We start from the raw sequence: 57,671 nt of genomic DNA, 5'->3' as shown, positions 1-57,671 counted from the left end.
CGGGTTCGATGCCGCCGTCAATGAGCGGGCCAACCACTGGCGTTGGCCGCGCGGCAAGATCCGCTACCAGCTCGCCATGCTTCGCGAACTGGCCTCGTTCCGGGCCATCAATTACACGGTGACGGCCGACGGCGTGCGGTGGCAGCAGGACGCCATGCTGATTTCCGTCGCCAACGGCCAGTCGATCGGCGGCGGGATGAGGATCGTCCCGGAGGCCGTCCTTGATGACGGCCGCCTGGACCTGTTCATTGTCAGCCGGTTGTCCCGGACCGGGTTGCTGGCCGTGTTCCCGAAAGTGTTCGCCGGCAAGCACGTGGGCCACCCCGCCGTGCAGCTTCGCCGGGTCCGCACCGTGGAACTGGCGGCCAGCAACATCGTGGCCTACGCCGACGGCGAGCGGATCGGGGCGCTCCCGATGACCATCGAGGTCGTTCCGCGGGCCGTCTGTGTTCTCGCGTAGTGGCCCGGCGTAGCGGCTTGGCCTAGGCGCTAGGCGCTAGGCGTCGTGGCCGGCGCGGCCTTGCGCGGCCTTGCGCGGGGACAGCCTGTTCAGTGCCAGGGCGCCCACGAGTAGTCCGAAATCACGCAGTGCGACGTCATAGAAGCCGCCGAGGACGATCAGGTTGATGATGATGCCCAGCAGCCAGGCGGCCACGAGTGCCGATCCGAAGCGCGGGCGCAGCGCCACCATTACGCCGGCGATGATTTCCACCACGCCAACGATGTACATGATGGTCTGGGCCGGCAGCGGGACTACCGAGGTTACCACGGGGGCCAGGTACATGGTCCAGTCGGTCAGCAGATTCGTGAACTTGTCCAGACCGAACAGGATGGGCGCAACCGTAAAGACGGTCCGCAACAAGAGAAATGCCTGGCGGTGCGGGTCCGCCGCGAGCTGCTGTGCGTCAGTGGCGAGGGCTGGGGAAACTTTCATGGCATGCTCCTTCTAAAAATGGATAATTCGATTTTAGAACGCTGCAGGAGGATTAAGCAATGATTCTTGTTTTTAGAGATATTCTTGTTCCATGACCAAACTTCCGTGGAACCGCAGGCTTGCGGCGGTCGCGTCCCTGGGCGACGAGAGCCGCAGGATGCTGTTTGACTACGTCGCCTCAGCGGCAGACGCCGTCGGCCGGGACGACGCCGCCAAGGCGGTGGGCCTGGCACGGAGCACAGCCTCGTTCCATCTGGACCGGCTGGTGAAAGACGGGCTGCTGGCCGTGGAGTTCCGCAAGCTCGGAGGGCGGGAAGGCCCCGGTTCGGGCCGGCCCGCCAAGCTGTACCGGGCCGCCGTGGATGAGGTGGAGGCCTCCGTCCCCGACCGCCACTATGATCTCGCCGGCGAGTTGCTGGTTTCCGCGATCGAAGCTGCAACCAGCGACGGCGGATCGCCGCAGGATGCCCTGCTCCGGGCCGCACGCGCTAAGGGGCAGTCAGCGGCTGAGTCGGCAGCCCGTGCACCCGGGCGCGAGCCGGCAGGGGCCATCGTGGCGGGGGATGCGGAAACCGCCGGCGGGCCCGAAGGTGCCGGCCCGTTCGCTGACTTCCTGACGGGGCAGGGCTACTGCCCGGCGGACGACGGCGGCGGGGGACTGGTGCTGATGAATTGCCCGTTCCATCGCCTCGCCGCCGGGCATGCAGATGTGGTCTGTGCCATGAACGGGGCCTACCTGGGCGGGGCATCCGCGGCCCTGGGGATCGACCCGGGGCGGATCGAGGCGCTCGCCATCGAAGATCTCAGGGAGCAGGGGAGCGCGCAGCCCGGGCAGTGCTGTGCCCGCATCCTGCCTGCATGACAGGGCTGCCTGGCGTGGCCGTACTGCCGGCATGGCCGGACCGCCTGTGGGACCCGGACCGCCCGGCATCGCGGCTACCGGCCCCGCGCCCCCGCCGTTGAGGCGGCCGGCGCTCCGAGCCTGGGCCGGCCCTTGATCCCGGTCAGCAGGACGCCTCCGATCACCGTTAGGCCGCCGACGATCTGCACAGGAGTGAGCGGCGTCCCCAGCAGCACGGTGATGATCGCCGTGAAGACAACCATCAGGTTGAGGTAGTTGCCCGCGGTCCCCGGCGGCGTGGTCCTCAGCGCCAGGTTCCAGAGGAGGTAGGAACCAAGGGAGGGGAACAGGGCGATGTACGCCAGTGACCAGCCTTCGCCCGCGGTGTCGGGGAACTGGACGTTCATGGCCAGGGCAAACGGCGCCAGCGTCACGGTCGCAATCGCCACCTGTACGGCCGTGGCGGAGATGGCCGGCACCTTCAGCCGGCGGGCAATGATTGTGTAGAAGCCCCAGACGATGATCGCACCGGTCATCAGGAGTTCGCCGGTATTGATGGAGAGGCTGAACACGCGTGCCAGCTCACCCTGGGTCAGGACGAGCAGCACACCCAGCAGGCCAAGACAGATGCCGAGCCAGCCCAATCGGGTGGTCCTCTCGCCGAGCAGGACGATCGCCATGACCACAATCAGGGCCGGGTTGGCCGCCGTAATGAGGGAGGCGTTCATCGCGGACGTGTATCCGAGCGCGCTGTAGAGCAGCAGCGTGTAGCCGCTCATGCCCAGGACGCTCAGCGCCAGGAGCACGGGCCAGCGGCGCAGCACCGCGCGCCAGTCCGGTTTCTCAACGAAGTGGGCCAGGAGCAGCAGCGGCACGGCGGCCAGGCTCCAGCGCCAGAAGGTCAGCTCCAGCGGCGTCATGGAGGCGACGGCGGCCTGTCCGACGACGTAATTGCCGGACCAGAACAAGGTGGCCAGCACAAGGTAGAGGGGCGATTTCACCGCTTGAATGTACACCAGCCCCGCGCCCTTCCCCGGCGTCTTCGCCCAGCGCCGCCGAGGGGGGCGCAGGCGCCACCGCAGGTAGAATTGGGCTGTGCCTGTATACCTCGACCACGCCGCCACCACCACCCTCGCCCCGGAGGCGCTGGCTGCACTGACGCGCGAACTGGCCCGGACCGGCAACCCTTCCTCGCTGCACGGATCGGGCCGCCGTGCCCGGCGCTCCGTAGAGGACGCGAGGGAAGTGCTGGCGGCGGCCGCCGGTGCCCATCCCTCGGAAGTCATCTTTACCTCCGGCGGGACCGAGGCGGACAACCTTGCAGTCAAGGGCCTGTACTGGGCGCGGCGCGCCGAGGACCCTGCGCGTACCCGCATCCTGTGTTCCGCCGTCGAACATCACGCGGTGCTGGACACCGTCGAATGGCTCGAACGGCATGAAGGTGCCGAGGTCTGTTGGCTCCCGGTGGACGCCGAGGGCCTCGTGGACCTGGCGGTGCTCGAGGCCGAGCTGTCCCGGGATCCGGCGTCGATCGCCCTGGTGACCGTCATGTGGGCCAACAACGAGGTCGGCACCATCCAGCCCGTCGCCCGCGTTGTGGAACTGGCCCACGCTGCCGGCGTGCCCGTCCACTCCGACGCTGTCCAGGCTTTCGGCTCCATACCCGTTGACTTCCGCGGGACGGGCCTGGACGCGATGTCCGTCTCCGGGCACAAGATCGGGGGACCGGTTGGCGTCGGCGCACTCATCCTGGGCCGGGCGGTGAAGCTGACACCGGTCCAGCATGGCGGCGGCCAGGAACGCGACGTCCGCTCAGGGACCCTGGACACTGCGTCGATCGCCGCCTTTGCCGCGGCCGCCGAGGCAGCCGCCGCGAAACTCCCCGAGGAGGCCGCCAGGATCGCGGCCCTTCGGGACCGGCTGATCGACGGCGTCCATGAGGCCGTCCCCGAAGCCGTGCTCCGGGGCGCCCCGGGCCCCGGGAGGTTGCCAGGCAACGCGCATTTCACGTTCCCCGGCTGCGAGGGAGACTCGCTGCTGTTCCTGCTGGACCTCGCCGGCGTCGAATCCTCCACGGGCTCCGCCTGCACTGCAGGTGTTCCGAGGCCCTCACATGTGCTGCTGGCCATGGGCCTGGATGAGGACACGGCGAGGGGTGCGCAGCGTTTCACGCTGGGGCATTCCTCGACCGACGCCGACGTCGATGCCCTGCTCGCCGCACTGCCGGGCGCCTACGCGCGGGCCCGCCAGGCCGGCATGGCCGGGCATGAGTCCAGCATCCAGACCGCGGGAACGGTGGCCCGTGAATCTGCCCGTCAGGCTTCCGCGGGGAGCTAATTCAGGAGTTGATCCAGCGGTGCCGAGGAATCGGCTAGCAGGTCCGGGCTCACGGGGGTGCGTGCGCTGATCAGCGCCTTGATCGCTTTCTGCGGCTTGGCGGAGCGGGGCCAGTTGACGTTCATTCCGGCCACCACCTCGCCGCCCCGCTGCCAGAAGGCAATGAACTCCTTGTCCGCAAGCGAGCCGCGGATGACCGGTGGCCCGCCTACCAGCGTGGGGAAGCCCGAGTACTCCATGCTGACGTCGTACTGGTCCGTGTAGAAGTACGGGATGGTGTCCAGTGCGGCGTCGAGGCCGAGCATCGCCTTGGCAGCCACCTTGCCGCCACCCAGGGCATTGGACCAGTGCTCGCTGCGGTGGTGCTCTCCGGTGAACGGGTGCAGGGCATTGGCGACGTCGCCGGCGGCGAAGATCCCGGGCATCGAGGTCCGCAGCGACGCGTCGGTGAGTATGCCGTTGCGGATCCCGATGCCGGCCGCCTCGGCCAGGCTGAGCTCCGGCACCACGCCCACGGCGATGACCACGACGTCGGCGGGCAGGACCTCGCCTGCGTCGGTGACCACCCCGGTGACCCGTCCTGACCGCCCCTGAATCTCGGCAGCGGCCGCCGGAAGTCGGAACCGCACGCCGTGGGCCTCGTGCAGCTCGCGGAAGAAGCCACCCAGGTCCGGGCCGATCGCCGCCCCGAGCGGCACCTCCTCCAGCCCCAGCAGGGTGACGGAATTTCCGTAGGTGCTGGCGGCGGCGGCCAGTTCCATCCCGATCCAGCCGGACCCGATCATGACCACGTTCAGGCCGCCGTCGGCGAGGCGGGCGTGGAGGCGCCGGCTGTCCTCCACCGTCCGGAACGTGCTGACGCCGTCGAGCCCGATGCCTTGCAGGGGGATGCTTCTGGGCCGCGCTCCCGTGGCGAGCAGCAGGGAGGCGTACTCCAGCTGCCCGCCGCCGTCCAGAACCACGGCCCGGGCAGCCGGGTCCAGAGCCGTGACCTGGACGCCGAGCCGGAGGTCGACGTCGTTCGCGTCGTACCAGTCTTCGGGCACCACCGGCAGGGCGTCGTCGCCGGCCTTGCCCAGCAGGTACTCCTTGGACAGCGGCGGGCGTAGGTACGGCTGGTGGGACTCGGCGGCCACCAGCACCACCGGGCCGCTGAATCCCTCCCCCCGCAATGTCTTGGCTGCGGTGGCACCGGCCAGTCCGCCGCCCACGATCACGATGTTTTCAACAGCCATGTCCGCTCGATTCCCGCGTCTGCGCGCTTCCGATTCTAAAACCGCTAGTCCTGACGCTAGAAGCGGGAAGCGGCCCCGTCAAGGCTTTTTGGGGAGGATTCGGCGTGGCGATAGAATGGCGTCGCAGGCATTGTGCTATTTCCCCGGACTTTCAGCGAGCCACAGCCCGGTGCCTGCGACACCCTGAACCCTATAGAAAGCCAGTATGCGAGTTCTTGCAGCAATGAGCGGCGGCGTTGATTCCGCCGTTGCCGCCGCCCGCGCCGTCGAGGCGGGGCACGACGTCGTCGGCGTCCACCTCGCGCTGTCCCGGATGCCGGGCACCCTGCGAACCGGCAGCCGCGGCTGCTGCACGATCGAGGACTCCCGTGACGCCTGGCGTGCCTGCGATATCCTCGGGATCCCCTACTACGTCTGGGACTTTTCCGAGCGGTTCAAGGAAGATGTGGTCCAGGATTTCATCGATGAATACGCCGCCGGCCGCACTCCCAATCCGTGCATGCGCTGCAACGAGCGCATCAAGTTCGCCGCCCTGCTGGAGAAGGCCATCGCCCTGGGCTTCGATGCCGTCTGCACCGGCCACTACGCCAAGGTCATCACCGACGCCGACGGCAACCCCGAGCTGCACCGTGCTGCGGACTGGGCCAAGGACCAGAGCTATGTGCTGGGCGTGCTGACCCACGAACAGCTCAAGCACTCGATGTTCCCGCTCGCGGAGACGCCGTCCAAAGCCGAGGTGCGCGCGGAGGCGGAGCGCCGCGGCCTCTCGGTGGCGAACAAGCCCGACAGCCACGACATCTGTTTCATCCCCGACGGCGACACCGCCGGCTGGCTCGCCGAGAAGATCGAAATGACCACGGGCGACATCGTGGACGAGTCCGGGGCGAAGGTCGGCGAGCACCCGGGCGCCAACGCGTTCACCGTGGGCCAGCGCCGGGGCCTGAAGCTGGGCACCCCGGCCGCGGACGGCAAGCCACGGTTCGTGCTGGAGATCCGGCCCAAGGAAAACAAGGTGGTCGTGGGCCCGGAGGCGCTGCTCGCCATCGACGAAATCCGCGGCATCAAGGTCTCCTGGGCGGGGCTGCCCATCGCCGAAGTGGCCACTGGCGAGGAGTTCGACTGCTACGCCCAGGTCCGTGCCCACGGCGACCCCGTCCCGGCCCGCGCCCACATGGCGGGGGACGAGCTTGTGGTCACCCTCACCGAGCCGCTGCGCGGCGTGGCTCCCGGCCAGACCGTGGTGCTCTACCAGGGCAGCCGCGTGCTGGGCCAGGCCACAATCGATGCCGCGCGCTCGCTGCAGCGGGCAGCGCTTTAGGCGCCCGCCACACCGAATCCAGCGAAGGGCCCCGCCACGTGGCGGGGCCCTTTGTCGTGTGGCCTCGGCCGTCCAGGCGTCCGGATGCGCAGGACCCTGCCGAAGATCCGGGCGGAATCCTGAAGAAAATGAGAGAAACCTTCGAATCGTGTAAATTTTGTGTCTCAACTCACAAAATGCAACGTTTCACCGAATGATTGTCTGGTTGAATCTAGGGATCAGCAAAGCGTGCCGCCCGACGAGTCACTCGTTTCACTTCGGGCTGCGCTAGAACGCATCGAACAGAAAGTTCACAGATGGCAATGAACAAAAAGGCCTGGCAGAGCGTCATCGCGCTGGCCGGGGTTTCCGCCTTTGCACTGACGGCCTGCACCGGGCCGACCGGCGGCGCTGGCGGGTCATCAGCCGCAGCTAGCGGTCCGATCGCCTACGGCACCACGGACAAGGTCACTGCCTTGGATCCGGCGGGCGCGTATGACAACGGTTCGTTCATGGTGATGAACCAGATCTACTCCTTCCTCCTCAACTCGAAGCCCGGCAGCGCAGATCCCGTGCCGGACCTGGCCGAGTCCGCGTCCTTCACCTCGCCGACCGAGTACACGGTCAAGCTCAAGCCGGGCCTCAAGTGGGCCAACGGCCACACGCTCGACTCCAAGGACGTCAAGTTCTCCTTCGACCGGCAGACCAAGATCAACGATCCTGCCGGTCCCGCAAGCCTGCTGACCAACATCGAAAGCATCACCGCCCCCGATGCCAACACCGTGGTCTTCAAGCTGAAGCAGGCGAACGACCAGACCTTCGCTCAGATCCTCAGCAGCCCCGCCGCGCCGATCGTAGACGATGAAGTCTTCCCGGCCGACAAACTGCTTGACGACGACTCGATCGTCAAGGCCAAGGCGTTCTACGGCCAGTACGTGATCGACACGTACAAGAAGAACGAGCTGGTCAGCTTTAAGGCATTCCCTGACTACCAGGGAGTCCTCGGCAAGCCGGCCAACGATGCCGCCACGATCAAGTACTACGCCGACCCCACCAACATGAAGCTGGACATCCAGCAGGGGAACATCGACGTCGCGAACCGCAGTCTGAGCGCCACCGACGTCGATGACCTGAAGAAGGACTCCAAGGTCAAGGTCAACGTTGGCCCCGGCGGCGAAATCCGCTACATCACGTTCAACTACGACACCATGCCGTTCGGCGCCAAGGCTCCGGATGCAGATCCGGCCAAGGCGCTCGCCGTCCGCCAGGCCATCGCGAACCTCGTTGACCGCCAGTCCATCGCGGACCAGGTCTACAAGGGCACGTACCTGCCGCTGTACTCCAACGTTCCCAGCGGTTTCCTCGGTGCCAACGAATCGTTCAAGGACGCATACGGCGACGCCGGCAAGCCGAGTCTGGACAAGGCCAAGAAGGTCCTGGCCGACGCCGGTGTGACGACCCCCGTCTCGATGAACCTGCAGTACAACCCGGACCATTACGGCAAGTCCTCCGGCGACGAGTACGCCATGATCAAGGACCAGCTGGAGAAGTCCGGTTTGTTCAAGGTCAACCTGCAGTCCACGGAATGGGTCACCTACAGCAAGGCCAGCCGCGCCGATGAATACCCGCTGTTCCAGTTTGGCTGGTTCCCGGACTTCAGCGACGCCGACAACTACCTGACCCCGTTCTTCCCGGAGGGCGGCTTCCTGAAGAACCACTACAACAACCCGACCGTCAACGACCTGATCAGCAAGCAGCTCACCACCGTTGATAAGACTGAACGCGAGTCCACGATCAAGGATGCGCAGAATGCCCTCGCCAAGGACATCTCCACGCTTCCGTTGCTCCAGGGCGCGCAGGTTGCCATTTCCGGCAGCGGTGTCAAGGGTGTCGATTCCACCCTCGATGCCTCCTTCAAGTTCCGTTTGGGAACTATTTCCAAGTAAGGCTGCATCCTTGCTGTCCTGACCAGCCTGCGAGGCGGGGCGCCCTCAAGGCGCCCCGCCTTTGCTGGTCATTGCCGCACCCCGCAGTTCACGCCGGCCCGCCCAAGGCCGCGACAGCACAATCTTAGGTACCAATGACAACATTGACTGAGGCGCCGCTAAACGACGCCGACGGACTTCTTCCGTCCAAGAAAAAATCCTCGGGTGGGGGCTTGGGGACCTACATCCTGGTCCGGTTCTTCCTGATCATTCCGACCATTTTCATTTTGGTGACTTTGGTCTTCTTCCTGATGCGGGTCATCGGCGACCCCATCACCGCAGCCCAGGGCGGCAGGCTTCCCCCGGAGGCGCTCGCGCAGCGCATCCACGAGGCCGGCTACGACCGCCCGATCCTCGTGCAGTACCTCGAATACGTTGGCCAGGTGGCGACCGGCAATTTCGGCACCACCATCACCGACCGCCGGCCCGTTGTCGAAATGATCATCACCTTTGGCACGGCAACCCTGGAACTGGCCATCAATGCCCTCATCGTGGCGCTCTTGGTCGGCATCCCGCTCGGGCTCATCTCCGCCTACAAGCGCGATAAGGCGCCCGACGCCGTCCTGCGGTTCTTCGCCATCCTCTGCTATGCCACCCCGGTATTCTTCGCTGGCCTGCTGATGAAGCTGGCCTTCTCCGTCTGGCTCGGCTGGCTGCCCGTCGCAGGACGGGCCTCCACCAGGACCGAACTGGCCATGGGAAGCCTGGCCGCACCGACCGGGATCTATTGGCTGGATGCCTTGCGCAGCGGCAACATGGCCGCGTTCGGCGACGTCGCGGCCCATTCAGTCCTCCCCGCACTCACCCTGGGGCTGCTGACGGCAGGGGTCTTCCTGCGGCTGGTCCGCACCAACGTCATCGGCACACTCGGCAAGGACTACGTCGAGGCCGGCAGGTCCCGTGGCGTTAGTAATTACCGCCTCGTGACCAAGCATGCCTACAAACCGGCCCTCATCCCGATCATCACGGTCATGGGGCTCCAGATTGCCCTCCTGCTAGGCGGCGCCGTCCTCACGGAGTCCACCTTCGAGTGGAAGGGCCTCGGCTACCAGCTGGTGCAATACCTGAACGCCCGCGACTTCGTCGCCGTCCAGGGAATCGTTGTAATGCTGGCGGTCATCGTTGCCGTCACGAACTTCATCGTGGACGTCGTCGCAGCCCTGATCGACCCGCGAGTGAGGTACTAGCCATGAATGCAACCAAAGTAAGCGGGCGCAAGCAGCCCCTCTTCTACCGGCTGCCGGTGATCTCGCATTTCCGCTCGAGCGTCGGGCTTCAGCGCGGCATGCTCGTCACCGGCCTGGTCCTGTCCGTCGTCTTCCTGCTCGTCGCCGTGTTTGCGCCGTGGATCGCGCCCTACGGGTTTGCCCAGCTCAGCGACGCCGCGGGTCCCTTCCCGACACAGCAGCCCCCCAGCCCGGCGCACATCTGGGGCACCACGGTGGGTGGCTATGACGTCTATTCCCGAGTGCTCTGGGGTGCCCAGACCGCCGCGGTGGTCATCATCGTCGCCGTGGCCATGTCGATTTTCCTCGGCGTAGCCCTCGGCCTTGTCAGCGGGTACTTCGGCGGCTGGCTCGACCGGGTGTTCGTGGTGATCGCCGATGCGATCTACGCTTTCCCGTCCCTGCTGCTGGCCATCGTGATGTCAATCGTCATCAGCCACGGCCAGTCCAGTTTCTGGGGAGGCATTGTTGCCTGCTCCATCTCCATCTCGGTGGTGTTCGTCCCGCAGTACTTCCGCGTCATCCGGGCCGAGACCATACGGCTAAAGGCGGAGCCGTACGTCGAGTCAGCCAAGGTGGTGGGTGCCTCAAGCATTCGCATCATGGGTCGGCACATCTTCAAGAACGCAACGCGCACGCTGCCATTGATTTTCACGTTGAATGCGTCCGAGGCCATCCTGACCCTGGCGGGCCTCGGCTTCCTGGGGTTCGGCATCGAACCGACGTCCGCCGCCGAGTGGGGTTACGACCTGAACAAGGCCATAGCAGACGCCTCCTCGGGCATCTGGTGGACCGGTGTTTACCCCGGTACGGCGATCGTCCTGACCGTGCTTGGGCTGACCCTCGTCGGTGAGAGCATCAACGACCTCAACGATCCCCGCCTGCGGGGCCGCAAGAAGGCTGTGGCAGGCAAGGGCGGACCTGACTCCACCGCCGGTGCCCAGGCTGCACTCGAAGCAGAATCGAGAGTTCTATGACCATCAACATCGACAAGCCCGGCCAGGGCGCAGGCCCGGTCCTGGACATCGACCGCCTCAAGGTCACGTTCGCCACTGATGCCGGGGATGTGTACGCCGTCAAAGACGTCAGCCTCCAGGTCAACCCCGGCGAGGTCGTGGCCATCGTTGGCGAATCGGGATCCGGCAAGACTGTGACGGCCAAGACCATCCTGGGGCTCTTGCCGGAGACGGCCATCAGCCAGGGCGCGGTTCTGATCAACGGCAACAACGTCATCAGCGTCAGCGAGGCGAAACTGCGGGAGATCCGGGGCCGCGATGTGGCCATGGTGTTTCAGGAACCATCCACCGCCCTTAACCCGGTCTTCACCGTGGGCTGGCAGATCGCCGAAGGAATCCGCGCACACGCCGGCACCGGCGGCCGCAGCAAGGTCTCGGCCAAGGAAGCCAAGGCGCGGGCAATTGAAGCCCTCCGCAAAGTGGGCATCCCGGACCCGGAAACGCGGGTCAACTACTACCCGCACCAGTTCTCGGGCGGCCAGAAACAGCGCGTTGTGATTGCCGCAGCGCTGGCCCTGAACCCTGGCCTCATCGTGGCGGACGAGCCGACGACTGCCCTGGACGTCACCGTGCAGGCCGAGATCCTTGAACTGCTGCGGGACCTGCGCGACAACTACGGAACGTCCATCGTGCTGATCACGCACAATATGGGCGTTGTCGCCGACCTCGCCGACCGCGTCGTGGTCATGTACCAGGGCGACGTCGTGGAGGAGGCATCCTCACGGGTGCTCTTCGCCCAGCCCAAGGAGGACTACACCAAGAAGCTCCTCGCCGCTGTGCCGCACCTGGGCCGCAACTCCGCGTCGGAGGGCATGGTGGAACGCGCCCACCAGGGCGGCAAAGTGCTAGTTGAGGCCAAGAACCTGACCATCGAGTACCCTGGGCGGCTGGGCAGTCCGGCCTTCAAGGCCGTCGACGGCGTCAGCTTCACCGTGTCTGAAGGCGAAGTTTTCGGTCTCGTGGGGGAGTCGGGTTCCGGCAAAACCACCATCGGCCGGGCGATCGCGGGTCTCAATCGGACCACGGGGGGCAGCCTGAACGTGCTGGGTTACGAAATGCTGAACTTCAAGGAGCGCACCTTCAAGCCGCTCCGCAAGGAGATCGGCTTCGTGTTCCAGGACCCGGCGGCCTCGTTCAACCCGCAGCTGACCATCGGCGACTGCGTGGCGGAACCGCTGATCATCCACTCCAAACCGACCGCGGCTGAGGCGCGCAAGCGGGTCGGCGAGCTGCTCGAGTCCGTGCAGCTGCCGGCGTCGTACGCTGACCGGTTCCCGCACGAACTCTCCGGCGGGCAGCGCCAGCGCGCCTCGCTGGCGCGGGCGCTCATCCTGAACCCGAAGCTGCTCATCGCCGATGAGCCGACGTCGGCCCTGGACGTGTCCGTGCAGGCCGTGGTGCTGGAGCTGTTCAAGGAGATCCAGCAGGAGTTCGGCTTCGCGTGCCTGTTCATCAGCCACGACCTCGCCGTGGTGGACATGCTCTCCCACTGGGTCGGCGTGCTCTACAAGGGAAAGATGGTGGAGCAGGGCCTCGGCAACCAGGTGATGGGCAACCCGCAGCACGACTACACGAAGAAACTCATCGCCTCGCTGCCTGTTCCGGATCCCGACGAACAGGCCAGGCGCCGCGAGGCGTTCAAGGCCGTGCTCCACAGCTAACTGCCACGACCGAGTCTGGGCCGATGCAGCGCCGGGCCTGGCTCGTGCAGGGCCACTGCCAAATGGGCATGCCCACCTTTCAACGAACGGTGGGCATGCCCATTTTGGTGTCTCCGGCGGCCGACTGCAACGGCGCTTAACAGCGGGAGGCATTGGCCGCCGTGCCCCTAGACTGGACCAATGACCGAGCAGAACCTCAATCTTCCTGAAACCGATTCCTACGACCCGGCGGCAAGCTCCCTGGCCGGTTCCGTGGATCCCGCGGTAATGGCGGAGCTGTTGTCGATCCGCTCAAGCATCGACAACATCGATGCTACCCTCGTCTTCCTCCTCGCCGAACGCTTCAAGGCCACCCAGAAGGTCGGCTTCCTCAAGGCCGCGCACAAGCTTCCCGCAGGGGACCCGGGCCGCGAAACGGCGCAGATCGCCCGGCTGCGGCATCTCGCGGCCGAGGCCCACCTGGACCCGGCGTTCGCGGAGAAATTCCTGAACTTCATCATCGGTGAGGTCATCCGCCACCATGAGGCCATCGCCGAAGACCATCAGGCCGCCCAGGCCTCCGGCTCCGCGGACGCGGCCCGCGCCGCAGACGCCTAGCCATGGCCGGAACAGACTCGCCCGCACCGGGCCAAGTGACCGCGACGGGCCTGGGCCCGTGGCCCGGCGAGGACCCGGCCGAGGCCGCCCGCATCATCCGCGGAGAACTGGGCAGCCCGCATCTGCCGTTCCTTGCCGAACTTCCCGACCGCGGCGTCGGCTCAGATGCCTTAGGCCGGACCGCGTCCCTGCTCGTGGAGCTGGCCGTCGACGTCCAGCCGCATGGCTGGAGGTTCGTGGACCGTCCCGGCAAGGACCTGCAGCGGGCGAAATCCGCCCTGTCCACCGACATAAACATCCTGGCGGACGTGATCGGGGTCGAGGAAGTGCCGTCGGAGGATATCAAGATCCAGCTGCGCGGGCCGCTCAGCCTTGCCGCCGGCCTGCACCTGCACAACGGGGAACGGGCCCTGATCGACTATGGCGCCCGCCGCGAGATTGCGGCTTCGCTGGCAGCGGGTGTGGAAGGCTATCTCAAACGGGTGGCAGAGGCTGCCCCCGGTGCCCGGATCGTGGTGCAAATCGACGAACCGGAGATTGCCTCCGTGCTGGCCGGCACGATTCCCACCTCCAGCGGTTACCGGACCTTGCGCTCGGTGCCGGGCCGGGAAGTCACCGAGTCCTGGCAATTGGTCGTCGACGCGCTCCGGGCCGCGGGCGCCGTCGAAACCGTCGTGGCCGTCTCCGAAGTCGAGGCGCCCTTCGAGCGGATCCTGGCGGCGGGCGCCGACGGAATCGCCGTGCCGCTCCGGGCCCTGACCTCGCGCCAGTGGGAACAACTCGCGGGCGCGGTGGAGGCCGGCAAACGGCTCTGGGCCGGCGCGCTGGACGTGTCTGATCCCACCGCGAGGTTGCCCAGGGTTGGCGACGTCGTGGAAAACGTGTGGCGCCCGTGGCGGCAGCTGGGTCTTCCCGCGTCCACGCTGGGGGCGCTGCGCGTCACGCCGTCGGAGGGCCTGGCGGGGCACTCACCGGCCGCGGCGACGGCGGTCCTGACCCGGCTGACCCAGGTGGCGGACGGCCTCAACCAGCTGGCCCTCGGCTAGCGCAGCCGAAGGGACTGCCGGCGCCGCAGGGCCTGCCGGGGCCGCCGGATGCTCCCGTCAGATCCTGCTCTCCCAGCCGTCCGGACGGGCGTGCGCTGGCAGGTAGCCCGGCGTCGCAACTCCACCGGGGTAGGGCTCGAGCCGGTAGTCGAAATGGCCGGCGTACACCAGTACCAGGCCGAGCTGGGGCTGGATCACCTTGACCTGGATCCGGTGCCGCCCGCCGTCCTGGGGCTCCCACCACTGCTCGGCATAGGCCTTGGCATCGACGGCGGCCGGCAGCGGAATCCGCAGCGGGCCCAGGAACAGCCGGGACGCCTCGGACACGCCCCGGAGCCGGCCCTCCGGCGTGACGCTGAGATTGAGGTCCGTGACGAGCCGCCGGAAACGCCCTACATAGTCGACCAGCCCCGGCGTGTGCCCGCCGTCATCAAACCCGGAGTCATCAAAACTGGTGGTGTCCTGAAACAGCCGGGTGGTACCGGGGAAGAAGATTTCCCGCCGGGCCGTCAGGCTTGACCTGCCGAACGGGTCCAGGTGGGCGTGGTTCTCGATCCGGAAGCGAATGCCCTCGCCGTACTCGGGAAAGAAGGCCTGCTCGCCGGTGGTGAGCCGGAGCAGGGGACGCAGCCAGGCCTGACGGCAGCCGACGACGTCGAACACCCCTTCGCCGACGCCGTAGTGGCCCGACCCCGGTGCCAGGGCGAAGTAGTCTTGGAGCTCAGGCTGTAGTCGGGCAAAGTCGCTGCCCAGGGCGCGCTCGTAGATGGGGGTGTTCACGGGTTCCTCCTGCGGTCCGGGCCGGTTCACTTGGCCTGTCCACAGCATGCAGGACAACGCGGCGATTGTCACAGCGTCCCGTGCATCGGCGGGGTCCGGCGTCGGTGGCAGGCCCGCCTGCGCCATGCCGGTGGGCCGCCCGATACGACAAAGCCAATTCAATGGGGGAATATATAACTATGAAGGCACGCATTCTGGTAGTGGATGATGACGAGGCGCTCGCCGAGATGATCGGTATTGTGCTGCGCAATGACGGCTTTGAACCCGTCTTCTGCGCGGACGGCGGACAGGCGCTGGACGTGTTCCGCGCCTCCAAGCCGGACCTCGTCCTGCTCGACCTCATGCTTCCGGGAATGGACGGCATTGAGGTTTGCCGGCAGGTCCGTGCCGAGTCTGACGTCCCGATCGTGATGCTGACCGCCAAGGCGGATACCTCGGATGTGGTCCGCGGCCTCGAGTCCGGGGCCGATGATTACGTGCCCAAGCCGTTCAAACCCGCCGAGCTTGTCGCCCGGGTCCGGGCCCGGCTCCGTCCGGGTGACCAGAAGGCTCCGGAAACCCTGCGGATCGCCGACGTTACGATCGACGTCGCCGGCCACCTGGTCAGCCGCGGCAATGACCGGATTTCCTTGACCCCGCTGGAGTTCGACCTCCTCGTCGCCCTGGCCCGCAAGCCGTGGCAGGTGTTCACCCGTGAGCTGCTCCTGGAGCAGGTCTGGGGCTACCGGCACGCCGCAGACACCCGGCTGGTCAACGTCCATGTCCAGCGGCTGAGGTCGAAGATCGAACGTGACCCCGAAGCTCCCGAAGTTGTATTGACGGTCCGTGGTGTCGGCTATAAAGCAGGTTCCTGAGCCTGCGGACCGCGGTGTCCGGCAGGCCATAGACACGGACACAGCGCCGGACACGACGACGGCAGAGCCATCCGCGGCATCATCCGCAAAGTCATCCGCGTCGTCAACCGCAGGGCCGTCCACCCCACCCGGGCACGGAACGCCGCCTGCCGGCAGCGGGCCGGGACTTCGGCGCGGACTCGCCTTCCGGACCCGGTTGTGGGCAAAACGCGCGAGGATCGTTGGCGTCAGGGTCGCGCGGTTGGTCCGTACCGCGATGCAGCGTCTCTTGCCCGGTATCAGGTACCTGCTCCGGGCCGTGCAGCGGAAGTGGCGGCGTTCGCTGCAGTTCCGCACCGTCCTGACCACGCTGATGCTGGCCATTGGTTCATTCGCGGTAGTGGGCGCGTACCTGTCCAACCAGATCGCCAACAACCTGTTCCAGGAACGGCTCGCCCAGGCCGAATCCGAGACGCGCTACAACGTCAAGCAGGTCCAGGACACGTTCGACGGCGCCCAGGTCACGGACCAGTCCAGCGTCATCACCCTGGTCTATGACACCCTGAACGCGGTCGAAGGCCGCGGATCCGTGATCCAGAGGCGCTACGTCTTCGAGGCAATGCCGGAGCAGACCAAGCCGCGCAACCGTTGGGTTGAATCCCGGGCCTCGGACCAACTCACCATCGGCGTCATCCCCCCGGACCTGCGCAAGGCCGTGCAGAACTCGGGCAAGGACCAGTACTGGGCGTCCACGCAGTTCCCCGTGGGGACCGAAGACCGGCCCGGCATCGCCGTCGGCAACAAGGTGACCTTCAACGGCACCGTCTACGAGCTCTACCTCATCTATGACCTCAACACGGCGCAGAAGACGCTGGACGAGATCCAGAACGTCCTGCTGGCCGGCGGTGCCGTGCTGGTGCTCATGATCGGCGGCGTCGCCTGGTATGTCACCCGCAACGTGGTCAGCCCGGTCAGCCATGCTGCCGTCGTCTCCGAGAAGCTCGCGGCCGGACAGCTGCAGGAGCGCATGGTGGTCAAGGGCGAGGACGAGGTCGCCCGGCTTGGTGCCTCGTTCAACCACATGGCCGCAAGCCTTCAGGAACAAATCACGCAGCTGGCCACGCTCTCGCAAATGCAGCAGCGGTTCGTCTCCGATGTCTCCCACGAGCTCCGCACGCCGCTCACCACCGTGCGCATGGCCGCGGAAGTCCTCTATGACGCCCGCGAGGACTTCGACCCCATCAACAAGCGGTCCGCGGAGCTGCTCTACAATCAGGTGGAACGCTTCCAGTCGCTCCTGGCGGACCTGCTGGAAATCTCCCGCTTCGACGCCGGCGCAGCCACCCTCGACGCCGAACCCACGGACATTGTGCAGCTCGTCGCGCACGTCATTGAGGGAGTGGCACCCGTCGCCGCCGAATACGGCTCCGCCGTTACCCTCAACGCCCCGGCCGGGAGCGTCATTGTCGACATGGACGACCGCAGGATCGACCGAATCCTCCGCAACCTGATCCTGAACGCCCTCGAACACGGCGAGGGCCGCCCGGTGAACATCTCGGTGGCCGCAAGCGACACAGCAGTGGCCGTGGCCGTACGGGATCACGGAATCGGCATGACACCGGCTGAGGCGGCCCGCGTCTTCGACCGCTTCTGGCGCGCCGATCCCGCCCGTGCCCGCACCACCGGCGGCAGCGGGCTGGGGCTGTCCATCGCCGCCGAGGACACCAAGCTCCACGACGGCTGGCTGCAGGCCTGGGGGAGCAAGGGCCACGGGTCGAACTTCCGCCTGACCCTTCCGCTGCGCCGGCATGAGCCGATCACCAGGTCCCCGCTCCACCTCGAACCCGTCAACGTCGGGCTCCCGGAGACGGGCCGCCAGCGGACCATGGTCTTGCTGGACCCGCAACGGTCCGCGGAGACCCCGGCCGCGACACCAGGGGCCGGGACACCAGGGGCCGCGGCCCGCGGGACCATGGCTGACGGGTTCAGGGGATTTAGTGGCGACTTTTCTGGCGACGGCGGCGGCGCCGTCGGCGGGGCAACCCCGGACGGCGGCTCGGCCGGCCCCCGGGAAACCGGCATGGAGGGCAGGGCATGAACGGGGTTTCGGGCAAGTTCACCCGCGTGGGGGCTGCGCTGCTGGCTCTCCTCCTGCTCCTGTTGACCTCGTGCGCCCAGATTCCGCGCTCGGGGCCGGTGGGCAAGAGCACGGACGAGAGTGCGGGAAACCCCAACGCCCCGGTCTTCTTCCCGGCCGCGCCCCGTCCCGGCGCCGGACCCGAAGCAGTGATCGAGGACTTCTACCTCGCCGGCAGCGGCTACGAGGACGACTACGCCGTGGCCCGGCAGTACCTCACGCAGGCTTCATCGGTGGCGTGGAAGCCGGACCAGCGGGCGCTCGTCTTCCGGAAGGCCGCTGTGGTGGCCACCGGCGTCGAAAACGTCTTCAACTACCAGCTCGACGTCGCCTATTCGGTGGACGCCGACGGCGTGGCCACGCAGCTTCCCGAGGGCACTACCGAAAACATCCCCGTCACCCTGACCCAGGTGGACGGCGAGTGGCGAATCTCCGATCTCCCGGACGGCACGGCCATTCCGGAAGAGACCTTCAAGGTCATCTACGGCGCCTACCCGATCTACTTCTACGACCCCACATTCACGTACGCCGTACCCGATGTCCGGTGGTTCATCCGGAAGAAGACCGTCAAGGCGATGACGAGCGCCCTCCTGGGCGGCCCCGCCCCCTACCTCAAGGGCGCCGTCGTCAGCGCGTTCCCCTCGGGCATCAAGCTGGCCCGCGAGTCTGTGCCCGTCGTCTCCGGTGCCGCGCAGGTGGATCTCACCGCCAAGGACCTGGTGGAGGCCTCCAACGAGGACCGGCTGCGGATGCAGACACAGCTGGCCCTGACGTTCCGCAGCCAGCCGGATGTCGTCAATGTTGAGCTCCGTGCCAATCAGGACCTGGTGCGCGTCGAGGACAACGGCACGGTCCTGCCTCCGGTCCGGGACGAAAGCGTCCCCGCTTACCAGATCGCCGTCAGCAACAATGACCTGGTCCGGTACGAGAACAACAGGCTCTCACCGCTGCCGGACATCCAGTCCGTCGCGGCACTGTCACCACGGGCCCCGGCGGAGTCGACCGAGTCCCAGGCCGCCGCGTTCCTCAACGCCGCCCGCACCACGATGTACTCGATCGTTCCGGGCCAGCCCGCCAGGGCACTGTCCACGCGGGCTACGCTGTCCCGGCCTTCGTTCGGCCGCTACGACTGGGTCTGGACCGCCGGGCCGGGTGCTGCCGGCGCCACCGAGGTAGTGGCCTACCGGCCGGTCGGTGTGGCGGAGAACGCCAGCGTGCCCACCGTGACCCTGTCGCCGGGATGGCTCGCCGGCCGGACCGTCAAGGAGTTTCGGATTTCCCGGGACGGTACGCGTGCACTGGTCATTTCGGAGCAGAACGGCAAGAGCAAGGTCCAGATCACCGGGATCATCCGGAACGCGGACGGCACCCCGAGGGATCTGACCACGCCCCTGACTCTCCTGACTCCCCGGGATCCGGATCAAGGGGTCTGGGTGGATGACACCACGGTCGCGGTCATGAAGGCTTCCGGCAGCGATGCCGTCTCGCCGGAACTGTTGTCCCTGACCTCGGCGCAGCCGCAGCAGCTGGCACCGTGGCCCGGACTGACGGCCCTCAGCGCAGGCAACGGGACATCCGAGCTCTACGGCCAGTCCGCCGAGGGGATCTTCCAGCGGCTGGGCAACGGCTGGTCACCGCAGCTCAAGGGCCCTATCGACCCGTCCTTCCCCGGCTGACCCAGCGCCTTCTGAGCCAGCGCCTTCTGACCCAGCGCCTTCGGGCGGCGGCGCCTTCCGAGCCAGCGCCTTCGGGCCGCGGCGCTGGGCCGCTATCCGTGGGCCGCTATTGGTGGGCGGCTACCAGCCAGGGCCGGTGAGGGCGCCGGACGGCGTGTTGTCCACATAGCGGGCCGCGGGGCTATAACCGGGGGCGCCCACGGTCCAGGATCGAAGGATGAACAGCCACACGGGCCAGGGCGCCGGCCAGGGGCGGCCGGCCGCGGACCCGGACCTTGCCCCGCCCGCACCGACAGCGGCGCGACACCGCGGCAGCTACGCGCGGCCGCTGGCGAGGCTGTGCGACCTGACGGCCGAGGCAGCGGCGGAGGTGCTCGCCCTGGCCCTTCCAGTGGACTGCGCCTGCTGCGGGGCGGAGGACTTGGCACTCTGCGGCGCGTGCTCCCGGAAGCTCCGCCTGCTGACGCTGAGGCCTTTCCGGGCAGAGGCCCAGGCTCCGGCCCTGATGGATATGGACGGGTCCGTGCTGCTGCCCGTGGTGGCGGCCGGGGCGTACCGGGCCGAGCTGGCGCAGTGCCTGCTGTCCTTCAAAAGCCACGGGCAGGCCCGGCTGGGCGCCGAGCTGGCCCGGGGCCTGGCGCGGGCGCTCCATGCCGCGGCCGGGCCGGCGCAGGGACTCGTCCTCGTCCCCGTGCCCACGAGCACCGCCGCATTCCGCAAGCGGGGATTCAGTCCCGTCCACCTCCTGCTCCGTCGGCTGGTCCGCGGCCATGCAATCCCAGGATTCACCGTCGCGGACGCGCTTCGGAAAACCATGCCGCCCGCGCGGAGCCGGATGCCCCCCGCCTTGCCACTGTTGGACTGGTTGCGGGCCGGCCGGAAAGCGGACGGCTACCTGTCCGGCGGACAGAAAGGACTGGGCCGGGGTGCCCGCGCCCGGCGCGTACGCGGATCCATGCGGACCAGGTCCGGCCCATGGCCTGCCCGAGTCGTGGGACGTTCCTGCATCATCGTCGATGACGTGCTGACCACCGGTGCCACCTTGGCGGAGGCGGCCCGTGCGCTTCGGGCCGCAGGGGCCATTGTCAGCGGCGCCGTCGTGGTGGCCGCGACACGCCCGCCGGCCACCGCCGACGTCGGCGCCGCCAGCCCCGCGGTGGCGCAGGGGAACGGCGGGACGCAAAAAAATAAACCGTAAAAGGATGAATAACAGGTGTCTATGAACTAACGTCGAAGATGGGTACCAAGAACAGATGTACCTGTCGATAGCGGCTCGGAAAGGGGCTCGACTGTCAGTCAGATCGGCCCCGGGAAGTACCGCCGTCGTGTCACCGAAGTCATTTGGAGGGCACCATGGAGTTCATGATCAGCGGACGCAACTTGACGGTCTCAGACCGGTTCCGCGAATATGCCGACGACAAGATCTCAAAGATCGCGTCGTTGGGAGACAAGGTCCAGAGGGTAGACGCGAAGGTCACCAAAGAGACCAAAGCCCGCCAGACCGCCGAATCGCTCACGGTTGAGTTGACAGTCCTGGGGCGCGGCCCAGTAATCCGCGCAGAAGCGAGTGCCGCCGACAAGTTCGCTGCGTTCGATCTCGCTTACAACAAGCTTCTTGAACGCCTGCGCAGGGCCAGGGACCGCAGAAAGGTCCACCACGGCCGGCACACGCCGAAGTCCGTCACCGAGGCCACGGCAGCCCTGGAGCCGGCGAGCCCCAGCGAACCGCTCTACGTGGAGGCGGCGCAACAGCTTCAGGCCCAGGCGCCGGCGGCAGAGAAGTCGCCGTACGATGTCGAAAACGATATTCCGGCCGGCGATTCGCCCGTGCTGATCCGCAGGAAAGTGTTCGCCGCGGCCCAACTCACCCTCGATGACGCCGTCGACAACATGGAACTTGTGGGTCACGACTTCTACCTTTTCGTGGACAAGGAGACCAAGGCGCCGTCGGTCGTGTATCGCCGTGACGGCTGGACCTACGGGGTCATCTCCCTTGACCAGACGTGCGAGCCCGGACATTCGAGTCTGGAAGAGAAAATCCTGGCCTACCGTTCAGAGGATGAGCCCGCCAGCGCATAAGCTGGTGCAGACTTTTCCGACGAAGGGACTAACGTGCAAGCATCGCTGAGCCTGGCACAGGCACGGCGGATCGCATTGGCAGCCCAGGGATTGGAGAAGGAACGGCCCGCCGGACCCGTGAGCGCACGGGCGGTGGGCCGTACCTTTACCCGGCTGCACCTGGTCCAGATCGACTCCGTCAATGTGGTGTCCCGCAGCCACTTCCTGCCCTTCTTCTCGCGGCTCGGCAACTACGACCGAGCGATCCTGGCGCGGATGGCGGGGACCCACCCGCCCCGGATGATGGAGTACTGGGCCCACGAAGCCTGCTTCATCCGGCCGGACCACTTCCACGACCTCGTGCAGTGGCAGAACCGCAAATGGGTGGGCGCGCACAGCATGGACCCCGAACTGCGCAACGGGGTGGCGGCCAAGGTGCTGGAAACCCTGGCCGCCGGGAAACCGATGACCGCCGCCGAACTCACAGCCCGGCTCGGCCACGTGGAGGATCAGCAGCGGGAGAACTGGGGCTGGAACTGGAACGCCGTCAAAAGGGTGCTGGAACATCTCTTCGAAGAGGGCGTGGTCTCCGCCTCCTCCCGGACCGAATCCTTCGAACGGCGCTACACCCTCACCGCCAGGGTGCTCCCCGGCCCGGGCGTGGAAGCGGCGGCGCCAGAACCGGACGCGGCTGCCGCGATGGACCGGCTGATCGACGCCGCGGCCCGGGCCCACGGTATTGGGACCGTGCGGTGCTTCGCGGACTATTTCCGGACCCCGCAGAAGGCAGCCGCCGTGGCAGTGCGGAACCTCGTGGACAGCGGCAGGCTGGAACCGGTCGCAGTGGCCGGCTGGGACCGGCCCCTGTACCGCCACGCGGAGGCGAAGCTTCCGCGCTCAGCCACCGGCCGGGCGCTCCTGAGCCCCTTCGACTCCTTGGTGTTCGAACGCCGGCGGCTCGAGGAGCTGTTCGGGTTCCACTACCGGATCGAGATCTACACGCCCGAGCCGAAGCGGAAGTACGGCTACTACGTTTTGCCGTTCCTGCTCCGCGACGCGATCGTCGCCCGGGTGGACCTCAAAGCGGACCGGGCCGGCGGCCTGCTCCTGGTAAGGACCGCCCATGCGGAAGCCGGCGCGCCGGCGGACACCGCCGTCGAACTCGCCGCGGAACTGCAGCTCATGGCAGAGTGGCTGGGGCTGGACGGGGTAGTTGTCTCGCCAACGGGGAACCTCGCGCCGGCGCTCGCCGAAGCCGTCGCTGCCCGGTAATTCGCACTATCCGCTGTGAGGGAACAGGCGCCACCGGCCCTGCGTCTCTCCCGTAGACTAAACACGCCAGAATTCGGCAGCTTGAGACTGGGAGCAACTTCACGTGGCATCACTTATCGAAAAACTTCTCCGCACAGGTGACAAAAGAACCCTGCGGCAACTGCGGAACTATGCCGATTCCATAAATGCCCTGGAGAGCTCCTTCCAGACCTTCACGGATGCCGAGCTCCGTGAAGAAACTGACCGCCTGCGCGAACGCCACCAGGCCGGCGAGAAGCTGGACGATCTGCTGCCCGAAGCCTTCGCGGCTGTCCGCGAAGCTTCATCCCGTACCCTTGGCATGCGCCACTTCGATGTCCAGCTCATGGGCGGCGCCGCCCTGCACCTGGGCAACATCGCCGAAATGAAGACCGGTGAAGGCAAGACCCTGGTGGCCACCGCTCCGGCCTACCTCAACGCCCTCGCCGGCAACGGCGTCCACGTCATCACCGTGAACGACTACCTCGCCGAATACCAGTCCGACCTCATGGGCCGTGTCTACCGCTTCCTCGGCCTGACCAGCGGCTGCATCCTGTCCAACCAGGATCCCGCGGTGCGCCGCGAACAGTACGCCGCGGACATCACCTACGGCACCAACAACGAATTCGGCTTCGACTACCTGCGCGACAACATGGCGTGGGACAAGTCCGAGCTCGTCCAGCGCGGCCACCACTTCGCCGTCGTCGACGAAGTGGACTCGATCCTCATCGACGAGGCCCGCACCCCGCTCATCATCTCCGGCCCGGCCCAGGGGGACACCAACCGCTGGTACAGCGAATTCGCCAAGGTGGTCACGCGCCTGCACGCCGAGACCGACTACGAGGTCGATGAGAAGAAGCGCACCGTCGGTGTCCTCGAGGCCGGCATTGAAAAGGTCGAGGACTACCTCGGCATCCACAACCTCTACGAGTCCGCCAACACCCCGCTGATCGGCTTCCTGAACAACGCCATCAAGGCCAAGGAACTGTTCAAGCGCGACAAGGACTACGTCATCCTTGACGGCGAGGTGCTGATCGTCGATGAGCACACCGGCCGCATCCTCGCCGGCCGCCGCTACAACGAGGGCATGCACCAGGCCATCGAAGCCAAGGAAGGCGTCGAGATCAAGGCCGAGAACCAGACGCTCGCCACGGTGACGCTGCAGAACTACTTCCGCATGTACGACAAGCTCGCGGGCATGACCGGCACGGCCGAGACCGAGGCCGCCGAGTTCATGAGCACCTACAAGCTCGGCGTCGTTGCCATCCCCACCAACCGCGACATGACCCGGATCGACCAGGCCGACCTCGTCTACAAGAACGAGACGGTCAAGTTCGACGCCGTCGTCAAGGACATCACCGAACGCCACGAAAAGGGCCAGCCGGTCCTCGTCGGCACCACCAGCGTCGAGAAGAGCGAATACCTCTCCCGTCTGCTGGCCAAGGAAGGCGTCCGGCACGAGGTCCTGAACGCCAAGAACCATGCCCGGGAAGCGTCCATCGTGGCCCAGGCCGGCCGCAAGGGCGCCGTCACGGTCGCGACCAACATGGCCGGCCGCGGTACCGACATCATGCTCGGCGGCAACGCCGAGTTCACCGCCGTCGCCGAACTGGCCAAGCGGGGCCTGGACCCGGAGGATAACTCCGAGGAATACGAGGCCGCCTGGCCCGAGGCGTTCGAATCTGCCAAGCAGGCCGTCAAGGACGAGCACGAGGAAGTCCTGAACCTGGGCGGACTCTACGTGCTCGGCACCGAACGCCACGAGTCCCGCCGCATCGACAACCAGCTCCGCGGCCGTTCCGGACGCCAGGGCGACCCAGGCGAGTCCCGGTTCTACCTCTCGCTGACCGATGACCTGATGCGCCTGTTCAACTCCGGCGCGGCAGAACGGCTCATGAACAGCTCGGTGCCGGACGACGTCGCCCTCGAATCCAAGCTCGTCTCGCGCGCCATCGCCTCGGCCCAGGGCCAGGTGGAAGGCCGCAACGCCGAACAGCGCAAGAACGTCCTGAAGTACGACGACGTCCTGAACCGCCAGCGCGAGGCAATCTACGGTGACCGGCGGCGCATCCTCGAAGGCGATGACCTCCACGAGAAGGTCCAGTACTTCCTCGAAGACACCATCAACGCCTTCATCGACGAGGCCACGGCCGAGGGCACCGGCGATGACTGGGACTTCAACCTCCTGTGGTCCAATCTCAAGACCCTGTACCCCGTGAGCTTCACCCCGCGCGACGTCATTGACGAGGCCGGCGGCAAGTCCCGCGTCACGGTCGACTTCCTCCGGGAAGAGATCCTCTCCGATGCCCGCCTGGTTTACCAGGCCAGGGAGCAGGCGATCGGCTCCGAGAGTATGCGCGAACTGGAGCGCCGGGTGGTCCTGTCCGTCATCGGGCGGAAATGGCAGGAACACCTCTATGAGATGGACTACCTCAAGGAGGGCATCGGGCTGCGCGCCATGGCCCAGCGCGACCCTCTGGTGGAGTACCAGCGCGAGGGCTTCATCATGTTCCAGGCCATGATGGAGGCCATCCGCGAGGAGAGCGTCGGCTTCCTGTTCAACCTCGACGTCGAAGTGACGCCGGCCGAGGACGTTGTGGTGGCCGATGCCGAGGGCCAGCACACCGAACACCACGAGCCGCAGATCCATGCCGCCGGACTCGAGGCCCCCGAGAAGCCCGCGCAGCTGCAGTACACCGCCCCTGGCGAAGACGGTGCCGCCCAGACCCGGATCGAGGCGAAGGGCACCGGACGCTCCGGAAACCCGGCCAAGGCCGCGGCGCAGGACATCGGCCGCCGCACGGCAAAGAAGAAGCGGCGCTAGGCACGACGCCAACATGGGGGAGGACCGGAGCAACAGCTCCGGTCCTCCCGTGTTTTGTGCCTCCTTTCCCTGGCAGGCCGGGCCCGGTTTCTGACCGCTTCTGCCTTCGGCCGCTTCTGCCGGCTTCTGCCTGCGTCCCCGCCGTTCAGCCGATCTCCAGCACGGTGACACGCCAGGCCGCCGTGCCGCGCTCCAGCCGCAGCGCCACCGCGCGGACCCGTGATTCCTCGACCACGACCGCGCTGGCCTCGTAGACGTCATCCGAAACGCGGCAGGCCCGGACGGACCGGACAGACGGGTTGCGGTGCAGCCGGCCGGCCGTGGGCGAGCTGCCGGAGGCCACCCGGCGGGTCAGCGCGGCGCGGTGCTGCAGGGCCGCCAGGCAGCGCGGGTCCAGGCGGCGGGAGAGCTGCTGTGCGGGCCGCGTTCCGGCCAGCACTTCGATGGCCGCCTGCACGGTGCTGCGGGAAATCGCGCAAATCTCGCGTGCCTCGTCAACAACGCGCAGGGGCGGCGGGGCCGCGGCGGCGCGCACGGCCGCCGCCGCCGTGCCGGACACAACCCGGAGGGCGGGGGCGTGCGGGGCTGTGGTCGCCGCGGCTGAGCGGATCCCGGTGACTGCATTCATGACGGTTCCTTTGCTGATGGCTGATGGCTGATGGCTGGCGATGCTGGTGCTGGCTGAACTTCCTGATCCTGAACTTCCTGCTCCTGAAATTCCGTCGGGCCCTGGTTTTCGTCCTGGCTGCGGCCTTGGCTGTGGTTCCGGCCATGGCCGCAGTGCGGCGCGTCCCTAGTTTGGCGGCGGGAGGACGAGGACCTGTCCGGGACGCAGGAAGTGCGGGTTGGCTCCGATGGTGTCGCGGTTGCCCGCATAAAGCCGGGGCCACTCTCTTGCGATGTCGGCGTCGGAAGCTAACGGCCCCAGCGCGGCCGCGGCGATGCTCCACAGCGAATCACCGGACCGGACCGTGACCTCCCTGCGGGCGCCGGGTGTGTCCGGCGAGCGTACCTGGCGCGCGGCCAGGGGGCCGGCATCCACGGCCGGACTCACTGGCTTCCACCGCGGATCTACCGCGGAACCGGCGGCCGGATCGTGCGGCCCCGGCGCCGCGGCCCACCCGGGTGGCGGCGTCCACGATGCCGACACCGCTGCCTGGCCAGGCAGGCCCGGCCCGGGCCCGTCGGAGACAGTCGCCGCGGTGGCCAGCGGCGCGGTCAGCAACTGCAGGCCGACGGCGGCGAGAAGAAGCCGTCGCATGAAGGCCGGGCTGAACCGGCCTGTGACGGCCGCTGCACGGGTCCGGCCGAGACGGTCAAGCAGCGCAGCTGCGGCGGCGATGGCGAGCGTCATCACCCACCAGGTGATGACGATTAGTCCGGCGGTATTTGCCAAGATCCCCAGCTGGTCCTCGAAGGAAAGTGACTGCCGGCGTGCCGAGCCTGACTGCCAGCGCTGGACGAGGAAGCCGCCGGCAGTCGCGAGGAAGATCCCCAGCAGCAGGATGGCAGTGGCCATGGCCGCGTCGGCCCGAACCGTCTGCCTGGGCGCGGGCAAGGGCAGCCTCTGGGTCCGGGTCTGCGGTGCTGCTGTCCGGTCCATGGCTGCTTCCCTCACTCGATCCGAATATTGTTTGATGCTGTTTGATGTCATTTGATGACTTTTAAGGCTGTTGATTGAAGTCTGGGCCTGTAGGAACCGGTTTGTCTAGATGCAGTTCGGTGCCTGTGGATGAATTGGAGCCCGTTGATTCACGGTGCCTGTGGATTGACCGGTGCGGGAGGCGCGCCTACGCTGACGCCATGCGGTGGGACGCCCTGTTTGACGACATGGAGGCGCAGCTGGCGGCGCGCCAGCGGCTGGATTTTGAGGCAGAAGTAGCGGAGCGCGCACTGGTGGACTCTGCGGGCGTGGAGCTCGCGGACCGGCTCCGCGGATCCCTCGGGCTCAGTATCCGCGTGCACGTGTCCTCAGGGGCGGCGTTCGAGGGGGTGCTGAGCCACGCGGGCAGCGAAGCCCTGGTCCTTGATGAGCCCCAACACCAGGTGCTGATTCCCTATGCCGCTGCCGCGCAGTATGTGGGCCTTTCGCGGATGGCGGTCTCCGAACCGTCAGCCGTCCGCCGGCGGCTCGGTTTGGGCAGCGCACTCAGGGGACTCGCCAGGAACCGGGCGCGGGTGGCAATATTTGTCTCTCCCGGCCGGGCAGAGGCCGCGCTCCACGGCGTCATTGACACAGTTGGCCGGGATTTCCTGGATCTGGCCGTGACGCGGGAGGGCGGCGACCGGCTTCCGGCGACCGACCGGCAGGTGGTGGCCATTCCATTTCGCGCCCTGGCGGGCATCAGATCCGTCAGCGCCGCGGGCCGATAGTCAGAACGCCGAGTTCAATTTCCGGCAGACTTCGACCTGGCCTCTTCGATCATGCGACTGGCCTCGGCGTAGCGTTCCTGGATGTATTGCTCAAGCATCTTCTCCTCGACACGCCACTGGCCGCGGCCGCCCACCTGGATTGCCTTGAGCTGGCCGCTGCGAACGAGCGCGTAGGCAGCCGGAGAGTTGATCTGGAGCTGCTCGGCAACGTCAGCGAGAGTCAGGAATCGGGGCATGAGTCCATTTTGCCACCGTTGATGCCTACTGGTGCGGTTATCCACAGTTTGCGGCTGTTTGGCCCTGGATCTTCCGCGCGGGCCGCCCGGGCGCAACAATAGGGGTGCCCGGCATCGAGGGAACGGGCGGCGACGACAGGGGGAGCGGACGCATGAGTGGAAGCGCGGCAGCCGAAGGGGCCCGTTTGAAGAAGCCGTCCTGGAAAGACCCCCGGCTCCTCGTCGGAATCCTGCTGGTCCTGGCATCCGTGGTGGGTGTGGTCTCGCTGGTCGGTGCCGCGGACCAGACCACCGAAGCGTACGCGGCGCGGGAGCCGATCGCCGTCGGCGAGACGCTGACCGTCGACAAGCTGCACCGGGTCAAAGTACGGCTCGGCGAGGTGGAACGGCACTACCTGACCCCGGAGTCAGGTCTGGATGCCGGCCTCGTGGCCGTACAGCGGATCGGCAAGGACCAGCTGCTGCCGCGCGAGAGCACAGGCCGGCTCGACGGGCTTGACCGCAAGCCCGTCGCGGTCACGGTCGAGGAAAATCTTCCCGCGCAGGCCGTGGCGGGCTCCCGCGTGGACGTCTGGGTGGCCCTGCCGGATACCCGCAACGGCTTCAGCGAGCCCACGCTGCTCCTCTCCGGCGCCGAAATTGCCCAGATCACCTCGGGCAGCACTGCCCTGGGGTCCTCCCGGTCGATGGTGGTCATGGTGCTGGTCCCGGACGCCCAGATGCCGAAGCTGCTGGGAGCCCAGGCCAACAAGGCAAAGATCGCGGTCGTGTGGAACCCGGGCGGTACCGCGCGATGAGCATTCCCGTGGTGACGGTGGGGGACTCCCGCGATGACCTGGTGGGCGGCCTGGAGCGTCTGCACGGACCCGTGTCCGTTGTCCGGCGGTGCACCGAACTGGCGGAACTGCTGGCCGCCTGCCAGAGCGGGCTGGCCCGCGCCGCTGTCGTCGCGGCGGGCAGCGAAGAACTGACGGCCTCGCTGGTGGACCGGCTGTCCGCCGTCGGCGTCGTCGTCATCGCCCTCACTGATGATCCGGAGGAAACGGCCCGCCTGCGGACCATTGGCGTGGCGGCGGAAGCCCGCGCTGTTGATGCCGCGGCCCTTGCGGCGCGGATTTCCGCAGCGGTGGCGCAGCTCAGTGGCACCGGACTCCGGCCCGGGCTCGCTGGGACCGACGATGCTTCCGCCGTCGCCGTCACGGCCGCCGGGCAGGTGCCGCGGTCTTCCGGGGCGCACCCAACCGCCGCAGGCACTGCCGCGAAGGGCCGGATCATCGCGGTCTGGGGTCCGGCTGGCGCGCCGGGCCGGACCCTGGTGGCCGCCAACATGGCGGGGGAGCTGGCCGCGGACGGGCAATCGGTGCTGCTGGTCGACGCCGACAGTTACGGTGCCAGCGTGGCCGCCCTCCTGGGTCTGCTCGATGAGGCTGCCGGGCTGGCCCAGGCCTGCCGGCTGGCAGACCAGGGACTGCTCGACGCCGACGCCCTGCTCAGGATCGCCACGACGGTGGCGACCAAGGCCGGGACGTTTCGTGTGCTCACCGGGATCACGCGGGCGGACCGCTGGACGGAACTGCGCCCCGCGGCGCTCACGCTGGTGCTGGAGCGGGCCCGGGAGATCGCAGAAGTCACCGTGGTGGACACCGGATTCTGCCTGGAATCCGATGACGAGCTGGGCTTTGACGGCGGGGCGCCGCGCCGCAACGCCGCGACCTTAAGGAGCCTGGAGCTGGCCGACACGGTCTTTGCCGTCGGGGCGGCCGATTCCATTGGCGTGCCGAGGCTCGTCCGCGGTCTGGCCGAGCTCCAGGCGGCCGTCCCGCAGGCAGCGCCCCAGGTGGTCATGAACAAAGTCAGGTCCTCCGCCGTCGGGCGGTCGCCCGAACGCCAGCTCCGGGCTGCCTGGGAGCGGTACGGCCCCTCGGCGCCGTTGTCGGCGTTCCTGCCGTCCGACCCCGCAGCGAGCGACGCCGCCCTGCTGTCCGGGGCACTTTTGCTTGAATCCGCCCCCGAATCTGAGTTGCGGCGTGCGATCGCCGGATTGGTTTGTGCACCTGCCCAGCGAAACAAGAAATCCTTTGTCTTTTCTTCCACAGCAGAGCGCCGGGCAAAGGGTTAGGGTCAACATAAGGGCCGCAAAGAAGCGGCTGTGAACTTCTTTTATGGAGGCGTTTCGATGTCGTCTGGGTCCAGCGTGGAGGATCAGCCCGTTTCGATCGGTAGTAGCGAAAGCTACCTCGGGGATTACTACGAGCACCTCGCGGAGGAGGATTTCCGGGCCTATCCCCAGGAAGTCCTGACGGCAAGGGCCGATACCCACCGCCAGATCGCGGCGACGCGGAGGCCAGGCATCGCGAACATCGCCGTCCGTGACGAGGCCGATTGCAGTGTCCTCTACATCGTCACCGATGACATGCCCTTCCTCGTGGACTCGGTGAACGCCGAACTGGTCCGCCAGAACGCACCCATCCACCTCGTGCTGCACCCGCTTTTCGTGGTGACCCGCAACCGCGCTACCGGCGACCTGGTCAAGGTGGCACGCGTACCCTCCCACCTGGGCATCTCCAGCGGCGACACGGCGGCCATGCCGAACCTCTCCCACCTGATCGCCGAGGGCGACAACGCCTCGCACATGGAATCCTGGATCGCCGTCGAGATCGACCTCGTGGGCGAGGGCAAGCGCGCCGAGCTGGTCAAGGGCATCACCCGGGTGCTCGGCGACGTCCGCGCCGCCGTCGAAGACTGGCCGAAGATGCGGACGAAGGCCCTTGAGATCTCCGCGGATTTGGACAGGGTGGCCAACCGGGCACAGATTGCCGAGCTGCGGCAGGCCCAGGACCTGCTCCGCTGGCTCGATGACGGGAACTTCACTTTCCTCGGCTACCGCGAATACGACCTCGTGAACGTATCCGGCGAGGATGTGCTGGAACTGCGCGAGGAAAGCGGCCTCGGCCTGCTCCGCGCCGGCGCGGACAGCCGCCAGGTCCAGCACCTCACCGACGCCGGCAGGAGAAAGGCGCGCGAGAAGCGCGCGCTGGTGATCACGAAAGCAAACTCCCGCTCTACCGTGCACCGCTCGGCGTACCTGGACTACATCGGCGTCAAGAGCTTCGACGCCGCCGGCAACGTCAACGGGGAACGCCGCTTCATCGGCCTCTTCGCCACGACCGCCTACGCCGGCTCCGTCCGCGACATCCCCGTGGTCCGGGAAAAAGTTGCCGCTGTCCTCCATGACGCCGGCTTCCCGCCGGACTCGCACTCGGGCAAGGACCTGTTGGGCATCCTCGAGACCTACCCGCGCGATGAGCTGTTCCAGATCGAAATCCCGGACCTCGCCGCCATCGCCACCGGCATCCAGCGTCTGCAGGAACGCCGCAGGACGCGGCTCTTCCTCCGTCCCGACATCTACGGCCGGTTCATGTCCGCCGTCGTCTACCTGCCGCGCGACCGCTACACCACCAACGTCCGCCTGCGCATTGAGCAGGAACTGCGGGAGACCTTCAACGCCGTGTCCATCGACTACGAGGCGCGCATGACAGAGTCCGCTCTGGCCCGCCTCTTCTTCCGGATCCGGCTGCCCAAGGACGCCGACGTCAGCAACGTCAACAGCGACGAGCTGGAGAAGCGCCTGGTCCGGGCCGCCCGCTCCTGGGGCGAAGGCATTTCCGAAGTTCTGCGCGCTCGCGGCGACGGCGGGGGCGCCGGCGTCCGGGAGAACGGCGCCAAGGAACTGGCCGCCGTCTGGGCGGAGGCGTTCCCTGCCGGCTACCGGGTGGACTACGAGATCGAAGACGCGCTGCAGGACATCGACCGCTTCGAAAAGTACGGTGCCGCGGCCGAACGGGCCGGTGAAGGCGTCAAGGAGCAGCCCGGCGTCCACGTTTACCTGCCCGACGGCGCCGGCGCCACGCTGGAAGAGGACGCCCGCGTCAAGCTCTACATGCTGGAGCCGAAGAGCCTGAGCCAGATCCTGCCGTACTTCCACAACCTGGGCCTCGAGGTCCTGGACGAACGCCCGTTCGAGATCGAGACCGCGGATCACCGGGATTTCTTCCTTTACGACCTCGGCCTCAAGTACCCCGCCGGTGTGGATCCCCAAGCCACCGGGCAGCTGCTGGGCGAGTCCTTCGGCGCTGCCGTGACCGGCGCCGTGGAGTCCGACAGCTTCGACCGGCTGGTGCTGCGGGAGGGCATGCACTGGCGCCAGGTGGTCGTACTGCGCGCCTATGCCAAGTACATGCGGCAAATGGGCAACACCAACTCCTTCGGGTTCCTGGCCGACACCCTGCTGGCGAACGCGGATGTCACGCGGGGACTCAGCGCCCTGTTCGCGGCACGCTTTGACCCGGCGCTCAGCGACGCCGACCGCGTGCTCAGGGAAGTCGAGGTCCTCGCCGGACTCGACGCTGCGATCGAGCAGGTCGCGACCCTCGACGCCGACCGGCTGCTGCGCACGTTCAAGAACCTGATCCAAGCCACGCTCCGGACGAACTACTACCAGAACAAGCCCCACCTGAGCTTCAAACTGGATCCGTCCCTCATCGGGGGCCTGCCGTTCCCGCGGCCCATGTTCGAGATCTGGGTCTACTCGCCCCGGGTCGAGGGCGTGCACCTCCGCTTCGGCAAGGTGGCCCGCGGCGGCCTGCGCTGGTCGGACCGGCGCGAGGACTTCCGCACAGAAATCCTGGGCCTGGTGAAGGCGCAGACCGTCAAGAACGCCGTCATCGTCCCGACAGGCGCCAAGGGCGGCTTCTACGCCAAGCAGCTCCCGGACCCCGCGGCCGACCGCAGCGCCTGGATGGCCGAGGGCGTCGAGAGCTACAAGACGTTCATCCGCGGACTCCTGGACATCACGGACAACCTGATCGTGACGGCCGAGGGCGAAACCGTCAGGCCGCCGGCCGACGTCGTGCGCCATGACGACGACGACTCCTACCTGGTGGTCGCGGCCGACAAGGGCACCGCGTCCTTCTCCGACATCGCCAACGGACTGGCCGGCGAATACGGCTTCTGGCTCGGCGACGCCTTCGCGTCCGGCGGCTCCGTCGGCTATGACCACAAGGCCATGGGCATCACGGCCCGCGGCGCCTGGGAATCGGTCAAGCGCCACTTCAGCGAGCTGGACCTCGACACCCAGGCCGAGCCCTTCACCGTGGTGGGCGTCGGCGACATGTCCGGCGACGTGTTCGGCAACGGCATGCTGCTCTCCAAGCACATCCGCCTGCTGGCCGCCTTCGACCACCGGCACATCTTCCTCGACCCCACTCCGGATGAGGCAACGTCCTACGCGGAGCGCCAACGGCTCTTCGAACTGCCCCGGTCCTCGTGGGATGACTACAACAAGGCGCTCATCAGCGAAGGCGGCGGCGTCTTTGCCCGGCAGGCCAAGTCGATCCCCGTGTCCGCACAGGTCCGCGCCGCCCTCGGCCTCCCGGAGGGCACCACGGAGCTGAGCCCGCCGGAGCTCCTGCGCGCCATCCTCCTCGCCCCGGCGGACCTGCTCTACAACGGCGGCATCGGCACCTACGTCAAGGCCAGCACCGAAACGAATGCCGAGGTTGGCGACAAGGCCAACGACTCCATCCGCGTGGACGGCCGCGAACTGCGGGTCAAGGTGGTCGGTGAAGGCGGAAACCTGGGGATGACCCAGCGCGGACGCATTGAGGCCGCGCTGCAGGGCGTCATCCTCAACACGGATGCGATCGACAACTCGGCCGGTGTGGACTGCTCGGACCACGAAGTCAACATCAAGATCTTCGTGGACCGGATGGTCGCGGCGGGCAAGCTTGAGCCCGCCGAGCGTGCGGACTTCCTGGCCTCGATGACCGACGAGGTCGGCCGGCTGGTGCTCGAGGACAACATCGACCAGAACATCCTGCTCCTCAACGACCGGATGCGGGTCTCCGAATGGAGCCCCAGCTACGAACGGCTCATGGACTGGCTGGAAAAGTCGGCGGACCTCAAACGGGACCTCGAGGCGTTGCCCACCACGGCCACGTTGCAGGAGCGCCTGGAACAGGGCCAGGGGCTGACCTCCCCGGAACTTTCGGTCTTGGCCGCCTACGCCAAGATCGAACTTGCCACCGCGCTGCGCGACAGCGACCTCGCCGATGACCCGTGGTTCCGCACGACGCTGCGGGCCTACTTCCCGGAGCAGTTGCGGGAGAGGTTCGACGCCGAACTGGATACCCACCCGCTGCGCCGCGAGATCATCGCGACCGTGGTTGCCAACGACATGATCAACCTCGGCGGCATCACCTTCGCGTTCCGCGCCATTGAGGAAACCTCGGCCACGGAAGCGGCCCTCGCCAAGGCGTTCGTTGCCCTCCGCGAGGTCTACGAGCTGGACATCATGGTCAAGGAACTCAACGAACTGCCGGCGTCGTTCCCGACCGAACACTGGAGCACCGTCCACCTTGACATCCGGCGGCTGCTGGACCGCGCCGTCCGGTGGCTCCTCGGCCAGGGTTCCGCGTCCCGTCCCATCGCCGAGATCGTGGCCGAATTCAAGCCGCTGATGGATCCCATGCGGGCCCGATTGCTCGATTACCTCCGGGGCGACGACCGCGCCCGTGTGGCCGAATGGCTTCAGAAGGCGCGCAGCTGGGACCTTCCGGAAGACCTGGCACACCGCTGGGCGGAACTGTTCGAGAGCTTCGTGCTCCTGGACATCGCCAAGATCGTCCATGTCAGCAAGGAATCCGTGGCCGATATTGCCCACGTCTACTACACGGTCTTCAACCGCTTCCATGCAGATTCCCTCCTCGAACGCATCACCAAGCTGCCGAGGGCGGACCGCTGGCAGGCACTGGCCCGTGCAGCCCTGCGCGATGACCTCTACTCCACGGTCTCGGACATGACGACGGCGGTGCTGGAGAACACTCCGGCCGGGGCTCCGGCCGAAGAGCGGCTGCTGGCCTGGGAGGGCCAGAACGCGGAGCAGCTGGGCCGGGCGAAGTCCATGTTTGATGAGGTCAATGCGCTCGAGGCCGATGACATGGCCTCACTGTCGGTAGCATTGAGGCTCTTGAGGTCAATCGTCCGACGCTAAGGGACTGCCGTCCCTGGTGTCGCAAATGGAGGTGCTGTGGCAATCTTTACGGACCCAATCAGGGAACATGCTGATTTTGGCCCGGGGGACGCCGAATGGCTGCACCTCCTGGTCGGCGACTGGCAGATGGTCGCCGACCTCGCGTTCGCCGATCTCGCCCTGTGGTTTCCGCATCCTGAGTTCGGCTACGTGGCCCTCGCCCACGTCCGCCCCTCCACCACGCACACGGTGTTCCACGCCGACTTCGTGGGGGAGGGGATCAGGTCGGACCTGCAACCGCTGGTCGACAAGGCGTGGGAGAGCCGCGCGATCGAGCGCTCCAACGAGACCAATTGGAGCAGCGATATGGCGCTGCGGGTCGAGGCCGTGCCGATGGTCCGCAACGGCCGCACCCTGGCGATCGTGACCTCCCACATGGACCTCTCCAGTTCACGGATGCCCTCCCGGCTCGAGCTCACCTACCGGCAATGCGCCTACGATCTGCTGCGCATGGGAACCCTGGGGCTGTGGCCGGACTTCGCGTCGCCCACAGGCTCGCGCCGCGGCGCCCCGCGTGTGGGCGACGGCCTGATCAGGCTCGACGCCGAGGGGATCGTGCAGTACGCCAGCCCCAACGGGGTCTCTGCGTTCCGCCGCCTCGGCGACGGCGAGTCCCTCGAGGGCCGGTCCCTCGCCGAGGTGACGGCGGGACTTTTGCGGGACCGGCGCATGGTCGATGAAACCCTGCCGCTCGTCGTCACGGGCCGCATGCCGTGGCGCAGCGAAATCGAGTCGCGCGGTGTGAGTCTTTCGCTGCGTGCCATCCCGCTGCGCGACGAGCAGCAGCGGTTCGGTGCCTTGGTCCTGTGCCGGGACGTCTCGGAGCTGCGCCGCCGGGAGATGGAGCTTGTCACCAAGGACGCCACCATCCGCGAGATCCATCACCGGGTGAAGAACAACCTGCAGACCGTCGCGGCTCTTTTGCGGATGCAGTCGCGGCGCATGGTCAGCGACGAGGCCAAGCAGGGGCTCGAGCAGGCCATGCGGCGGGTGGCGACCATTGCCCTGGTGCATGAGACGCTCTCGCAGGGCCTGACCCAGAGCGTCGATTTTGACGAACTCATCGGCCGCCAGTTCCGCCTCTCGGCCGAGGTCGCCTCGCCCTCACAGCAGGTCAAAACCCAGCGTTCGGGCCTCTTCGGGGAACTGCCGAGCGACTTCGCCACCCCATTGGCCCTCGTCATCAACGAACTGGTCACGAACGCCGTCGAGCACGGGCTGGAGGGACGGACCGGTACTGTCTCGCTGCTCGCCGACCGCTCGGAGACCGAGGACGGGGACGAACTTCTCACCGTGACGGTGGAGGACGACGGCGTCGGACTGCCGGACACGCCGTATGTCGAGGGCCTTGGCCTGCAGATTGTCCGCACACTGGTCATGAGTGAACTCGGCGGCACCATCCACTGGCAGGCCAGGGAGGGCGGGGGAACCGCAGTCCAGATTGTCCTGAGCCTCACGTCGCGCTGACGTTGCACCCGGCGGCTTAAACGGGCAATGGCCGCGGACCTTAGGGTCCGCGGCCATTGCTGCAGGGTCGTTCGGTGGCTGCCGGCGCTGTAGCTGCCGGTGCTTGGGCAGCGGGATCAGGAAGCGCGTCGTGCCCGTGCAGCGCGGCGTTTCAGGGCGCGGCGCTCGTCCTCGCTCATGCCGCCCCACACTCCGGCGTCCTGGCCGGACTCCAAAGCCCATTGCAGGCAGGTATCCACAACGGGGCAGCGGCGGCAAACACTTTTCGCTTCCTCGATCTGCAGGAGGGCAGGGCCCGTGTTTCCAACGGGGAAGAACAGCTCCGGGTCCTTGTCAAGGCAGGCTGCGCGGTTACGCCAATCCATGCTGATCAGTCACTCCATTCGTGGGAACTCGTTAAACGCCTTTGTGAAATTATTCACTAGAGGCTTCATAAGAAAAGGGCCCATTGGGGCCCCCTCGGTCATCTGGATTAAGCGTGTCATGTTAACGCTGTGTAAACAAGGGGTAATAGAGGTCAAGATGCCTCGAGACCGTGAGCGATGCATCACATTCAGTGGCGGCGTCCTCACATCTAGACGACTATGTCCGGTAGTGTGCCAGTGTGTCAAGGCCCCCTGTGAACCCTGAAGACCCCCGTGAAAACCCCGGTGAAAATCCCAGCGAACGCCCCGGTGAAGATCCCGGAGAGAGCCGCCGCGACGAGAATCCCGAAGAGAGCCGCCGCGACGAGAATCCCGGAGAGAGCCGCGGCGACGAGAATCCCGAAGAGAGCCGCCGCGACGAGAATCCCGGAGAGAGCCGCGGCGACGAGAATCCCGGAGAGAGCCGCGGCGACAGTGACGGCGAGCATCCCGGCGAAAGTTCGCGCCGGCATCCGGACGGAACCCCTGCCGGAGCCGCTGCCGGAGACTCTGTGCGGCCAAGAGGAATTGTTGTCATCGCCGTCGTCGTCGCGCTGGAGGCCTTGGCGCTGCTCGTGGCCGGCGGCTGGTACGGGACCCAACTCCTGACCGGAGCCCCGGTGCTTTCCTTCTGGGGTGCCGTCTTCACGCTGTGCCTGCTGCTGGCGTTCTCCGCATGGCTCTTTGCCGTGGCACGCTTCCTGCTGCGGGGCTTCCGTTGGCCGCGGGCAGGTGCCCTGGTGGCCCAGCTCTTCGTGCTGACCATTGGCTTCCCGACGCTGACCGGAGGCTATCCGCTGGCCGGACTGGCCATGCTGATCCCCGCCGTGACGGCGATCGTGCTCCTGTTCGACAAGCGGGTCATAGCGTTCGCGTCACGGGCAGCAGGGGCCCCGCCCGCCCTGTAACGGGCCGTCCCGCGCGGCGTGCTGCCCGGGGGAGAGCCGGACCTGCCCGGGGGAGACCCGGTCCGGTCCGCCGGCAGGCCGGATCGGAGCCAGCGGGAGGGCAGCCCCCAGCTGAACAGGAGAGCACGGGGCAGCCAGCTGGACCGGCGTAGCTTGGCCGTCGGAAATGACGACGGCGCGTCCCGGCGGAGGACTGTGCTCTGGTTCGATCCGGACCCCGAACGGCTCGCCGTCCAGGAGCCCCCGCGGGCGAATCAGGACCGCCCGTCCCTGGCTGCGCGCGACGGCAGCGAGATCCACCCGTTGCCCAAAGCCCGGGCCGAATCCTGCCGTGAGGATCACCCTCCAGCCCAGACTGTTCAGGGCCGCCAGGGCGCTGTTGGCTTCGTGTGCCAGCAGGTCGGCGTCGTCTGCGAGCGCAATCGCTGTCCGGTCCAGGGTGCCCGCGAGTGCGCTGGCGCGGAGCCGGGACCAGTACTGGCCGGGTTCGGACCCCGGCCGGGGCGCGAGCCAGGTGCACGTCGGGTTCATTCCCGGGAGCGCGGCCAGCAGCGTGCTTTTTCCGGAACCCGGGCCGCCGAGGACCGCGAGGACGCTGCCTGCCGGTAGCCGAATCCCGTGCGGCCGGAGTTCGTCTCCGCCGAGCCCGAGCAGCAGTGCCGCCGCTGGGACGGGGGAGTGCGCGGCGCCAGGCATGGCTGCGGGCAAGCCAGCGGGCGGCGGAATCCGTTGCCCTGGCCCGGGGGTGCCGCAGTGGGCCAGCACCTCGTCCACTCTCACGAACACAGGCAACGCGTCCACCCGGAAGGGCCTCGTCGTGACGGCTCCGCCTATGGGGCACTGCCCGCCCGCGGCCGTCGGTTCGAACAGTTGGGCCGCGTGCCCGGTCGCCAGAGGGGCCGGCACAAAAACACCGAACACGGCCACGCGGCCGGGGACCGGCTCCAACGCCGGAAGCCGGGGCCACGCAAGGCGGCCCTCGTCGGTAGAGCCTGCGGGAAAGAAGATCCGGTTGGGCAGGCCCCCGAAAAACCTGGCGGTCACCAGCTCGCGCTCGCCAGAGACGATGACCGTTATCCCTGCCCGGGGGCCGTCCCGCACAATGTCATGAACGAGTTCTTCGGCCCATGCCTGCGGTCCGGAACGAAAAGCCGAAACCCAGGCGCCCCAGCCACTGAGCACCAGGACCAGCCGGGTCCGCGACCAGGCCGCGGGCGCACTCAGCCGTGACGTGACTTCTTCGGCCACCCGCCTCAGCACCCTGGCGGCCCGGCGCAATTCATGCAGGCCGGCCACCGCGCCGACCCGGGGCGCCGTCGCGGCGGCGTTGAAAACACCGGCGGCGTCGAGAATGTAGAGGTGCGACTCCACACGGCCGGCCAGGAGCTGATCGACAGCGAGGGCCAGGGCGGCGTCGCTGGCGCCGGCTTCAGCGCCGACAAGGCCCAGATGCCCGTGCCCGGCAGGACTCCAGCCCAGCTCCTTGACGCGTTGGAGTTCCGGCAGGTCCACCAGCCCCAGCCGGACCGTGTCCCGGTCGGAGGGCCCGGGACCCGGATCCGGCAGCAGGGCCGGCAGGGGATCTGCCACCGGCCGGCGGGGCGGCCGGCCGCCGAGTTCCTGCCACAGGCCCACGGCGGCGTCGATGAGCGGCGCCGCCCCGTGTGCCGGCGTCAGGGCCGCGCCGCTGTCGTGGGCTTCATCGTTGCAGGAGCCGCCGGTCAGGCGATCGGCTACTGCCGGCGGCCCCGTGAGATGGTCCGTGACCGTGCGCACCGTGACCGCTCCGTCTGACCGCACGGCGGTCCGGGGCGTCAGGGTGGCCGTCTGGAACTCCTCCGGGGCTTGTGCGCCGCGGATCAGGAACGCGCGCCCGGGACGTGCGATGGGGATGGCGGCCGCCTGCCCGGAGCCCATGATGTCGAACGATTCGGGGCCGGACTGGACGCGGAGGGCGATGCGGGTGGTGACGTTGGCCCTGATATCGGCGTTCAGGGCTCCCTGCGGGCGCTGCGTGGCCATGATGAGATGGATTCCCAGTGACCGGCCGATGGCGGCAATCCGCATGAGCTCTGAGAGGGCGCCGGGCACTTCGTCCACGAGGATCCTGAACTCGTCCACGACGATGACCAGATAGGGGACTTGCGGGCCTGCCGCCGGCGACGACTCATAAGCCGCGAGATCCGGGGCATTCACCCGGGCGAGCAGTTCCTCCCTCCGCCGGACCTCTGCCCGCAATGAAACGAGCGTCCGCTCCACCTGCGCAGCGCCCAGATCCGTCAGCATGCCCACGCAGTGCGGGAGCCCGGTCAGCGGGCCCAGGCCCGAGCCGCCCTTGAAATCGATGAAGAGCAGGTTGACCCGGTCCGGCGGATGGCCAGCCGCGAGGCCGGCGGCAAGAGTCCGCAAAAACTCCGACTTCCCGGAACCGGTGGTCCCTGCAACCAGGAAGTGCGGACCGTCCGCCTTCAGGTCGATCTGCAGGGTCCCCTGGCTCCCCGTGCCGACCGCTGTGCCCAGTCCGGACTCGGCGCCGGTCCGGGACCACCGCCGGGAGATGTCCGGCGCCGCGAGGGGAAGGACATCGGCCAGGCTGCAGTGCCGTGGGATGGACGGCGGGGGAGCCTTCGGAGTGCGCCGTGTGGCATTGATGCCTCGGCAAAAGCGGTCAAAGACCACCGCCGGGACCAGATCCGGGACGAAGTCCTGGGGCGGGGCCCCGGCGGTGATGAGGGTGCTGCGCCGGCCGAGGACAATGCCGGGGTGTTCTGCGGGACCCTGCTCCGGCGAGCACTCGATCACGCTCCACCCGTGTGCCGCGGCCAGGGTCCGGAACGCCGGCCCGGCATCAGCGTTGTCCGGCCCGGGCGAGGCCCCTGACTGGCCGGGAGTGTCCCAAAGGATGAGGACTCCGCGGTCGAATCCCTCGCCCGGACCGCCATTCAATCCGCCGGGACCGGCAGCCAACAGGGTCGCGGTGGTGGCGTCATTTGCGGACAACGTGACCCGGGGCAGGAAACGCGCTGACAACGGCACCGTGTCCGCCGGGCCATGCAGCACCAGGCGGGTGCTGCCGCCGAGGGGATAGGCAGCCAGCTGCAGGATGAACGAGCGCACCAGCCCGGCCACGGCCGGCGCCGGGCCGTGGATGGTCACCACCGCCGGCGGCGGGTCCAAGGTCAGGGGCACCTGGCCGAGCGGCGGCGGCCGGAAGCCGGAGTCGGGTGGTTCCAGCCGGATGTTCGCCGCCTGATCCGCCAGCCCGAGCCGCAGGCAGACGTCCGCTGGCTCCCCGTGAGGTGCACAGGCAGCCGGGGGTGCCCCGGCCACGCAACCGATGACCAGGTCCGCCGCGGAAGGAGCCGCACGCCGGCGTCGTTCCCTGTCCTGCAGGGCGGCCTCCGCCACAGCTGCGTTGAGCTCGCGGCGCTGGCGGCGGCCCGACAGGAACGGGACGAGGACGGATACGCCTGAGACTGCGGTGAAGGCCAGGAACATCCACATGCCGGTGAGAAGCGCCAGACCGATGCCGACCAGGAGCGGCAGCACCGCCGTCAACGCCACGGCGGCCCGGTGGCCGGGGGCGGCGTTGCCCCGGACGACCAGCGGCGCGGCAACGCTGGAGCCCGCAAGCGCCGTCACGGAGTCCGCGGCAGCATTGGGCACCACCGGCGGGCCGAGCCGGAGCGAGATGGTGGAGTCGCCGCAGCGGATCGCGGACGCCGTGGTCACCGGGGCCATTCGCACTTTCCGGCCGTCGACGCTGGTTCCGTTCGCACTGCCGAGGTCCACGATCGTGACGTCCGAGTCCGAGACGTCCAGGCGCGCGTGCTCCCGGGAAAGTGCGGCATCCGGGATCACGATCTCGGTACCGCTGCGTCCGATCCGGAGCTGGCCCCGGCGCAGCGCGACAAGCGTGCCCGCGCCGGGACCGCTGTCCACTGCGAGCAGCAAAGTGGCTGTTTCGGGGTGGCCGGGTCCGGGGCGGGATGCTGCGCCCGACGTATTAACGACCCCTGCACCGTCGGCCAACGCACCGTCAACCAATACGGCACCTTGGACCAGGGGAGGCACGCCAACCGTCAGAGCGGTGACCGGGGCTCCCCGGACGGACAGCCCGCCGGTCCCGTAGCGCCGGGCGATGGCGGCCTCCAGGTCCGCGCCCGGGCAGGGCTCCGGGACCTCGACGGACAGCTCAATGAGCTGCCCGTCCGGCGTCGAACCTGCCATGAGGGTGCAAGGTGCGAGAGTGCAGTGGAAGATCATCCGGGGCATCCTTTCCTGCGTGGCGGCCCGGGTTCCACGTTAGGGATGCCTCGGCCCGGCTGCGCGCCGGAAATTAGGCCATGTGGATAAACGGGGGCAGCCCGGCGACGGGCCAGACGGCTCCGAGCGCGCCCCGTACGCGCCCCGGCCGGCTCCGAGCGCGCTCCGTACGAGCTCCGGACACGGGCCGGACGCGGGCCGCGCGGCGGGGGCCGGGCGCCGACTGCAATGGAGCCTCGGGTAGGCTAGTGCAGCAGACAATGCGCAACATTGGGCTGCCCGCATTCGAATCAGGAGAGTTTGTGACCGCTGACCTCGTCATCGTAGGGTCGGGCTTCTTTGGCCTGACAATCGCAGAACAGGCCGCCACGGAGCTGGGCTTGAAGGTAGTCGTCATCGACCGCCGCCACCACATCGGCGGCAATGCCTACAGCGAAAAGGAAGAGCAGACCGGCATCGAGGTGCACCGCTACGGTGCGCACCTTTTCCACACTTCCAACGACCGTGTGTGGGAGTACGTGAACCGCTTCACCACGTTTACGAACTACGTCCACAAGGTGTACGGCGTGCACAAGGGCGAGGTCTACTCCCTGCCCATCAACCTGGCCACGATCAACCAGTTCTTCCGGGCCAACCTCACCCCCGGCCAGGCGCAGGAACTGATCAAGGAACAGTCCGGCGAACTGGCAGGCACCGATCCGCAGAACCTGAACGACAAGGGCATCCAGCTCATCGGACGGCCGCTCTACGAGGCGTTCATCAAGCACTACACCGGCAAGCAGTGGCAGACGGATCCCAAGGACCTGCCCGCGGGCATCATTTCGCGCCTTCCTGTCCGTTACAACTATGACAACCGGTACTTCAACGACAAGTACGAGGGCCTGCCGACCAACGGCTACACGGCCTGGATCGAGAAGATGGCCGAGCACCCGAACATCGAGGTCCGGCTGAACACGGACTTCTTCGACGAGTCGCATGAGTACAGCAAAAACAAGGTGGTCGGCAACATCCCGGTCATCTACACGGGGCCCGTTGACCGGTACTTCGACTACGCCGAAGGCGATCTCTCCTGGCGAACCATCGACTTCGAGGAAGAAGTCCTCGACGTCGGCGATTTCCAGGGCACCTCAGTGATCAACTACAACGACGACGACGTGCCGTTCACGCGCATCATCGAACCGCGCCACTTCCACCCGGAACGCGACTACCAGACGGAGAAGACCGTCATCATGCGCGAATTCTCCCGTGCGGCGGAGAAGGGCGACGAGCCCTATTACCCGATTAATACCGCCGCGGACCGGGATCGCCTGCTCAAGTACCGGGACCTCGCGGCAGCCGAGAAGGATGTCCTCTTCGGCGGACGACTCGGCACGTACAAATACCTGGACATGCACATGGCCATCGGCTCTGCCCTGACCATGTTCGAGAACAAGATCCGGCCGCATTTCGAGGCCGGCGCCACGATTGAAAGCGGAGGAGTGGACGCATGAGCGCCGCTGAAACGACACCCGGCTGGAACCCGATTCAGCGGGTCATCCTGCCATCGACCGACCAGACCGACACCGTACCCCTCTACGTTGACGCTGGCACAGCCAGCGGCATCCGGCTCCGGGAGAACGACGAATTCGCCCGCACCCCGAAACTGCTCGAGGACAAGCTGCAGATGTTCAGCTCCGAGAGCCGGGTAGCGCACTTCGAGGACCTCCTCGGAAGGCACTCCATGCGGGTGCGCTCCGGCGAACAGCTCTCGTTCGGCACCTACTTCAACGCCTTCCCGGCGAGTTACTGGCGCCGGTGGACCTCGGTTCGGGACGTCCGCCTGGTCGTGGAGACCAGCGGTCCGGGAACGGTCACGGTCTACAAGTCGAACGCCCGCGGATCGGTCCAGCGCGTCGACGGCAAGCACGTCGACGGCGACGCCACCTCCACGTTCGAACTCTCGCTCAAGCCCTTCGGCGACGGCGGCTGGTACTGGTTTGACCTGGCCGCCAGCACCGGGGACCTGGTCCTGAACAACGGTGCGTGGGAGGCCACGGGCGGTCCCGCGGCCAAGGGCCAGGTGACCCTCGAAATCACCACCATGAACAAGCCCGACTTCTGCCTGAACAACGCCCGGATCCTGGCCGATAACCCGGACGTCCTTGAAAACGTCAAGGAAATCCTGATCGTGGACCAGGGCACGCAGAAGGTCGAGGACCAGGAGGGCTTCGCCGCCGTCCGGGACGCCCTCGGCGGCAAGCTCCGGGTCATCAACCAGGCAAACCTGGGCGGCTCCGGAGGCTTCGCGCGCGGCATGTTCGAGGCTGTCGAAAACGGCAGCGACTACGCCCTGCTGCTCGACGACGACATCGTCGTCGAACCCGAAAGCATCGTGCGGCTCCTGACGTTCGCCGACCACTGCCGGAAGCCGACAATTGTCGGCGGCCACATGTTCGACCTCTACAACCGCAGCGTCCTGCACACCTTCGGCGAGGTCGTGGACCCGTACCGGATCGTCCCGGCCCTGCCCCACGCCGACATGGAAACGCGGCACGATTTCAGCGTCGCGAACCTGCGCCAGACGCCGTGGCTGCACCGCCGCGTGGACGTTGACTACAACGGCTGGTGGATGTGCCTGATCCCCACGAAGGTGATCCAGGAAATCGGGCTGTCCCTGCCGCTGTTCATCAAATGGGACGACGCCGAATACGGGCTGCGCGCCCGGGAAGCCGGCTTTGCCACGGTCTCAATGCCGGGTGCCGCCGTCTGGCACGTGTCCTGGATCGACAAGGACGACCTCGTCGGCTGGCAGGCCTACTTCCACGCACGCAACCGGCTGATCACGACGCTGATCCACAGCCCGTACCCCAAGGGCGGCCGCGTGCTGCGCGAATCTTTCCAGTCCGACGTCAAGCACCTCGTCTCGATGCAGTACTTCACCGAACACGGCCGGATCGACGCGCTGCGCGACCTCTTGAACGGACCAGACGACCTCCACAAGGTGCTCGGCACCAAGCTGCCGGAAATCAACGCGCTGAAGGCACAGTACCCGGACGCCCAGCTGAAGGAAGACGTCGATGACTTCCCGGCGCCAAAGATCGGCCGCGGTCCGATGGGCGGGACCGTTGTGGGGCTGCCCAGCAAGAAGCAGCTCATTCCGTGGGGCATCAAGACCGTTGCGCGCCAGCTCATCAAGGCGCCGGGACCGGAAAGCGCCGAACGGCCCCAAGGCTACCTGGCCCACCGGGACAACCGGTGGTACCGGGTGGCGCACTACGACAGCGTTGTGGTCTCCAACGCGGAGGGCACCGGTGCCTCGTGGTACCAGCGCGACCCGAAGAAGCTGAAGGCGATGCTGACCGAGGCGACCATGCTGCACGCGAAGCTGTTCCGGGAATGGGACAGCCTTGCTGAACAGTACCGCCGCGCGGTGGCCGAGATCAGCTCGATCGACGCGTGGAAGAAGACGTTCGAGGCGAATTCCGAGGACGGCAGGTAGATGGCTGGTCAAACCGACCAGCTGATCAAGCCCGGAACCGGGCACGGGCTGCTGGACGTCTACGGCGACCGCTTCCTGCTGAAGCTGCTGGTGCGCAAGGAAATCAAGGTGCGCTACCGCGGCTCGGTGCTGGGCCTGCTGTGGTCCTACGTGAAGCCGCTCGTGCAGTTCCTGATCTACTTCGTGGCGCTGGGCATCTTCCTGAACCTGCAGCGGGGAACGCCGAACTATGCGATCTACCTGTTCTCCGGCATTGTACTGGTCAACTTCTTCACGGAATCGCTGTCCAACGCCACCCGCTCGATCGTGGACAACCGTGACCTGATCCGGAAGATCTACCTGCCCCGGGAACTGTTCCCGGTGGCCACCGTGTGGGTGTCGGCAGCGCACTTCCTGCCCCAGCTGCTGGTGCTGGTCGGCGCGTGCCTGGTGGTGGGGTGGGCCCCGACGCTGCTGCAGCTCGCCGCGGTGGTCCTGATCTTCGTCATGGTGGCAGTGCTGGGCACGGGCCTTGGCCTGCTGTTCGGCGCCGTCAACGTCTATTTCCGGGACTCCGAAAATATCGTGGACATGATCGTCATGGTGGTCACGTGGGCTTCCCCGGTTCTCTACCTCTGGTCAATGGTCCAAAAGGTGATGGGCGATTGGTTCTGGATCTACCAGCTGAACCCGATGACGGTCGCCGTCGAGGTCTTCCACTGGGCCTTCTGGGAACCGACACTCAAGGCGGACCAGCTGGTCAACGACGCCTCGCCGCCGGGCATGCTGACATTCTGGCTGCCCGTCGCCCTGCTGATCACGCTGGCCGTGCTTTTCCTCGGGCAGTGGACGTTCCGCCGGCTTGCCGTTCACTTCGCACAGGAGCTCTGACATGACCGCGCACGGCCACGTCGCCATCATCTGCACCGATATCCGGAAGCAGTTCGTACTCCGCCACACCCGTTCCCTGAAGGAAGCCCTCGTCTGGCTCGTGAAGGGACGCAAGGGCGACCTCTCGAAGAAGTTCCTGGCCCTGAAGGATGTCTCGCTTGAGGTTAAACAGGGCGAAACGGTTGCACTCATGGGGCTCAACGGTTCCGGAAAATCGACGCTCCTGAAGCTCATTTCCGGGGTCCTGCAGCCCGACGGCGGCACGGTGCGCACGCGCGGCCGCGTCGCCGGGCTGATCGAAGTGGGCGCAGGCTTCCACCATGACCTCAGCGGCCGGGACAACGTCTACCTCAACGGCGCCATCCTCGGCATGACCGAAAAGCAGATCGACGAGAAGTTCGACTCGATCGTGGAATTCTCCGAAATCGGTGAGTTCATCGACACCGAGGTGAAGTTCTATTCCTCCGGCATGTACCTGCGCCTGGCGTTTTCCATCGCCGTGCATACGGACCCCGAGGTCTTCCTGATCGACGAGATCCTCGCGGTGGGCGACGAGCCCTTCCAGCGCAAGTGCATCGCGAAGATCAAGGAGCTCTCCGAGATGGGGAAGACCCTGTTTGTCGTGAGTCATGACCTGGACCTGGTGGCCACCGTGTGTGAGCGCGGCGTCCTGCTCGAACACGGCAAGATTGTTATGGACGGCGAAGTGCACGACGTCGTCAACGAGCTCCGGCGCAGGTCCCTCGCTCTGTAACGGCCCGCCCTGCAGCGGCCCGCCCTCTAGCGGCGTGCCCGGCCGGCTCCCGGCCCGGCCGTCCGTTAGGATGGGCCCGAAACGGGGGCTCAGCCCCGTACCGGGGGATGCGGGGAGCAAAAATGACAGCTGTGGGGTCCAGGGAGCGGCGAGACCGGCGGCGGAGGCCCTCGTGGCCCGGCCGGCTGCGGACAATGACAAGGGCCGTGGCGATCGCGGCCGCCACCGGAATCGTGGCGGCAAGCCTCGCCCAGGGAGCCGCCGCGGATAGCTCCCCGGCACCTCAACCGGCCCAGCAGTTGTCCCGGCCGGCAACGAGCCAACCGGGCCCGTCGAGCCCGTCGCCGGCCGCGGCCACGGCCGCGGCCGCGCCCGGCACCGCCGCTTCGGCGAAACCGACACCTTCGGCCACGGCTTCGGCGAAACCGACACCAGCGCCCACGCCCACGCCCACGCCGAAAACGACTGCGTCGCCGACGTCCGGAGCTGCTACGGCAGCCGGACCCACAGCAAAGGCAGCGACCGCGGCACCGACACCGGCCGCGGCGGAGGCGGCCATCCGCGTCCCCGGCGCCATCGGCGTCGAATACGAACGCCTCGGCGGCGCCACGGGCCCCGTGGGCCCGGCCACGGCAGGGCAGAAGTGCGGGCTTGCCGGCGGCGGCTGCCAGCAGAGCTTCGCACACGGAACGATTGTCTGGAGCGAAGCCACCGGCGCCCGCCTGCTGTCCGCGGGCATCGAAAATGCCTGGCTCAAGGCCGGCGGTGTCACGGGCCATCTCGCCTACCCGCTCGGGGCTGCCCGCTGTGGCGGGGCGCCTGTAGTCTGCCAGCAGGCGTTCCAACACGGCAGCCTGTACAGCGTGACCGGGAAGGGAACCTACCCTGTCTGGGGTGCCATCAACGCCACCTATGAATCCCTCGGCGGCCTCGAGGGGTACCTGGGCTACCCGATAGCGGTCGAGACGTGCGGGCTGACCGGCGGGGCTTGCACGCAGCGCTTCCAACGCGGCGCTGTGTACTTCGCTCCCGGCGCCGGTACCTTCCCGGTGTGGGGCGCCATCAATGCCCGCTACCTCGCCCTTGGCGGCAGCCGCGGCTACCTGGGCTACCCGACGGGCCAGGAAAAATGCGGACTCCGTGGCGGCGGCTGCTCCCAGGCCTTCCAGCGCGGACGGATCTACTACGCGGCCGGTGCCGGCACCCAGGCGGTGTGGGGAGGTCTCGGACAGTTCTATACGGCCCGCAAGGCCCAGGCCGGCGCCCTCGGATATCCCGTCACGGCCGAGGCCTGCAACCGGAGCGGTTACTGCAGCCAGTCTTTCCAATACGGCCGGCTCGAATGGATTCCCGGAACTGGGGTCCGCTACCGGCTGACCCCGGCCGCGTACTGCCCGGCCATCAGTTCCGGGGCCGTGAAGTACCGCACAGGCGGAGCCTCACGCGTGTCCTTCGCGATCGCTGACACCTACCGGTCCACCCGGATCACCTTCATCACGTGCGTCCGGCAGCCGGACGGAAGCTACGCGAAGGAGTGGGGCGCGCTGGGCCATGCCGGCGAGTCCGGCTTCGCCGCGCCTGGCGTCGCGACAGGACCCACCTGGCAGATGTTCTCCCCGACGGGATCGTTCACCGTCACCCAGGCCTTCGGCCTGGGCAACCCCGGAACGGCCCTTTCCTACCGGACCCTCAATCCCTATTCGCGCTGGGGCGGCCGGCTCAACGGGAACTACAATAAGTACTTCGAATCGAGCTCGGACGTCTTCCCGGACGAGAACATGTGGTACTTCGCGACCCGACCGTCGCATGACTACCGCCAGGGAGTCGTCATCAATTACAACCGGCCACCGGATGCGCCCATCACCATGAATGCGGGTTTCGCGATTTTCCTCCACGGCAACAACCTCCCCACCTGGGGCTGTATTTCGCTCAACGACGGCGACCTCCTGCAGTATCTGAGGACGGCGCATCCCGGCGACCGGTTTGTCATGGGGGTCGCGTATGACATCTTCAATTAGCTCCGCCGGCATTAGTTCAGCCAACCCAGTCCCTCTACATGAGGTCCCTGCCCGGCAGGGCGCTCCGGGCCGCCGGCGTCCGGTGCGCTACTGCGGCCTGCTCGCCCTCGCGGCGAGCCTGGCCCTGGGCGCCTGCACTGCAGCCCCGGCGCCCGGGCCGGGGCCTTCAGCCGCGGGTACGACGCCGGCCCCGTCGGCCCCGACGCCGACGGGGACGTCCGGCGTCGCCCCCGGAAACGAACCGCTGACCCACGACGGCCGTACGGTGGTGCCGGCCCCGGGGGCCGAGTGCGCGCAGCCGGCGCTGACGGACATCCGTCGGGTGCTGGGTGCCGTGGCCGGGAACGTTCAGCCGGCCGACGTTCAGGCGTCGTCGAAGGACGGCGTGGCCGAGCTCGCCTGCACGTTTGCCCTGGCCCCCGTCGCTGCCGGGCAGGCCGCGGACCTGGGGAATGCGCTGATCGTGTCGAAGACCACCGCGCCGGACCAGGCAGGCCTGGACGGGCTCGGGCTGCCCCGGCTGATGATGTCGCCCGAGCCCGTCCCGGACCTCGGCGCCAAGGCATGGTATTCCGCCAACCGCCTGACCGGGACCACGGAGTACGTCGTGGAGATGGTGGACGGTTTGACCGTGGTGAGGGTGACGCTTGCCCTCCCGGCGGACACGGCCGAGCCCGAAGCGGTGAAAGCCAAACTGGCCGAACTGGCCCGGCTCAGCTAGCCGGAACTGCGCTTGGGGCGCTCATTGCCCAGTCCTCATTTCCCAGTCCTCAAGTCTCCCGGCAGGCCGTCACTTCGTACAGCCGGGCGCCGCCCTCTGCCAGCACCAGCCGGACGGCCAGCGAGTTGTTCAGGTTCTCCAGTCCCGGGAAGGGATGTTCGCCGAAGTGGACTTCATTGGGGCCGAAGTCCAGGACATAGCGGACACCGGTGGCTTTCAGCGCGGCGCAGACCGCCGGATCGTTGTCCGCATTGCGGAGGTTCCGGTTGAGTGTTTCGACGGCGGCCGTGTTGGCCGTCAGGATGTGCTTGGCCGTGGTCTCCCGATGGGCGATCGCATAAGCCAGCGCCCCGCCCGTCCACGGGTTCACCGCGATGGCGGCGTCCGCGGGAACGATCTCGTCCAGCCGGTCGATGACCTTCTGTTCGTCCGTTGAGACGAGCAGCGAATGGTCCGTCTCGAGGTAGTTCTTCCGGGCCGAACCGATCGCGGTCCTCATTGAGGGGATCTGGGACGCGGCGACCGCCAGGGCGAGCACGCCGCAGATGACAAGGTAAGCGGCGTTGGTGCCGCGGCCGGCGCTCTGTGGCGACCCTGCCAGCCGGTCAAGCCAGCGGCGGAGCCAGACGGCGACGGCGTCGACGCCGACGGCGGCGAACGGCAAGGCCGTCAGCGGCAGGAGCGCCGCGATCCTGTTGCTGTCGTTGTACCAGATCCCGGTCAGCGCGGCGCGCACATCGCCCTTCAGGGTGCCGGAAACAATGACGTACAGCACGCCGGTGATGACAAAACCGGCGATCATCCACGTCCTGCCGCCGCGCCGCCAGCACAGGAAGAGGCCAATCAGCATCAGCACGCTGACGCCGATCGCAGCGGGGCGGTCAATGGCGCCGTTCGCCAGGACATCCCACGCAGCACCGCGGGGCGTCTGCACGGGTTCCCAGAACGCGGCATCTTCCGGCGGCCGGATGTTGGTCCACAGCACATACAGGGCCACGGCCCCGACGCCGAGCCCCAGGCTGGCGAGGATCCAGGCGGTGCGGTGCCGGGACCGGTGTTCGCGGTTGCCGGCAAGGCGTGCGTAGGCCTGCAGGATGATCGGCACCGAGAGCGCCACGAGCGACATGAATCCGTTCGGGTGGGCCAGGGCAAGTCCCGGAAGGATCAGCAGCGGCAGCGTGAACCGGGGCGCGGGCGGCCACTGAAGGTGGCGCGCCACCTGGCACAAGAGGGCAATGCTGGCCAGGGCGGCCGGCAGCATGCTGATCGCCAGGAAGTTCGGATACAGCACGCCGAAATCCAGCAGCAGGATCGGGAACGGCGCGAACATTGCGGCCAGGATCGCTGCGGCGCCGACGGCCACGGGCCGGTTGCCGGCCACCGTCCGGGTCAGCATCATGCAGCCCAACGGCCACACGACTGCCGCCACGGTCATGTTCAGGACGTTCACGGCCACCGTAATCGGCAGCCCGGTCAGCTGGACGAGGGCCGCGGCGAGGCCATGCCAGGCTGCCGGATAGAAGTAGGGCGCCGCGTCGCCGCTGGTCATCTTGGACATCCACAGCGAAGAGGCGTTGCCCGTATCCAGAACGTACCGCACACCGTTCAGATGGAACACGTTGTCGAAGGTCTGGGAAAAACTCTCCGGAGAACCGAAAGCCAAGGCGAGTTCAACGAGGATCAGCGCCGCGCCCGCGAAGAACGCCGCAGCGACCCGGGCCGCGCTCCTTGTTCGGCGCGCGGGGTGCTGGGATGCCTCGGCGTGGTGCCAGGGAATGAAGGCGTGGCGCAGGCTGCCGCCAGCGCGCCGGATCCCGGGGAGCCGGATTCCGATGATCACGGCAGAAAGCAGAACGCCGCCGGCCAGGACGGCAGCGGCTGTCCACGGGATAGACGCGAAGGGCAAGAGTACGGCCAGGACCGCCGCAATGGAGATCGTGACCGGCCCGGCCAGGGCAGCCGCCGACAGTCCCCTCAGGCCAAGGCTGACCGTTACCAGGCCGCCGGGCAACAGGAGGAAAAGCATCGCCTCCAGCACGTATGGCAGCGTCTGGAGCCAGTTCAACTTTTCAGCCCGGGGCTGATGCGGGCACCGACAAGTAGCGGCCCGCCACTGGCGGGCACATCAGGACAGCAGGGCACGTCAGATGGTCTGGTCCAGCAGTCCCAGCAGATAGGCACCGTAGCCGCTCTTGACCAAGGGTTCCGCACGCTGGCGAAGTTCGTCGTCGGTCAGGAAGCCCAGCCGCCAGGAAATTTCCTCCGGGGCGCCGACCTTAAGGCCCTGGCGGTGCTCGACAGTGCGGATGAAGTTTGAGGCGTCGCTGAGGTCGTCGAAGGTTCCGGTGTCCAGCCAGGCCGTGCCGCGCGGAAGTATCTCTACCTGCAGCTTGCCGCGCTCCAGGTAGGTCCGGTTGACATCGGTGATCTCCAGTTCACCGCGCGCAGAGGGCTTGAGGTTCTTGGCGATGTCGATGACGTCATTGTCATAGAAGTACAGGCCCGGCACGGCGTAGTGGCTGCGCGGCTTCGCGGGCTTCTCTTCGAGTGAGAGGGCCTTGCCGTCGTCGTCGAATTCCACGACGCCGTAGGCCTTGGGATCCCGGACCCAGTACCCGAACACGGCACCGCCGTCGATGTCGGCATGCTTGCGCAGCTGCGTGCCCATGCCCTGGCCGTAGAAGATGTTGTCACCGAGGACCAGCGCCACGGTCTCGTTCCCGATGTGCTCGGCACCGAGCACGAACGCCTGGGCCAGGCCGTCCGGCGAGGGCTGCTGGACGTAGGTGAGGTTGACGCCGAACTTGGACCCGTCGCCCAGGAGCCGCTGGAACTGCTCCGCGTCATGGGGTGTGGTGATGATGAGGATGTCCCGGATGCCCGCAAGGATCAGCGTGGACAAGGGGTAGTAGATCATCGGCTTGTCATACACGGGGACCAGCTGCTTGCTGATGCCGAGAGTGATCGGGTGAAGCCGGGAGCCGGTACCGCCGGCCAGAATTATTCCACGCATGGGCCCAATCCTCCCGTACCTTAGCCGGTCACAGCAAACTCGGAGCCGGATTGGGCGCACGCGACAGCTGGGCCGGGCACCCTGCGCCGGGGGTGCAGGGCCCGTGCAAGGTAGAATAACGGGTCTGGACTAAGTAACGGGTCTGGACTACGCAACGAAGGATACCGGGATTGAGCGCAGCTGTACTGACACCCAAAGCAAAGCCGGCTCCGGCAGTGGGGAGCCGGCTGGACCCGAGGAAGAACAGCCTGAACCTCATCCGGCTGATACTGGCGTTTTCGGTCCTGCTGGCGCATAGCTGGCACGTCGTCGGCGCCGGCAACGGCTGGGGGTTCCGCGGTGAAAACCTTGGCGGCTGGGCCGTGGCCGGATTCTTTGGCATCAGCGGTTACCTGATTACCGCCAGCCGCTTTGGCAGCGGGATCGGCCGGTACCTGGTTCATCGCGTCGCCCGCATCTTCCCGGCGTTTATCGTCTGCCTGATCGTCATGGCGTTCGTCTTCGCCCCGATTGCCTACGTGATCCAACACGGCTCGCTGCACGGTTTCCTGCAGACGGCCACCACACCCCTGAACTCCATCTTCGCGAACCTGTCCCTGCGGATTGTCAGCTATGACATTGCCGGCACCCCGGCAGGCGTGCCCTATCCGGGCGCCTGGAACGGCTCACTGTGGACGCTCTACTTTGAGTTCATGTGCTACCTGATGGTCGCCGTGATGGGGTTCATGCCCTTGGTCCGCAAGACCCCGTGGCCCGTGATTGCCGCGTTCATCGCCAGCGTGGTCCTCTGGGCCAATATCGGCGTCATCAAGCCCTACCTGCAGTCGAACCTGGATTTCGAGCTCGCCGCACGCCTGACCCCGTACTTCCTTGGCGGCGCCGTCGTGCAGGTTCTCAGCAGCAAGATCGGCATCCACAAGGTGGCCGGGCCGGTCTCGATCGTGCTGGCTGGCCTGTCGATCTTCTTCGTGGACGGCTTCGGCGGCCAGCTCGCCGCACCCTTTATTGCCTACGGGCTGCTCTGGATCTCCACCTGGCTTCCCCAGCCGGCCATTGTGGGCCGCCACGACATCTCCTACGGCGCCTACATCTATGCGTTTCCCGTCCAGCAGTTGCTGGCGGTCTTCGGGGCGTACCACTGGGGCGTGTGGTGGTTCACGGTGGCGGCCACGCTGTGCACAATCCCGCTGGCTGCGGCGAGTTGGTTCTTCGTGGAGCGCCCGATCATGCGGCGGGCCAAGAACGCGGGTTAGCGCCGCGGGCTACCGCCGGGGTCTCACGCCGGAGTCCCACTCTCCCGGCGCAGTACAGCTAGCGCCGCGCGCGCCGTCCCGAGACGCCACGGACGCCGTCGGCAACGCCGCGGAGGGCGTTCGCCAGCCGAATGCCGCGGCCGGGGGCCAGCAGCGTGACAATCGCCAGGTGGCGGTAGTCGGCCAGCAGTCCCTTGAGCGTCCACAGCGGGAAGCGCCGGCCATACTGGCGGGCGAGCAGGATCCGGTTCCTGAAGAGATAGTAGTAGCGCCAGTCGGCGGCCGTCCTGACCTTCAGCGGCCGGCCTCCGACGGACACGTCCCGGCCAAAGACGTTGGCTGCGGCCGGGCTGCCGAGGGCGTGATTGAGCGCGGCGTTCGGGGCCAGCACGGTGCGCAGTCCCTGGGTCTCGCACCGGAGGAAGAACTCGCTGTCCACGCCGTCGATGAACAGCGTGCCCTGGAAGAGGCCGAGCCGTTCAAGCACCGGCACGGGCACCAGGAGTCCTGACTGGATGGGCTCCCCTCCGAGCTGGATGCCGTTGAGGACCGGGCCGCGGCGCACGGGCAGGCCCCGGACCGAGGCCGGGGCGACCATGCCGACGGGGACGCCGGCTTCCGCGGCGGCCGCCGCGGCGTCCAGGAGCGCGTCGACGTAGCCGGCGTCCAGCAGCGAATCCTGGTCCATGGTCAGGACATAGTCGGGTTTCGTCTCCGCAGCCAGGGCCGCGGTGATTCCGGCGTTGAGCGCGGCCGCGATTCCGGAGTTCTCCGTGAGCCGCACTGCTTTGCAGCCCATGGACTCCAGTTCGGCCAGGATCCGTGCGGTGTCCTCGGGGCTGCCGTCGTCGACCACCACCACGGAGTCAACCTGGGCGAGCAGGGCAGCGGCGTTCGCCAGCACGCCGTCGTCGGGGTTAAACAGCGAAACGACGGCGGCAGTCTGAGGCACTGGGGGTCCGTCCGGGTCAGGCAGGCTGGACGTCGGGCTGGGCGTCGATCCAGTTGGCGAGGCGGTCGATGCCCTGGGCGAGGTTGTACTGCGGGGTCCACCCGAGCACGTCCTTCGCGGCCGAGATGTCCGCCCACGCGTGCCGGACGTCGCCCTGCCGGTACTGTCCGGTGACGTGCGGTTCGGGGGCGTTGTAGTGAGCCGCGATGAGTTTCGCCGCAGTGCCGATGGTCTGGAATTCACCGGATCCGATGTCCATGGGCTCGCCCTGGACCGTGGGGGAGACGGCGCCGGCGACTATCGCGGAGGCGACGTCGTCGATCAGGATGAAGTCGCGGCGCACTTCGCCGTCCTCGTACAGCGGAATCGACTTTCCGCCCATCGCCATGCGGCAGAACAGGCTCATGATGCCGGTGTAGGGGTTGATCAGCGACTGGCCGGGACCGTACACGTTCTGCAGCCGCAGGATGACGGTCTCGACGCCGTAGGACTTGGCCCAGGCCTGCAGGACGTGTTCCTGGGCCAGCTTGGTGGCGCCGTAGACGCTCACGGGGGCGGGGAACGTTGCGGAGGCCTTCATCGGCAGCGGGGTGGCGGCGGGGAAGTCCCACTGGGCCTGGTCCAGGGTGGCGCTGGTGCGCTGGCCCGGGTAGAAAGGCTTGCCGTCGCTGTCGCTCCAGGCGCCCTCACCGTACACGGCGCGGCTGGAGGACAGGACGATCCTGCGCGGGAGCTTGCCGTGGCGGTTGAGCCCGTCCAGGAGCTGGGACGTGCCCACCACGTTGACGTGCGTGTGCCGGGTGGACTCTTCAAGCGACTGGCCCGTTCCGGTCTCCGCGGCCAGGTGGATGACGACGTCGGGGGAGTGCTGCGCCAGGACCGTGTCCCAGGTCTGGGCCTCGGCGACGTCGGCGACGATCAGTTCCGCCCGCCCGTCCAGCTCCGCCGGACGCTCGCCCGTGGCATGGATCTGCGGGTGGAGGCTGTCCACCACGACGACCCGGTCGAACGCGTCAGCGAGGGACGCGGAAATGGCGCAGCCGATGAAACCGGCGCCGCCGGTGACAAGGACAGTTCCGCCGGGGCGTGCGGAGGTTTCAGAAGAAGTCACAGCGGACCTTTCGTTGCGGGGCGTTTACTTGCCGAAGGAATGGCGCACGAGTGCGCTGACGGCTGTGGAGTTGCGGTCCAGGACGGCCTGCGGAAGCAGGGAGAGCGCGTGCGCCCGGGACGTAAGCCTCAGATTTGCGGCGCGCTTTGCCCGGCGCCAGCCGAGCGCGTCGGCCTGCGCCGCGGACAGGGCGAAGTATTCGCGTTCACCGGCGAACCGTGAACCGTCAACGAGCTTGGTTGAGGAGGCGCTGTTGGAGTGCCGGCGGTACTGGAAGCACACCGTGGGCTCGATCAGCAGCTGGTCGCCCTTGTAGATCATGTCCATGATGAGGGCGAGGTCCTGGATGATCGGGAACCCGTCCCGGAAATCCACTTCGCGGATCTTGTCGGTCCGGAAGGCCAGGGAGGGCCAGTACAGCCAGTCCCCGTGCATCAGATTGCTGGCGATGGCCTCGCCGGCGATGAGCTGCTTGCCGCGGCCGCGCGGCCGGACGATCTTCTGCTTGACGGAGTCCGCGAGCGTGGCCACCACCTGGCTTCGTTCGTCGATGACCTGCACCCCCGGCTGGATGATCGCTGCGTCGGGGAAGCGCCGGTGAGCGGCAAGAATCACGTCAACGTAGTTCGGCAGCAGGACGTCGTCGCAGCCCAGTATGACCATGACTTCCTGGCTGGCCATCCCCACACACGTGCGGTAGTTCTCCGTGATGCCCGCGTTGACGTCCTTGCGGATGTAGCGGACACGGGCGTCCTGGATCCCGGCCATGTACTCGGAAATTTCCGTTCCGGGGTAGGCGTCGTCAACCACAGTCAGGAGCCAATCGCCGTTTTCCTGGGCCAGGACACTGCGGACCGTTTCCTTCATATAGCCGGGGTCGCCCCAGTAAGGAATGAAAATATCGAGGGGCATCTTAGGAATCCGAGCTGTCAGCGGGGCGGTCGGTGGTGTGCATGCCGGCGGGTGCGGCCGCCCCTGGAAGGG

The 57,671-nt window shown here is 67.3% G+C and carries 45 protein-coding genes (1 of these 45 running past the window's edge); 30 read left to right on the top strand and 15 right to left on the bottom strand.

All coding sequences use genetic code 11. The features are described from left to right. On the top strand, positions 1-460 hold the final stretch of the coding sequence (locus LQV16_RS06990; protein ID WP_229993185.1) for a YegS/Rv2252/BmrU family lipid kinase. It extends 470 nt beyond the left edge of the window; only the last 460 of its 930 coding nucleotides appear in the window; its start codon lies off the left edge, out of view; it ends in the stop codon at positions 458-460. 36 nt (positions 461-496) lie between these two features. Here the strand turns inward: LQV16_RS06990 and LQV16_RS06985 are convergent, their stop codons facing one another. Beyond that, positions 497-934 (bottom strand): hypothetical protein, encoded by a 438-nt coding sequence (locus tag LQV16_RS06985; RefSeq protein ID WP_229993184.1) that lies wholly within the window; start codon positions 932-934, stop codon positions 497-499. Between the two features lie 91 nt (positions 935-1,025). Between LQV16_RS06985 and LQV16_RS06980 the strand changes: the two genes are divergently transcribed. Next, positions 1,026-1,796 carry a transcriptional regulator gene (locus tag LQV16_RS06980; RefSeq protein ID WP_229993183.1) on the top strand — a complete coding sequence of 257 codons (771 nt, stop codon included), beginning with the start codon at positions 1,026-1,028 and terminating at the stop codon, positions 1,794-1,796. Positions 1,797-1,870: 74 nt separating this feature from the next. Here the strand turns inward: LQV16_RS06980 and LQV16_RS06975 are convergent, their stop codons facing one another. Beyond that, positions 1,871-2,776 (bottom strand): DMT family transporter, encoded by a 906-nt coding sequence (locus LQV16_RS06975; protein ID WP_229993182.1) that lies wholly within the window; start codon positions 2,774-2,776, stop codon positions 1,871-1,873. 94 nt (positions 2,777-2,870) lie between these two features. On the opposite strand from LQV16_RS06975, the gene LQV16_RS06970 reads away from it, so the two are divergent. Beyond that, a complete protein-coding gene (locus LQV16_RS06970) occupies positions 2,871-4,112 on the top strand; it encodes a cysteine desulfurase family protein (protein ID WP_229993181.1) in 1,242 nt (413 codons plus the stop codon). Here LQV16_RS06970 and LQV16_RS06965 read toward each other — a convergent pair. Then, entirely contained in the window at positions 4,109-5,347 is a 1,239-nt protein-coding gene (locus LQV16_RS06965; protein ID WP_229993180.1) for an FAD-dependent oxidoreductase, read from the bottom strand. The two genes, LQV16_RS06970 and LQV16_RS06965, sit on opposite strands and share 4 nt — an antisense overlap. 205 nt (positions 5,348-5,552) lie before the next feature. On the opposite strand from LQV16_RS06965, the gene mnmA reads away from it, so the two are divergent. The 7 genes from mnmA to LQV16_RS06930 all read left to right on the top strand — a co-directional run bounded on the left by mnmA (position 5,553) and on the right by LQV16_RS06930 (position 14,175). Further along, positions 5,553-6,665 (top strand): tRNA 2-thiouridine(34) synthase MnmA, encoded by a 1,113-nt coding sequence (gene mnmA, locus LQV16_RS06960; protein WP_081801692.1) that lies wholly within the window; start codon positions 5,553-5,555, stop codon positions 6,663-6,665. 296 nt (positions 6,666-6,961) lie between these two features. Beyond that, positions 6,962-8,590, top strand: coding sequence for an ABC transporter substrate-binding protein (locus LQV16_RS06955; protein ID WP_229993179.1), 1,629 nt, complete (start codon positions 6,962-6,964; stop codon positions 8,588-8,590). A gap of 134 nt (positions 8,591-8,724) precedes the next feature. Beyond that, on the top strand, positions 8,725-9,816 hold the full coding sequence (locus LQV16_RS06950; protein WP_229993178.1) for an ABC transporter permease: 1,092 nt from the start codon (positions 8,725-8,727) through the stop codon (positions 9,814-9,816). A gap of 2 nt (positions 9,817-9,818) precedes the next feature. Then, positions 9,819-10,832, top strand: coding sequence for an ABC transporter permease (locus tag LQV16_RS06945; RefSeq protein WP_229993177.1), 1,014 nt, complete (start codon positions 9,819-9,821; stop codon positions 10,830-10,832). Further along, a complete protein-coding gene (locus LQV16_RS06940) occupies positions 10,829-12,532 on the top strand; it encodes an ABC transporter ATP-binding protein (protein WP_229993176.1) in 1,704 nt (567 codons plus the stop codon). The genes LQV16_RS06945 and LQV16_RS06940 overlap by 4 nt, the downstream gene beginning before the upstream one ends. Before the next feature lie 180 nt (positions 12,533-12,712). Further along, positions 12,713-13,129, top strand: coding sequence for a chorismate mutase (locus LQV16_RS06935; protein ID WP_229993175.1), 417 nt, complete (start codon positions 12,713-12,715; stop codon positions 13,127-13,129). Between the two features lie 2 nt (positions 13,130-13,131). Next, entirely contained in the window at positions 13,132-14,175 is a 1,044-nt protein-coding gene (locus LQV16_RS06930; RefSeq protein WP_229993174.1) for a hypothetical protein, read from the top strand. A 57-nt stretch (positions 14,176-14,232) separates the two neighbouring features. Here the strand turns inward: LQV16_RS06930 and LQV16_RS06925 are convergent, their stop codons facing one another. Continuing rightward, a complete protein-coding gene (locus tag LQV16_RS06925; protein WP_229993173.1) occupies positions 14,233-14,955 on the bottom strand; it encodes a DUF4166 domain-containing protein in 723 nt (240 codons plus the stop codon). 179 nt (positions 14,956-15,134) lie between these two features. On the opposite strand from LQV16_RS06925, the gene mtrA reads away from it, so the two are divergent. The 7 genes from mtrA to secA all read left to right on the top strand — a co-directional run bounded on the left by mtrA (position 15,135) and on the right by secA (position 25,773). Next, positions 15,135-15,809: an MtrAB system response regulator MtrA gene (gene mtrA, locus LQV16_RS06920; protein ID WP_090583650.1), complete on the top strand. Its 675-nt coding sequence runs from the start codon at positions 15,135-15,137 to the stop codon at positions 15,807-15,809. Positions 15,810-16,005: 196 nt separating this feature from the next. Continuing rightward, positions 16,006-17,886: an MtrAB system histidine kinase MtrB gene (gene mtrB, locus LQV16_RS06915; protein ID WP_229993172.1), complete on the top strand. Its 1,881-nt coding sequence runs from the start codon at positions 16,006-16,008 to the stop codon at positions 17,884-17,886. After that, complete coding sequence (locus LQV16_RS06910) at positions 17,883-19,601, top strand: LpqB family beta-propeller domain-containing protein (protein WP_229993171.1); 1,719 nt, start codon at positions 17,883-17,885, stop codon at positions 19,599-19,601. The genes mtrB and LQV16_RS06910 overlap by 4 nt, the downstream gene beginning before the upstream one ends. Positions 19,602-19,818: 217 nt before the next feature. Further along, a complete protein-coding gene (locus LQV16_RS06905; protein ID WP_229993170.1) occupies positions 19,819-20,799 on the top strand; it encodes a phosphoribosyltransferase family protein in 981 nt (326 codons plus the stop codon). 155 nt (positions 20,800-20,954) lie between these two features. Continuing rightward, positions 20,955-21,680 carry a ribosome-associated translation inhibitor RaiA gene (gene raiA / locus LQV16_RS06900; RefSeq protein ID WP_229993169.1) on the top strand — a complete coding sequence of 242 codons (726 nt, stop codon included), beginning with the start codon at positions 20,955-20,957 and terminating at the stop codon, positions 21,678-21,680. Between the two features lie 33 nt (positions 21,681-21,713). Further along, a complete protein-coding gene (locus LQV16_RS06895) occupies positions 21,714-22,931 on the top strand; it encodes a crosslink repair DNA glycosylase YcaQ family protein (RefSeq protein WP_229993168.1) in 1,218 nt (405 codons plus the stop codon). Between the two features lie 103 nt (positions 22,932-23,034). Then, a complete protein-coding gene (gene secA / locus LQV16_RS06890) occupies positions 23,035-25,773 on the top strand; it encodes a preprotein translocase subunit SecA (RefSeq protein ID WP_229993167.1) in 2,739 nt (912 codons plus the stop codon). A gap of 145 nt (positions 25,774-25,918) precedes the next feature. On the opposite strand, the gene LQV16_RS06885 is transcribed toward secA, so the two are convergent. Beyond that, positions 25,919-26,401 carry an Rv3235 family protein gene (locus LQV16_RS06885; RefSeq protein ID WP_229993166.1) on the bottom strand — a complete coding sequence of 161 codons (483 nt, stop codon included), beginning with the start codon at positions 26,399-26,401 and terminating at the stop codon, positions 25,919-25,921. Between the two features lie 165 nt (positions 26,402-26,566). Continuing rightward, entirely contained in the window at positions 26,567-27,376 is an 810-nt protein-coding gene (locus tag LQV16_RS06880) for a LysM peptidoglycan-binding domain-containing protein (RefSeq protein WP_229993165.1), read from the bottom strand. 200 nt (positions 27,377-27,576) lie between these two features. Between LQV16_RS06880 and LQV16_RS06875 the strand changes: the two genes are divergently transcribed. Continuing rightward, a complete protein-coding gene (locus LQV16_RS06875) occupies positions 27,577-28,146 on the top strand; it encodes a hypothetical protein (RefSeq protein WP_229993164.1) in 570 nt (189 codons plus the stop codon). 14 nt (positions 28,147-28,160) lie between these two features. On the opposite strand, the gene LQV16_RS06870 is transcribed toward LQV16_RS06875, so the two are convergent. After that, positions 28,161-28,382 carry a helix-turn-helix domain-containing protein gene (locus tag LQV16_RS06870; RefSeq protein ID WP_229993163.1) on the bottom strand — a complete coding sequence of 74 codons (222 nt, stop codon included), beginning with the start codon at positions 28,380-28,382 and terminating at the stop codon, positions 28,161-28,163. 152 nt (positions 28,383-28,534) lie between these two features. On the opposite strand from LQV16_RS06870, the gene LQV16_RS06865 reads away from it, so the two are divergent. The 4 genes from LQV16_RS06865 to LQV16_RS06850 are packed head-to-tail and all read left to right on the top strand — an operon-like array spanning position 28,535 to position 36,939. Continuing rightward, on the top strand, positions 28,535-29,179 hold the full coding sequence (locus LQV16_RS06865) for a hypothetical protein (protein WP_229993162.1): 645 nt from the start codon (positions 28,535-28,537) through the stop codon (positions 29,177-29,179). After that, positions 29,176-30,501, top strand: a complete 1,326-nt coding sequence (locus LQV16_RS06860; RefSeq protein WP_229993161.1) for a chromosome partitioning protein — start codon at positions 29,176-29,178, stop codon at positions 30,499-30,501. The genes LQV16_RS06865 and LQV16_RS06860 overlap by 4 nt, the downstream gene beginning before the upstream one ends. 57 nt (positions 30,502-30,558) lie before the next feature. After that, positions 30,559-35,433, top strand: a complete 4,875-nt coding sequence (locus tag LQV16_RS06855) for an NAD-glutamate dehydrogenase (protein WP_229993160.1) — start codon at positions 30,559-30,561, stop codon at positions 35,431-35,433. A gap of 36 nt (positions 35,434-35,469) precedes the next feature. Beyond that, complete coding sequence (locus LQV16_RS06850; RefSeq protein ID WP_229993159.1) at positions 35,470-36,939, top strand: PAS domain-containing sensor histidine kinase; 1,470 nt, start codon at positions 35,470-35,472, stop codon at positions 36,937-36,939. 116 nt (positions 36,940-37,055) lie between these two features. On the opposite strand, the gene LQV16_RS06845 is transcribed toward LQV16_RS06850, so the two are convergent. Further along, a complete protein-coding gene (locus LQV16_RS06845; RefSeq protein ID WP_003804966.1) occupies positions 37,056-37,304 on the bottom strand; it encodes a WhiB family transcriptional regulator in 249 nt (82 codons plus the stop codon). Between the two features lie 242 nt (positions 37,305-37,546). Beyond that, entirely contained in the window at positions 37,547-37,792 is a 246-nt protein-coding gene (locus LQV16_RS06840) for a hypothetical protein (RefSeq protein WP_229993158.1), read from the bottom strand. Between the two features lie 63 nt (positions 37,793-37,855). On the opposite strand from LQV16_RS06840, the gene LQV16_RS06835 reads away from it, so the two are divergent. After that, positions 37,856-38,251 carry a hypothetical protein gene (locus LQV16_RS06835; RefSeq protein WP_229993157.1) on the top strand — a complete coding sequence of 132 codons (396 nt, stop codon included), beginning with the start codon at positions 37,856-37,858 and terminating at the stop codon, positions 38,249-38,251. Here LQV16_RS06835 and LQV16_RS06830 read toward each other — a convergent pair. Then, positions 38,219-42,517 carry an FtsK/SpoIIIE domain-containing protein gene (locus tag LQV16_RS06830; protein ID WP_229993156.1) on the bottom strand — a complete coding sequence of 1,433 codons (4,299 nt, stop codon included), beginning with the start codon at positions 42,515-42,517 and terminating at the stop codon, positions 38,219-38,221. The two genes, LQV16_RS06835 and LQV16_RS06830, sit on opposite strands and share 33 nt — an antisense overlap. A gap of 302 nt (positions 42,518-42,819) precedes the next feature. On the opposite strand from LQV16_RS06830, the gene glf reads away from it, so the two are divergent. The 6 genes from glf (at position 42,820) to LQV16_RS06800 (ending at position 50,358) form a co-directional block, all read left to right on the top strand. Next, complete coding sequence (gene glf, locus LQV16_RS06825; RefSeq protein ID WP_229993155.1) at positions 42,820-44,007, top strand: UDP-galactopyranose mutase; 1,188 nt, start codon at positions 42,820-42,822, stop codon at positions 44,005-44,007. Further along, positions 44,004-45,995: a glycosyltransferase gene (locus LQV16_RS06820; RefSeq protein ID WP_229993154.1), complete on the top strand. Its 1,992-nt coding sequence runs from the start codon at positions 44,004-44,006 to the stop codon at positions 45,993-45,995. Before glf ends, LQV16_RS06820 begins: the two co-directional genes overlap by 4 nt. Continuing rightward, the gene (locus LQV16_RS06815) at positions 45,996-46,865 is read left to right on the top strand and encodes an ABC transporter permease (protein ID WP_229993153.1); all 870 of its coding nucleotides are present in this window, start codon (positions 45,996-45,998) and stop codon (positions 46,863-46,865) included. It begins immediately after the preceding gene. A gap of 1 nt (position 46,866) precedes the next feature. Further along, positions 46,867-47,619: an ABC transporter ATP-binding protein gene (locus LQV16_RS06810; protein ID WP_229993152.1), complete on the top strand. Its 753-nt coding sequence runs from the start codon at positions 46,867-46,869 to the stop codon at positions 47,617-47,619. Between the two features lie 206 nt (positions 47,620-47,825). After that, positions 47,826-49,637 carry a L,D-transpeptidase family protein gene (locus LQV16_RS06805; protein ID WP_229993151.1) on the top strand — a complete coding sequence of 604 codons (1,812 nt, stop codon included), beginning with the start codon at positions 47,826-47,828 and terminating at the stop codon, positions 49,635-49,637. Then, positions 49,621-50,358 carry a hypothetical protein gene (locus LQV16_RS06800; protein WP_229993150.1) on the top strand — a complete coding sequence of 246 codons (738 nt, stop codon included), beginning with the start codon at positions 49,621-49,623 and terminating at the stop codon, positions 50,356-50,358. Before LQV16_RS06805 ends, LQV16_RS06800 begins: the two co-directional genes overlap by 17 nt. A 49-nt stretch (positions 50,359-50,407) precedes the next feature. Here the strand turns inward: LQV16_RS06800 and LQV16_RS06795 are convergent, their stop codons facing one another. Next, complete coding sequence (locus tag LQV16_RS06795) at positions 50,408-52,423, bottom strand: DUF6541 family protein (RefSeq protein ID WP_229993149.1); 2,016 nt, start codon at positions 52,421-52,423, stop codon at positions 50,408-50,410. A gap of 78 nt (positions 52,424-52,501) precedes the next feature. Continuing rightward, positions 52,502-53,371 (bottom strand): glucose-1-phosphate thymidylyltransferase RfbA, encoded by an 870-nt coding sequence (gene rfbA, locus LQV16_RS06790; RefSeq protein ID WP_229993148.1) that lies wholly within the window; start codon positions 53,369-53,371, stop codon positions 52,502-52,504. A 170-nt stretch (positions 53,372-53,541) separates the two neighbouring features. Between rfbA and LQV16_RS06785 the strand changes: the two genes are divergently transcribed. After that, on the top strand, positions 53,542-54,624 hold the full coding sequence (locus LQV16_RS06785) for an acyltransferase (protein WP_229993147.1): 1,083 nt from the start codon (positions 53,542-53,544) through the stop codon (positions 54,622-54,624). A 58-nt stretch (positions 54,625-54,682) separates the two neighbouring features. Here the strand turns inward: LQV16_RS06785 and LQV16_RS06780 are convergent, their stop codons facing one another. Genes LQV16_RS06780 through LQV16_RS06770 form a run of 3 tightly spaced genes read right to left on the bottom strand, consistent with a single transcriptional unit; the run spans position 54,683 to position 57,599 of the window. Beyond that, positions 54,683-55,576, bottom strand: a complete 894-nt coding sequence (locus LQV16_RS06780) for a glycosyltransferase (RefSeq protein WP_229993146.1) — start codon at positions 55,574-55,576, stop codon at positions 54,683-54,685. Positions 55,577-55,592: 16 nt separating this feature from the next. Beyond that, complete coding sequence (locus tag LQV16_RS06775; RefSeq protein ID WP_229993145.1) at positions 55,593-56,687, bottom strand: NAD-dependent epimerase/dehydratase family protein; 1,095 nt, start codon at positions 56,685-56,687, stop codon at positions 55,593-55,595. Positions 56,688-56,711: 24 nt separating this feature from the next. Further along, the gene (locus LQV16_RS06770) at positions 56,712-57,599 is read right to left on the bottom strand and encodes a glycosyltransferase (protein WP_229993144.1); all 888 of its coding nucleotides are present in this window, start codon (positions 57,597-57,599) and stop codon (positions 56,712-56,714) included. Positions 57,600-57,671: the final 72 nt, after the last annotated feature.

Source organism: Arthrobacter sp. Bi26 (assembly GCF_918697925.1).
Taxonomy (GTDB): Bacteria; Actinomycetota; Actinomycetes; order Actinomycetales; family Micrococcaceae; genus Arthrobacter.
This window is presented reverse-complemented; position numbering and strand designations above follow the sequence as displayed.

Bases quoted from the DNA above. Each gene is read 5' to 3' on its own strand.
- LQV16_RS06985 (WP_229993184.1), bottom strand. From the start codon at position 934: ATGAAAGTTTCCCCAGCCCTCGCCACTGACGCACAGCAGCTCGCGGCG.
- LQV16_RS06980 (WP_229993183.1), top strand. From the start codon at position 1,026: ATGACCAAACTTCCGTGGAACCGCAGGCTTGCGGCGGTCGCGTCCCTG.
- LQV16_RS06965 (WP_229993180.1), bottom strand. From the start codon at position 5,347: ATGGCTGTTGAAAACATCGTGATCGTGGGCGGCGGACTGGCCGGTGCC.
- mnmA (WP_081801692.1), top strand. From the start codon at position 5,553: ATGCGAGTTCTTGCAGCAATGAGCGGCGGCGTTGATTCCGCCGTTGCC.
- LQV16_RS06955 (WP_229993179.1), top strand. From the start codon at position 6,962: ATGGCAATGAACAAAAAGGCCTGGCAGAGCGTCATCGCGCTGGCCGGG.
- LQV16_RS06950 (WP_229993178.1), top strand. From the start codon at position 8,725: ATGACAACATTGACTGAGGCGCCGCTAAACGACGCCGACGGACTTCTT.
- LQV16_RS06945 (WP_229993177.1), top strand. From the start codon at position 9,819: ATGAATGCAACCAAAGTAAGCGGGCGCAAGCAGCCCCTCTTCTACCGG.
- LQV16_RS06940 (WP_229993176.1), top strand. From the start codon at position 10,829: ATGACCATCAACATCGACAAGCCCGGCCAGGGCGCAGGCCCGGTCCTG.
- LQV16_RS06935 (WP_229993175.1), top strand. From the start codon at position 12,713: ATGACCGAGCAGAACCTCAATCTTCCTGAAACCGATTCCTACGACCCG.
- LQV16_RS06930 (WP_229993174.1), top strand. From the start codon at position 13,132: ATGGCCGGAACAGACTCGCCCGCACCGGGCCAAGTGACCGCGACGGGC.
- mtrA (WP_090583650.1), top strand. From the start codon at position 15,135: ATGAAGGCACGCATTCTGGTAGTGGATGATGACGAGGCGCTCGCCGAG.
- LQV16_RS06910 (WP_229993171.1), top strand. From the start codon at position 17,883: ATGAACGGGGTTTCGGGCAAGTTCACCCGCGTGGGGGCTGCGCTGCTG.
- LQV16_RS06905 (WP_229993170.1), top strand. From the start codon at position 19,819: ATGAACAGCCACACGGGCCAGGGCGCCGGCCAGGGGCGGCCGGCCGCG.
- raiA (WP_229993169.1), top strand. From the start codon at position 20,955: ATGGAGTTCATGATCAGCGGACGCAACTTGACGGTCTCAGACCGGTTC.
- LQV16_RS06885 (WP_229993166.1), bottom strand. From the start codon at position 26,401: ATGAATGCAGTCACCGGGATCCGCTCAGCCGCGGCGACCACAGCCCCG.
- LQV16_RS06880 (WP_229993165.1), bottom strand. From the start codon at position 27,376: ATGGACCGGACAGCAGCACCGCAGACCCGGACCCAGAGGCTGCCCTTG.
- LQV16_RS06875 (WP_229993164.1), top strand. From the start codon at position 27,577: ATGCGGTGGGACGCCCTGTTTGACGACATGGAGGCGCAGCTGGCGGCG.
- LQV16_RS06870 (WP_229993163.1), bottom strand. From the start codon at position 28,382: ATGCCCCGATTCCTGACTCTCGCTGACGTTGCCGAGCAGCTCCAGATC.
- LQV16_RS06865 (WP_229993162.1), top strand. From the start codon at position 28,535: ATGAGTGGAAGCGCGGCAGCCGAAGGGGCCCGTTTGAAGAAGCCGTCC.
- LQV16_RS06860 (WP_229993161.1), top strand. From the start codon at position 29,176: ATGAGCATTCCCGTGGTGACGGTGGGGGACTCCCGCGATGACCTGGTG.
- LQV16_RS06855 (WP_229993160.1), top strand. From the start codon at position 30,559: ATGTCGTCTGGGTCCAGCGTGGAGGATCAGCCCGTTTCGATCGGTAGT.
- LQV16_RS06845 (WP_003804966.1), bottom strand. From the start codon at position 37,304: ATGGATTGGCGTAACCGCGCAGCCTGCCTTGACAAGGACCCGGAGCTG.
- LQV16_RS06840 (WP_229993158.1), bottom strand. From the start codon at position 37,792: ATGCTCGCCGTCACTGTCGCCGCGGCTCTCTCCGGGATTCTCGTCGCC.
- LQV16_RS06830 (WP_229993156.1), bottom strand. From the start codon at position 42,517: ATGATCTTCCACTGCACTCTCGCACCTTGCACCCTCATGGCAGGTTCG.
- LQV16_RS06820 (WP_229993154.1), top strand. From the start codon at position 44,004: ATGAGCGCCGCTGAAACGACACCCGGCTGGAACCCGATTCAGCGGGTC.
- LQV16_RS06815 (WP_229993153.1), top strand. From the start codon at position 45,996: ATGGCTGGTCAAACCGACCAGCTGATCAAGCCCGGAACCGGGCACGGG.
- LQV16_RS06810 (WP_229993152.1), top strand. From the start codon at position 46,867: ATGACCGCGCACGGCCACGTCGCCATCATCTGCACCGATATCCGGAAG.
- LQV16_RS06800 (WP_229993150.1), top strand. From the start codon at position 49,621: ATGACATCTTCAATTAGCTCCGCCGGCATTAGTTCAGCCAACCCAGTC.
- rfbA (WP_229993148.1), bottom strand. From the start codon at position 53,371: ATGCGTGGAATAATTCTGGCCGGCGGTACCGGCTCCCGGCTTCACCCG.
- LQV16_RS06770 (WP_229993144.1), bottom strand. From the start codon at position 57,599: ATGCCCCTCGATATTTTCATTCCTTACTGGGGCGACCCCGGCTATATG.